Below are 57,671 nucleotides of genomic sequence, written 5' to 3' on the forward strand. Positions count from 1 at the left end.
GCTACCGTTTCCAGTAGTTATCCCCCTCCATCGGGCAGTTTCCCAGACATTACTCACCCGTCCGCCACTCGTCACCCGAGAGCAAGCTCTCTGTGCTACCGTCCGACTTGCATGTGTTAGGCCTGCCGCCAGCGTTCAATCTGAGCCATGATCAAACTCTTCAATTTAAAGTTTGATTTGCTGCAACAAGTGCAGCGATGCTCATCTGTAAAACGTCATAATGAATTTCATTATGTGTTCACTCGTGAGACTTGATATTTTTTACGTCCGGAGACGTTGATATCAATCCTGCGAGTGCCCACACAGATTGTCTGATAAATTGTTAAAGAGCAGTGCCGCGATTTCTCAAGCGGCGCGGGATGCGTATATTACGCTTTCCGCATTCTCAGTCAAGCATTTATTTTTGCTTTTCTGAAGGTTGCCTTGAAGACCACCTCCTGAACACTTCGCTTCGTAAGCCGTTGTTCCGTGTCAGTGGAGGCGCAGTATAGGGATTTCTTTTTGGCTGACAAGCGCTAAATGCAAATTAAATTCTGAGTGTTGTTTTTTTCGTCGAAACCCCACTAAATCGCCAGTTTTTCCAGCAATGGAAAGCCATAACGCCGTAGAACCGGTGATAATTGCACCGCCTCCTCATCCATAAGCGTGCAGAACGCCATATTCTGACCAGAAGAAACGGCGTGCGGCGCTTCATGTTCTAATAACCATACTGTGCGGCGTGCAATGGCTGCACCAGAATCCACTAGCCGCGTGCCTTCAGGCAGTACCATTTGCAGCTCGTCACGCAATAGAGGAAAGTGCGTACATCCCAGGACGACAGTGTCAGGTGGCTCTTTCATACGAAGCCAGGGTTGCACAGCATGGCGCACATCAGAGAGTTCCACCCCTTCACCATGCAGTTTCGCTTCCGCCAGCTCTACCAGTTCAGCAGAACCCAACATTTCGATTTTGCACTCGCGCGCAAACTGCGCCACCAGCTCATGAGTATAAGGACGTTTTACCGTGCCGCGCGTTGCCAGTAATCCCACGACACCATTACGCGTGAGACGCGCAGCAGGTTTAATCGCCGGCACAACACCGACAACAGGAAACTCGAATCGCTCACGCAGTGTAGGTAAAGAAACGGTGCTGGCCGAGTTACAGGCAATGATGACTAATGCCAGCGGGAAGCGTTTTGTAATCGCCTCAACCACAGCAACCACACGCTCGACAATAAAGTCTTCGGTTTTTTCACCGTAAGGGAAACCTTCATTATCGAAGGCATATAAATAGTGAAGATCCGGCAATAACTGCCGGACCTCATCATAGACGGAGAGCCCACCGACGCCGGAGTCAAACACCAGCACGGTGGGACGCGGATCAGAAGCTGTAGCTGGCGCTGAGGTAATACTCCGTTCCTGGAGTTGGATAGCCATACACTGTCTCGTAGTCTTTATCGAACAGGTTGGCAATTCTACCACGAACGGTGAGTTGTGATGTGACCGGATACGAGACTGCGAGATCCCACAAGCTCACACCGCCCAATTTCACGCGCTGCGGCGTGTAAGAGTGGTTGTAATCGTTATCGTAACGATCGCCAAGATAGTGATAGGTCACAGACCAGTCAAAATCGTAGATTGTCCAGTCGAGTTGGTATTTCACCTGCTGCTTAGCACGGCGTACTAGCTGCTGATTAGTCTCTGCATCACGCGCATCAACATAATCGTATGAGATTTGATGGCTGAGCGGGCCAGTATCGAAGGATGCTGTGGCTTCCACCCCTTTGATGCGTGCTTTATCGATGTTGTAATAAACGTAAGTGCTTGGGTCGCTATCAATCAGATTGTCGATATCATTGCGGTAGCCGGATACACGCCAGTTTACCGGGCCCGTCAGCCCCTCAAAGCCCCCTTCCCACTGCTTGCTCTTTTCAGGCTTCAGATCCGGGTTACCATACGTCTGGCTGTAAAGCTGTCCTAAATTCGGCGATTTGAATGCCGTACCGTAAGAAGCGAAAACACGGTAGCCGTCAACAAACTCCCACGCGGCACTGCTCTGCCAGGTGTTATGCCAGCCAAACGCATCATTGTCGTCGCCACGTACTGCCCCTTCCAGCGTTACGCTGCCAAATTGCTGCTGCGCAGTAGCATAAATCCCAGTATTACGTTGTTCCTGACCTTCAATAGTGGAGTTAGTACCCGGTTCTGAAGTCTGTTTCTGCCAGTCCACGCCCCCGCTGATCGCACCATGTCCGACCTGCACAGTGTTACCCCACTGCAGGTTGTACTGCTGAACATCATTTAATGAGGCGGTCGAATCGTATTTACCGAGTTGCGGGCTGTAGTTGTAATCTTTGGTATGGCTGTAGCTGGCGATTAATTGGGATGAGTAGATACCCTGATTGAAGCGCAGACCGGTATCCCAGGTTTGGCTGTAAAGCTGGCGAGTATCGACAAAGGTGTTCGGCTCTACATAAGTAGGGTAACCATCGTAAGCCGTTCGGTTGTCGAAACCATAGCCACGCACGAAACCGCTGAATTCATCGTTAAATTGATGCTCCAACGATCCATACAAGGTTTTGCTCATAAAGCCGTCACGGTCTTTCTGCGCGGGATCGCCGTAAACGTCAGGCAAGTTGGCCACCACGTCGTAACCCTTGGTGTAGGTATAATTACCCGCCATGGTGAGTTTGGTGGCATCCCCCAGCATTTGCTGCGTGGAACCATCATAACTTTGGTAGCCATTGGAACCGACACCCGCCGTCAACGTGGTACCTGCTTTATCACGGCCGGTAATAATGTTCACCACCCCACCAATCGCATCCGAACCATAAACCGCTGAACGCGCGCCACGGATATATTCGATGCGCTGCACCAGTGACAACGGAATCTGGCTTAGATCAGACGAACCAGAAATACCCGCCTGATTGAGGCGAACGCCGTCAATTAATATCAGCACATGGCTGGAGTTAGTACCACGGATAAACATCGAGCTGGATTGACCAAGGCCACCATTCTGCGCGATATCCACGCCCGGTAAACGGCGCATCACATCCGTCAGGCTTTTCGCCTGCCAGCGATCGATCTCTTCACGGGTGACTACCGTTGTCGGTGCCAGCACCGATGAAACCGGCTGAGCGAAACGATTAGCGGTAACGATTTGCGTATCATCATCCTGAGCGTAGCCATACGCAGCCCAGAGTGAAAGCGCCGTTGCACTGAAGGCACACAGCGTAGTTTTGCTTTTATTCATTGTTGTAAGCATCCAAAAGACGAAGCAGGATGCCGCAGGCCTGCAACCGATAGCACGCGATGGTTGCAGTGATTGCGACGACACACCGGCAGGTCTTCGGGCTGAGAATCATAAATGGTGAAAAACTTCCCATCCCACAGGACAGTGTTTAATGATCGATCACCATGACATTCTTTTACCGCTGCGCGTCAGCTCCAGATTCACACTGGATTCCCTTTTAACTCAAGGAGGCCGGCAGTCGCAGTCTACGGTTAAGAAGGTCGGGAATCCAGACTGCCAGCCATCATCTTCTCACAGAACTGGACATCAGCAGGTGAATGCCTACAATCGCCCGGCAAGCTAGCTTATTACCAGGATTAAAGATGACACCCGAACAGCTCCCGATTGAACAATACGACGCGCAACTGGCGGAAAAAGTCAGCCGTTTACAGGCGATGATGGTGCCCTTTGCCGCGCCTGACGTGGAGGTGTTCCGCTCACCGGTCAGCCACTACCGTATGCGCGCCGAATTCCGTATCTGGCATGATGGCGACGATCTGTACCACATCATCTTTGATCAAGAGACTAAGCAGCGCATCCGTGTGGATCAATTCCCTGCTGCCAGCGCGTTGATCAACCAGTTGATGCCAAAATTGATCGATGCGATCCGTGATAACATAGCGCTGCGTTTCAAGCTTTTCCAAATCGACTACCTGTCGACGATGAGCAATCAGATTGTGATTTCGCTGTTGTATCACCGTAAGTTGGAAGCGGACTGGACGGAAGCCGCTACCGCGCTGCGCGACACCCTGCGCGCTGAAGGCATCGATGTGCAGTTGATTGGCCGTGCGACCAAAACCAAAATCTGCCTTGATCGCGATTACGTCGATGAATGCCTGCCCGTAGCGGGCAAAGAGATGATTTATCGTCAGGTGGAGAACAGCTTCACCCAGCCTAATGCGGCGATGAACATTCAGATGCTGGAATGGGCGCTGGATGTCACTCAGGGCTCACGTGGTGATTTGCTGGAGCTTTACTGCGGCAACGGCAACTTCTCACTGGCGCTGGCGCGAAACTTCCATCGCGTACTGGCAACCGAGATCGCGAAACCTTCGGTGGCGTCGGCGCAGTACAATATTGCCGCCAACCATATCGACAATGTGCAGATCATTCGCATGGCGGCGGAAGAGTTTACGCAGGCGATGAATGGCGTGCGCAGCTTCAACCGCTTAGAAGGTATCGACCTGAAGAGCTATCAATGCGAGACCATCTTTGTCGATCCACCACGCAGTGGCCTGGATGAGGAAACCGTGAAGATGGTGCAGGCGTATCCACGCATCCTGTATATCTCCTGCAACCCGCAAACCCTGTGCGACAATCTTGCCACGCTGAGTGAAACGCATGACGTGTCGCGGCTAGCGTTGTTCGACCAGTTCCCGTACACCCATCATATGGAATGCGGCGTCTGGCTCACGCGTAAAGCGTAAAACAAAACGGGAACCCTGCGGTTCCCGTTGTTGTATTTAGCTTTTGTTCCTGGCGCGGCGGAAGCGAGTGGCAATCCAGAACACCAGCGCCACCATCAAAATGGTCGGGATGAAGTTGGAACCGATATCCGGATATTCAGCACGCACCAGCGCGCTATACACCAGAATACCCAACAGGAAAAACGCCGCGGCCAGTGAAGGCATGCCATCGGGCATATTGCGGTTAAGATAACGCTGATGCAGACACCAGGCTGCGAGGCCAAGGGCGATCAGCGGGAATATCGAAAAAGGCACAAACGTACTGAACAGCACCGAAAAGGAGCCGTTGATCGCTAAACCGGTGATAAAAGCCAACAACAGGGTTCCTTTATCGCGTGGGTCTTGCTCAATCATTTCATTATCCTTATCACATTACTCTTCGGGTTTTTCCAGGGTCACCGCCAGACGTTCCTGCTCCCGGCGATACCAGTAATAAGCGCCTTTGGCGATCATGCGCAATTGCAGCACCAGGCGATCTTCCAGCTTGCGACGCTGTTCGATATCCACATCCAGCGCTTCCGCACCGGCGCTGAACACGATGGTCACCATGGCTTCGGCCTGCGCTTCGGTAAAGCTGCGCGGCATCCGATTTTCCAGCTCAAGGTAATCCGCGAGCTCAGCAATAAAGTGCTGAATTTCTCGCGCAACTGCGGCACGAAACGCGGCCGATGTTCCGGAGCGCTCGCGTAGTAAGAGACGAAAAGCGTTGGGATTGTTCCCGATAAATTCCATAAATGTGGAAACGGAGGTCTTGATGATGCTGCCGCCCTTGGCAATGCGCTGGCGTGCCTGGCGCATCAACTGGCGTAACATCAGGCCGCTTTCGTCGACCATGGTCAAACCCAGTTCATCCACATCTTTAAAGTGACGATAAAACGAGGTAGGTGCAATCCCGGCTTCACGCGCAACTTCACGCAAACTCAGGCTGGCAAAACTCCTTTCTGCACTTAACTGACTGAAGGCTGCTTCAATCAGCGTACGTCTTGTACGTTCTTTCTGTTGCGCCCTGACGCCCATTTTCCCGGCCTTTTAAGTGATCTGGAAGGCACTATAACAAACTTTTCAGCGTACAGTGGCGCAAAGTTTGTGACCGCCTGTGTACCTCACGCTTTGTCAAAACTGGGGATTTTTCGCTGTTAGAATTCAGAAGTGCGCGGTGAGATGTTAGAATCTCGTTGTAAAAATGTGATAGAAAAATAGGACGTACTGGTATGCAAAAGTCTTACGATTACGATGCCATTGTGATTGGCTCAGGTCCAGGCGGCGAAGGTGCGGCAATGGGCCTGGTGAAGCAGGGAGCGCGCATTGCAGTGATCGAACGCTACCATAATATCGGCGGCGGTTGTACTCACTGGGGGACCATCCCCTCCAAAGCTTTACGTCACGCTGTCAGCCGTATTATCGAGTTCAATCAAAACCCTCTTTATAGCGATCACACCCGACTCCTGCGCTCCTCATTTGCTGACATTTTGAATCACACCGAAAACGTTATCAGTCAGCAAACGGCAATGCGTCAGGGATTTTATGAGCGCAACCGTTGTGAGCTTTATCAGGGCGATGCCCATTTTGTTGATGCCAACACCATCGAAGTTGAACAGCCCGATGGCACCCGCGAACGCTTAACCGCAGAAAAATTCGTGATTGCGTGCGGTTCACGTCCTTACCATCCTGCAGACGTCGACTTTACGCACCCACGCATTTACGACTCCGACTCCATCCTCAATCTGCATCATGAACCTGGCCATGTGATCATCTACGGTGCCGGTGTGATTGGTTGCGAATACGCATCAATTTTCCGTGGCCTGAACGTCAAGGTGGATTTGATTAACACCCGTGATCGTTTGCTGGCATTCCTCGATCAGGAAATGTCAGATTCGCTCTCCTATCACTTCTGGAACAGCGGCGTGGTGATTCGTCACAACGAAGAGTTCGAGAAGATTGAAGGTGTCAGTGACGGCGTGATCATGCACCTGAAGTCGGGCAAGAAAGTGAAAGCGGATTGCCTGCTGTACGCTAACGGCCGTACCGGTAACACCGATTCACTGGCGCTGGAAAATGTTGGGCTGGAAGCTGATGGTCGTGGCCTGTTGAAAGTGAACAGCATGTACCAGACTGCGCAGCCGCACATCTATGCAGTGGGCGACGTGATTGGTTATCCGAGCCTGGCTTCAGCCGCCTACGATCAGGGCCGAATTGCGGCACAGGCGATCATTAAAGGTGAAGCCACTGCTCATTTGATCGAAGATATTCCCACCGGGATTTATACCATTCCGGAGATCAGCTCAGTGGGTAAAACCGAACAGCAGCTGACTGCGATGAAAGTGCCTTACGAAGTGGGTCGTGCGCAGTTCAAACATCTGGCGCGTGCGCAGATTGTGGGGATGCACGTGGGTAGCCTGAAGATTCTGTTCCATCGTGAAACCAAAGAGATTTTAGGTATTCACTGCTTTGGCGAACGTGCGGCAGAAATTATTCACATCGGGCAAGCCATTATGGAGCAGAAGAACGGCGGCAACACGATCGAGTACTTCGTGAATACCACCTTCAACTATCCGACCATGGCCGAGGCCTATCGCGTCGCGGCGCTCAACGGCTTAAACCGCCTGTTTTAACGACGTGTCCAGATGACCCTGCATGTGGGTTTTGATTGCTTCTGCCAGCTGCTCATAGCGGCTGCGCAGAGGTGATCCTGGGCGATAAACCAAAGCAATCGTGCGCTGCGGAACCGGCTTATAGCAAGGCAGATAGCACACGCCATCACGCACTCGCTCATTCGGCACCGCCAGCGAAGGCAGCAAAGTAATGCCGCTTCCTGCCGCGACCATGTTGCGTAGCGTTTCCAGGCTGGTTGCGCGGAAATGGGTATCTTCATCCGCACCGGCTTCAAAGCAGAAGCCCATGGCTTGATCGCGCAAGCAGTGGCCATCTTCCAGCATCAGCAGCTTTTCGCCGGCCAGATCAGACATCGGCACACGATCGCGATCGTGCCATGGATGATCCTTGTAGATCGCCAGCTTCATTGGCTCATCAAACAGCGGCACCTCAATAAAGGCTTCGCTCTCTTTCACCAGCGCCAGAATCGCGCAATCCAGTTTGCCACTGTCGAGTTGTGCCAGCAGTTGCTGCGTTTGCGCTTCGTGCAGGTACATTTCGAGTTTAGGGAAGGTTTGATGCAGCATGGGAATGATCTGCGGCAGCAAATACGGGCCAGTGGTTGGAATCAGACCAATATGCAGCGGTCCGGACATCGCTTCGCCCTGTTGGCTCGCCATCTCCTTCAGCACTTTGACTTCGCGCAGCACAGTTCGCGCCTGATCCACCAGCAACAGTCCAGCCTGGGTAAATAACACCTTACGGCTGGTACGCTCCAGCAGCATCACACCGAGCTCATCTTCAAGCTTTCGAATTTGACCGCTCAAGGTAGGTTGGCTGACATGACACGCATCAGCTGCACGCCGGAAATGGCGATGCTCCGCAAGCGAAACCAGATACTCCAGATCACGAATGTTCATTGATTTCCTCCAAACCACGATAGCCCGTGGCGATAGATAGAATAGCAATGAACGATTAGCCCTATCAAGCGATGAACAGGAATAATACCGGCCATAGCAAGCAATGTTGAAAAAGACGCTGAGATGACGTCGAGCATCACCTGCAATCAGCGGTAAAATCAAAGTGTTGGCCGGGAGTGCCAGCCCTTGATGATGTGCCTATAACAATATGTATTTCTGAAGCTAGAGGTTGGCGGGCTACCGAAAAGGAGCCCGCTCTTTTTTAGCCTAAACGCTTTTTCGCTTCAGCGATGGCAAATGCGACTTGCTGAGGCGACACCCCGCCCTGTGCATTACGCTTGTCGAGGCAGGATTGCAGCGACAGGATCGGATAAACGTCATCCTCAATCACCGCACTGAACTGCTTCAATTGCGCCAGGCTTAATGCTTCCAGCGCCACGCCCTGCTTGATCGCTTCAACCACGGTTTCACCAACAATGTGGTGCGCTTCACGGAACGGTACACCTTTGGCCACCAGATAATCCGCCAGTTCGGTGGAGTTGGCGTAACCCTGCTCGGCCGCTTCCTGACAACGTGGACGTTTCACCTGAATGCCGTCCAGCACCAGTACTGACATATGCAGACAATCAACCCAGGTATCGAGCGCATCGAACAGGCCTTCTTTGTCTTCCTGCATGTCTTTGTTGTAGGCGAGCGGCAAGCCTTTCAGTGTCATCATCATGCCGGTCAGTGCGCCTTGTACACGGCCACATTTGCCGCGAATCAGCTCCAGTGCATCCGGGTTTTTCTTCTGTGGCATCAATGAAGAACCCGACGTTACTTTGTCAGACAGTTCAAGGAAGCCCGCTTCGCCAGTGTTGAAGAAAATCAGGTCTTCTGCGAAACGTGAAAGGTGAATCATGCCGATTGAGGCATCCGACAGCAGCTCCAGCACGTGGTCACGATCAGACACGGTATCGAGACTGTTGCGAGTAGCAGACGCGAAGCCTAACCAGCCGGCCAGCTGCTGGCGATCGATTTCATATGCGGTGCCGGCCAGTGCGCCACAGCCCAGCGGGCTCACGTCTAAGCGCTTCAGCGTATCCTGCAGACGGCTTTCATCACGCGCCAGCATTTCTACATAGGCGAGGCACCAGTGCGCAAAGGTCACTGGCTGCGCACGCTGCAGGTGCGTATAGCCTGGCATCACCGCGTCCTGATTAGCTTCAGCGGTGGCAACGAGGGCAGATTGCAGTTCGCGCGTGGCGTCCAGCAACACCGCGACCTGCTCTTTGCACCACAGTTTCAGATCGGTAGCGACCTGATCGTTACGGCTACGGCCAGTGTGCAGTTTTTTGCCCAGTGCGTCGACTTTGTCGATCAGCTTGCCTTCTACCCAGCTATGGATATCTTCGGCATCGCTTTGCAGAATCTGCTCTGGATTGGCGTGCACTTCTGCCAGCAGTTCATTCAATGCGGCTTCCAGTTGCTGCTGCTCATCGCTGCTCAGCACATTCACGGTAACCAGCGCTTTAGACCACGCTACCGAACCGGTGATGTCCTGCTCCGCCAGACGATAGTCAAAACGCAGTGAATCGTTGAACTGTTTAAACCGTTGGTCTGCTGCCTGCGAAAAACGTCCGCCCCAAAGTGCCATCTGCTTAACTCCTGAATGCTGTTATAGAAAGGGCGGCCCGAAGCCGCCCTTGCAAAATGTGTTATCTGCCGCGGTATTACTTCTTCTGCTCGTTCAATGCACGAATGCGTGAAGAGAGAGAGAACAGACGGATGAAGCCGCCCGCGTGGCTGTGGTCGTAAACTTCGTCTTCGCCGAAGGTCGCGAACTCTTCCGAGTACAGGCTGTTCGCCGAGGTTTTCTGAATCGCAGTGGCGTGGCCTTTATACAGCTGCAGTACCACTTCGCCATTCACCTCTTCTGCCAGGGACTCGGCAGCAGCCTGGATAGATTTACGCAGCGGCGCAAACCAGCGACCGTCGTAAACTACATATGACATTTCGTGGCCCAGCTGCTCACGCCATTTGAAGCTGTCACGATCCAGTACCAGCTGCTCAACCGCACGCAGTGCGTTGACCATAATGGTGCCGCCAGGGGTTTCATAGCAGCCGCGAGATTTGATACCGACCAGACGGTTTTCCACGATGTCGATACGACCCACGCCGTGTTTCGCGCCCAGCACGTTCAGTTTCTCCAGGCACTGGAACGGGCTCAGCTTCTCGCCGTTTACCGCCACCACACGACCTTTCTCAACGGTCACAGTGACGTTCTCTGGCTGATCTGGCGCTTCCAGTGGATCAACGGTCCACACCCAGCAATCTTTGTTCGGTGCATTCGCTGGGCTTTCCAGCACGCCACCTTCAGTAGAGATGTGCCACGCGTTCTCATCACGGCTGTAGATTTTTTCCAGTGATGCCGTCGTTGGGATGTTACGCACTTTCAGGTAATCCAGCAGCGCTTCACGTGAACGCAGATCCCACTCACGCCATGGCGCAACCACTTTCAGCTGTGGCGCCAGTGCGGTGTAGGTGGTTTCAAAACGCACCTGATCGTTGCCTTTACCGGTCGCACCGTGGCACAGCGCGTCTGCACCGACTTTCAGCGCCAGCTCAACCTGCGCTTTGGCGATGATTGGACGTGCCATTGAGGTGCCCAGCAGGTAAGTGCCTTCGTACAAAGCACCGGTTTGCAGCACGGGATACACGTATTCGCTGATGAACTCTTCACGCAGGTCAGCAACGTGACACTCAGATGCACCAGACTGCAGCGCCTTCTTCTCAACGCCTTCCAGATCGGCTGGGTCCTGGCCAATGTTGGCCACGAATGCCACCACTTCACAACCGCCGTAATTCTCTTTCAACCATGGAATGATGGCCGAAGTATCCAGACCGCCAGAATAGGCCAGAACGATTTTTTTGATGTTTTGCGTGCTCATGTCTTAAATCCTTGATTATGCGAGAATCCGGGTGCCAATCGACACGCCGTTGAAAAGGGTTGGCAGCTGTTCAGCATGGCGCCAGCTGGCGATATCAACCGGACGACCTAAAGTACGCGCGGCATCGAGTGCCGCGTTCACTTTAACGATCATGCCATCAGTAATAATGCCCTGATCGATCAGCTGCTGTGCTTTATCGGCCGTCATCTCTTCGATACGTTGACCTTTGCCATCGAGAATACCGCTGACATCTGAAAGCAGGACTAAATCAGCACCAATGGTCGCTGCCAGCGCGGTCGCTGCCTGGTCAGCGTTGACGTTCATCAGATCGCCGCCGTCAGTAATACCGATGGAGCTGATCACCGGCATATAGCCCGCGCTCAGTAAGGTATTCACCAGCGCTGGATTACCCGGCGTCGCATTGCCCACATGGCCAAGTTCCTCGTCGAACTGCGCCACGTTTACCAGGCCCGCATCACCGAGGCATAAGCCCACAGCACCAATGCCGTACTTCTTCGCCCAGGCCAGCAAGGTCTTGTTCGCTGTACCCGCCAGGGCACCAGTAATAATGTCAATCTGATCGGCTGGCGTCACGCGCAAACCGTTCTTCTTTTTCACTGGCAGAGCGAGCTTCTTCATCAGCTCGTCCACCAGGCAGCCGCCGCCGTGCACAATGATCAGCGGACGCTGATGTTCATTGCGGTAAGCCAGCAGCGCATCAAACAGTCGGGCCAGCGCTTCTTCGCTATCCAGCAGCACGCCACCCAGTTTAATGATTAATGGATTCATTGCAGTTTCCGTCCGTTAAATCAGTGACAGCGTTTCGGGGAAGCCGAAACGAATATTCAAACACTGAACCGCCTGCGAAGAGGCACCTTTCAGCAGGTTATCTTCGGCCGCCACCACAATCAGGTGCTCGCCCTGCATGGCAAAGCCAATATCGCAGAACGGCAAGCCGACCACGGCTTTCAATGCCGGGACACCTTTGTCATACACACGCACCAGCGGTTTGTCGTGGTAAGCCTTGTGGAAGGCATCTGCCACGTCTTGCTGCGTCACGCCCGCTTTCAGGCGGCAGGTGGTGGTCGAAAGAATACCGCGCGGGAAGCTACCCAGATGCGGGGTGAAAATCACAGGCGTACCGAGATGCGCCACGATTTCAGGATGATGACGATGATTGAACAAGCCATACGGCTGCAGGCTCACTTCACAGAAGCTGGTGCCGACGTTGGCTTTACGCCCTGCGCCGCTCACACCACTGGTGGCATTGATCACCGGCCATTGTGCATCGTTAAGCAAACCGGCTTCGACCAGCGGCTTCAATGACAATTGTGCAGCCGTTGGATAGCAACCCGGCACAGCAACCAACTGTGCATCTTTGATTTTGTCATGCTGCCATTCGGCCAGGCCGTAAACGGCTTTATCCAGCCAATCCTGATGTTGATGGCTGAAACCATAATATTGAGTATAGAAAGCATCGTCGTTGACACGGAACGCACCGGAAAGGTCAAACACCACACAGCCTGCTTTGAGGAATTCGGGTGCCAGATCGTGGCTGACTTCATGCGCGGTCGCGAGGAACACCACATCGACTTTGTCTGCCCACTCGGAAGCCTCACTCAGCGGCTGCAGCGGCAAATCGACAATGCCTTTCAGCTGCGGATGCAGATCGGAGAGTAATTTTCCGGCGTCCGGGCTTTGCGCTGAAACCGCCAAAGCGGTTATGTTCATATGCGGATGGCGATTCAGGTAAGTGGCAAGCTCTACGCCAGCATAACCACTGGCACCAACGATCAGCGTATTCAACATCAGGCTGTAACCCTTTTTACAGTCACTCATTCCGGGTCGCGGCTTTGCCCCGTTGCCCACGATGCCGTTTGCAGATGATTTTACGCTTCACTTGCAAACGACGTTATTGTATTTTTATTCACTATTAATGCATGAATATTGATACATCCTAACCCAAGGACCGTCAACAGTGAAGACAAAATTACCACCTTTTATCGAACTCTACCGCCAGCTGATTGCCACACCATCGATCAGCGCCACTGACAGCGCGCTGGATCAGAGCAATGAAACTTTAATCAATTTGCTGGCGGGCTGGTTCCGCGATTTAGGCTTCAGTGTTGAAGTCCAGCCAGTCCCGGGTACGCGTCATAAATTCAATATGCTGGCACGCAGCGGTTTGGGTGCTGGCGGCCTGCTGCTGGCAGGCCATACCGATACCGTTCCGTATGATGATGGCCGCTGGACGCGCGATCCTTTCACCCTGACCGAGCACGACAACAAGCTATACGGTTTAGGTACGGCGGATATGAAAGGCTTCTTTGCTTTTATTCTGGATGCGCTGCGTGACGTTGACGTGACCAAACTGAGCAAGCCACTGTACATCCTCGCCACCGCCGATGAAGAGACCACCATGGCCGGTGCGAAGTACTTTTCCGAATCCACCCAGTTGCGTCCAGATTGCGCCATCATTGGTGAGCCGACCTCACTGAAGCCGGTGCGCGCGCACAAAGGTCATCTGTCGAACGTGATTCGTATTCAGGGTCAGTCAGGCCACTCCAGCGATCCTTCACGCGGTGTGAACGCCATTGAGCTGATGCATGAATCCATTACCCAGCTGATGCAACTGCGCAATACCCTGAAAAATCGCTATAACCACGATGGATTTGCGATTCCTTACCCGACCATGAACTTTGGTCACATTCACGGTGGCGATGCCGCGAATCGTATCTGCGCCTGCTGCGAATTGCACATGGATATTCGTCCGCTGCCGGGCTTAACTCTGAGCGATTTGGATGGCTTGCTGAATGAAGCATTGGCGCCAGTAAGCGAACGCTGGCCGGGGCGTTTAACGGTAGGTGAACTGCACCCGCCGATTCCTGGCTACGAATGTCCGGCCGATCATGAGCTGGTGAAAGTGGTAGAGAAACTGCTGGGCGTGCCGACTGAAGTGGTGAACTATTGCACCGAAGCGCCTTTTATCCAGCAATTGTGTCCAACGCTGGTTTTAGGTCCAGGATCGATCAATCAGGCGCACCAGCCAGATGAATTTATCGATACCGCATTTATTAAGCCAACTCATGCGCTTATCACGCAGGTTGTTCAGCATTTTTGTCACTGATTAACAATAAATGGGGCAATTCACTGTTAAAACAGTAAATTGCCCGGTCATTGTTCGGGATTTGATAATAAGAATAACTTATCTCGCTTCCCCCCAAGTTAATTCTATGAATTTCCGGTAGTTAGCAGCGAATTATCGTCAATTTAAGTCAATTGACGAACAGGAAGAACCGTGGCTAGATAAAAGACGATGTTATGCCCGTTGGGTGTAAGGGTACTTTCAAGACGATAAGGGTGTCAGGGTCAAATGAACGAACAATATTCCGCAATGCGAAGTAATGTCAGTATGCTCGGCAAACTGCTCGGGGATACGATAAAGGATGCACTGGGAGAGAACATCCTCGATCGGGTGGAAACCATCCGCAAACTCTCTAAGTCCTCCCGCGCAGGCAATGACACCGATCGTAAGGAACTGCTGAACACGCTGCAAAACCTGTCTAATGACGAGTTACTACCTGTTGCACGCGCGTTTAGCCAGTTCCTCAACCTGACCAACGTGGCAGAGCAGTATCAGACCATCTCCCGCAGCGGCGATGGCGCGAATAATCCGGAAATCCTGAAGAAGACCTTTGAGCGTCTGAAGCAGCAAAACGACATCAGCGAAAGTTCGATTCGCCAGGCGATCGAAGAACTGTCGCTGGAGCTGGTGCTGACCGCTCACCCAACGGAGATCACCCGACGTACGCTGATCCACATGCTGGGCGAAGTGAATAGCTGCCTGCAGCAACTCGACCACAGCGATCTCTCCGATTACGAGCGCACGCAAGTCATGCGTCGCCTGCGTCAGTTGGTCGCACAAGCCTGGCATACCGATGAAATCCGTAAGTATCGTCCAACACCGATTGATGAAGCCAAATGGGGCTTTGCCGTGGTCGAAAATAGCCTGTGGCAAGGCGTACCGGCATTCCTGCGCGAGCTGAACGAGCAGGTTGAAGAGACCTTTGGTATTAAGTTGCCCGTCGATTTCGTGCCGATTAAATTCACCTCGTGGATGGGCGGCGATCGCGACGGTAACCCGAACGTCACCGCACCTATCACACGCCATGCGATGCAGTTGAGCCGCTGGAAAGCCGCCGATCTGTTCCTGCGCGACGTGGGCGTGCTGATTTCTGAACTGTCGATGTCCGAATGCAGCGATGAAGTACGCGAGTTGTGCGGCGATCCAGAGGCGCTGGAACCGTACCGCATGATTCTGAAGCGCATCCGCGGCCAGCTGATGACCACGCAAGCTTATCTGGGACGCCGTTTGAAAGGCGAACGCCTGCCGCGCCCTGCCGATCTGCTGGTCTCGAACGATCAGCTGTGGCAACCGCTGTTCGCCATCTATCAATCACTGCAGCAGTGCGGCATGGGCATCATCGCCAACGGTCAGTTGCTGGATACGCTGCGTCGCGTGAAGTGTTTCGGCGTGCCGTTGGTGCGCATCGATATTCGTCAGGAGAGCACCCGTCACACCGAAGCGATTGCCGAAGTGACGCGCTATCTGGGATTAGGTGACTACGAAAGCTGGTCAGAAGCCGACAAACAGGCGTTCCTGATCCGCGAACTGAATTCCAAACGTCCGCTGCTGCCGCATCAATGGGAGCCGGGCGACAACACCCGTGAAGTGCTGGACACCTGTAAAGTGGTGGCTGAAGCGCCGCAAGGTTCCATCGCCTCCTACGTGATTTCAATGGCGAAAACGCCATCGGACGTGCTGGCGGTGCACTTGCTGTTGAAAGAGGCCGGTATCCCTTACGCGATGCCGGTAGCGCCGCTGTTCGAAACCCTCGACGATTTGAACAACGCCAATGACGTCATGACACAGTTGCTGAGCATCGATTGGTATCGTGGCTTCATCAACGGCAAACAGATGGTGATGATTGGTTATTCCGACTCGGCGAAAGATGCCGGCGTGATGGCCGCCAGCTGGGCGCAGTACGAAGCACAGGATGCGTTGATCAAGACCTGTGAGAAAGCTGGCATCACGCTGACGCTGTTCCACGGACGCGGTGGTTCCATCGGCCGTGGTGGCGCACCGGCACACGCAGCACTGCTGTCGCAACCGCCGGGCAGCCTGAAAGGCGGCCTGCGCGTGACCGAACAAGGCGAGATGATTCGCTTCAAATATGGTTTGCCAGAAGTCACCATCGCCAGCCTGTCGCTGTATACCGGTGCGATTCTGGAAGCCAACCTGATGCCACCGCCCGAGCCTAAGCGCGAGTGGAAAGAGATCATGAACGGTTTGTCAGCCCATTCCTGCGCCATGTATCGCGGCTATGTGCGTGAAAACCCGGACTTCGTACCGTATTTCCGTTCGGCCACGCCAGAGCAAGAGCTGGGTAAACTGCCACTCGGTTCACGTCCGGCGAAGCGTCGTCCTACCGGCGGCGTGGAATCACTGCGTGCGATTCCGTGGATCTTCGCCTGGACGCAGAACCGTTTGATGCTGCCAGCCTGGCTCGGTGCCGGTGCGGCGCTGCAGAAGGCGATGGACGAAGGTCATCAGGATCAGCTGGAAGCGATGTGTAGCCAATGGCCGTTCTTCGCCACCCGTCTGGGCATGCTGGAGATGGTGTTCTCGAAAGCTGACCTGTGGCTGGCGGAGTATTACGATCAGCGTCTGGTTGATAAATCACTGTGGCCGCTGGGTCTGCAGTTGCGCGATCAGCTGGCTGCGGATATCAAAGCCGTGTTGACCATCGCCAACGATGCGCATTTGATGGCTGACCAGCCATGGATCGCCGAGTCTATCGCGCTGCGTAACGTTTACACCGATCCGCTCAACGTGTTGCAGGCTGAACTGCTGCATCGTGCACGTGCGCAGGAAGAGCGTGGTGACGAGCCGGATGCGCGTGTTGAACAAGCGTTGATGGTGACGATTGCGGGTGTAGCAGCGGGTATGCGTAATACGGGCTAGTGGCGTAAAACGCTAATCACGAAGGGGCCAATGTGCCCCTTTTTTAATGGGTGTTGCGCGTCGCGGGAAGAGGTGGCAATTACGTAAAGCCGCTGTCTCGTCCCTGATCGCTCGGCGTGCGCCATCCATGGCGCCCAACGCTTTACTCCATTTGCCGCCTCTTCCCGCTGGGTAACATGGTGCCAATGAAAAGAGGGCACATTGGCCCCCTCATAATTCTATTTAATAAAATCAGTTCGTTAAGGTCGGACGCACACCCAGCGTGTGACAGATGGCGTAACTCAATTCTGCGCGGTTCAGCGTGTAGAAGTGGAAATCCTTCACCCCTTCGCGTGACAGGATTTTCACCATGTCCATGGCGATATTGGCGCCGACCATTTTGCGGGTTTCTGGATCGTCATCCAGTCCGGCAAACATCGCATTCATCCAGCCCGGCACGCGCACGTTAGTCATGGTGGCAAAGCGCTGCAGCTGTTTGAAGTTAGATACCGGCAAAATGCCCGGCACGATTTCGACATCAATGCCTGCCGCAACACAGCGATCGCGGAAGCGCAGGTAACTCTCAACATCAAAGAAGAACTGCGTGATGGCGCGGTTGGCACCGTTATCGACTTTACGCTTCAGGTTGATCAAATCCGCTTGCGCACTTTTCGCTTCAGGATGCACTTCCGGATAAGCGGCTACGGAGATATCAAAATCGCCCACTTCTTTAAGCAATTCAACCAAATCAGCGCCGTACATCTCAGGCTTGCCGCTACCCGGAGGCAAATCGCCGCGCAGAGCGACGATGTGACGGATACCGTTATCCCAGTAATCGCGCGCGATGGTGCGTAACTCATCACGCGTGGCATCAATGCAGGTCAGATGAGGAGCCGCTTCCAGGCCGGTGCGCTCTTTAATGCCTTTGATGATGCTGTGTGTACGGTCGCGTTCGCCAGAGTTCGCACCGTAGGTGACAGAGAGGAATTTCGGTTTCAGGATGCTCAGTCGATCAATCGAACTCCACAAGGTTTCTTCCATTTCACTGGTGCGAGGCGGGAAAAATTCAAAAGAGACATTAATTTGCCCGTTCAGCTCAGCCAGGCTTTGGTTCAACGCTTCGCGCTGATTGGCGTGAAAGAAACTCATCCAGATTACCTCGTCGTCACATATCGGTTAACTTGCGGCCTGCGAACATCTATACGTTTAGACGTCCAGATGCACAAAATGAACCATTAGCGCGTTAGCGTCAACTTAAAATTAATGTACAGGCGTGACAAATATTCAATCAAGTTGAAAGAGTTTCATGTTAGCGCAGAGGGTGAAAAGCGCAGACGGCGGGCACCGTCTGCGTTGCAAGGCAGACTACAGCAGTTGTGCGAGACGATTGATATCCGATTGTAACGCACCGGCTGTCACATCACGGCCGGCGCCCGGCCCGCGGATCACCAGCGGATTATCACGATACCAGCGGCTTTCGATAGCAAACACGTTATCGCACGGCAGCAGTGAAGCCAGCGGGTGTTCCGGACGCACCGCTTCCACCCCCACACGGGCCTTTCCGTTGGCATCGAAACGTGCCACATAGCGCAGCACCAGGCCCATCTCCTGCGCCGCTTCAAAGCGTTGCAGCATTTGGTCATTCAACTCGTCCGCATTCTCGAAGAAGTGGTCAATCGATTCTTCTTCGCAATCCGACGGCACCAGCGATTCAACACGCACCTGATCCGGCTCGATGTCATAACCGGCTTCACGCGCCAGGATGACCAGCTTGCGCATCACATCCTGCCCCGACAGATCTACGCGCGGATCGGGTTCGGTGAGACCTTGCTGCCAGGCCTGATCCACCAGCTCACTGAACGACACGGTGCCATCAAATTGCAGGAACAGCCAGGACAGCGTGCCGGAGAAAATACCACTGATGGCCAGAATGCTGTCGCCGCTTTCGCGCAGATCGCGCACCGTATGGTTCACCGGTAATCCTGCGCCTACCGTGGCGTTATATAGCCAGTGACGGCCGGTTTTGGCGAACGCATCACGAATCTGCCGCCAACTCTGGCTGCTGGATGCGCCTGCGACTTTGTTAGCGCTAATGACATGGAAACCGTGGCTGGCAAAATCAAGATATTGCTGTGCCAGCGGTGCGCTGGCGGTGACGTCCAGCACCACTAAATCATCGAACGGATGGGCGCGCATCCACAGGAACAGCGACTCTTCATCGCGTTCTTCGGCTTCGTCATCAAAAAAGGCGAGCGCACGGCTGGCTTCCAGACCTTCGTAGCTCAGCAAACTACGACTGCTATCCGCCACGCCTGCCAACACATACTCAAAGCCGGTACGCGCCGATAAGCCTTCCTGCTCGCGGGCAAACAACTCCAGCCAGCGTGAGCCGATATTGCCTTTACCAAACAGCATCAGACCGATGCGCTTTTCCGCGCGGAACAATGACTGGTGCAGCCCCTGAATCAGGTGCTGCGTCGGTCCTACGCGCAGTACGGCAACAATACTGATGTGATCTTCTGACTGCCAGACAAACTCAACCGGCTGGTCTTTGATCTGTTGCCAGAAACGATGGCTATGGAGCGGGTTACGCGTCACGCCTGCGCCGACCAACGCCACCAACGCTAAGCCATCGCGCAGTTGCAGATGACCCGGCAGCGCAGCGTCCTGCAACAAATTGAATGCGCTGTTCACCACTTCGGAGGTGTAGCAGAGTTGCAGCAAACGGCGATCGGGATGGACACCCATCGCCAGCGGACGCAGTTGCGCACGCTTCAGCAGCAGATCGATCTCTTTCTGCTGCGTTTTGAAATCGTGGTTTTCTGGGATGTGAATCTCTACCAGGCACACATCGTCGTGGCTGGTGACAATACGCGCGCCGGTACCAGAAGCCAGTACGCGCTCAATGCGCGTTGAGCCCTGCTCAGGTTGATAGCTGCAACGCAACTGCAGATCGATATCGCTATTCGACACGGGCTGCAGCGTACGTGTATGCAATACCGGTGCGGCCAGACGCGCCAGTTCGCTGGCCTCATCTAAGCGCAGTAAAGGCAGCAAACAGGCGTCGGACACTTTACGCGGATCGGCGCTATAGACACCGGCCACATCGCTCCAGATGGTGACACGGTTTACGCCTGCCAGCGCACCGATCTGCGTGGCTGAGTAGTCCGAACCATTGCGACCCAGTAACACCGTTTCACCGGCATCGCTACGGCTGATAAAGCCGGTTACTACCAAACGCTTATGAGGATGCTGAGCCAGCAGCGCCTGTAGCAATGGCCAGGACTTGCCTTCATCGACCTGTGGCTGCGCAGCACGTTCGGCACGCAGAAAGTCACGCGCGTCCAGCCATGCAGACTCGATATCACGCTGGCTCAGCACTGCCGCCATCAAGCGTGCCGACCAGATTTCACCGTGCCCCACCACTTCGGCATACACCGCATCGGTGATAGCGCCGTCAAGCAGTGCCGCCAGACGTTCTAAATCGCGAATAAAGGCAGCGGTCAGCGTTTCAGCAAATTCAACAGGCAACAGCGCAGCGATCAGTTCGCTGTGAAAACGGCGTAAAGCTTGTTGCACCTGATGGGCAGATAAGCGATCGCTCTGGCTCAGTTTAAGCCAGCTAATCAGCTGGTTGGTGGTGCTGCCTGCGGCAGAGACCACCATTAAATCGCCCGGCTGGCTGTAATCCGCCATGATGCTGGCGACACGTTGATAACAACGTGCATCCGCCAGGCTACTGCCACCAAATTTATGCAACTGCTTGTTCGGCGTTCCCGCGCCTGCTGAACTTGTCATGCTTACTCCTCGGCTGCGATCCGGAATGCATTATCCAGATCGGCGATTAAATCTTCGTGATCTTCAATTCCGACAGAAATACGCAGCAGCGTTTCTGAAATACCCGCTGCCGCGCGCGCTTCCGCAGACATGCCGGCATGCGTCATGGTCGCGGTGTGCGAAATCAGGCTCTCCACGCCACCCAGGGATTCCGCCAGCGTGAACAACTGCAGCGCTTTCAGGAAGCGGCGCAGACGCGCTTCATCAGCGTCAAGTTCAAAGCTGAGCATCGCACCAAAGCCACGTTGTTGACGCACCGCGTACTCATGTCCGGCATTTTCCGGCAGAGACGGATGATACAGTTTTTTCACCAGCGGTTGTTGCTTCAGGTAATCAACAATCGCCAGCGCATTACGCTGCGCTGCCGCCATACGCGGCGCCAGCGTGCGCAGACCGCGCAACAGCAGGTAGCTATCAAACGCTGCGCCGGTTACACCAATATTATTCGCCCACCAGGCAAGATCCGTGGCCATCGCCGGATCTTTAGAAATCACCGCTCCGGCCACCACATCCGAGTGACCATTCAGGTATTTGGTGCAAGAGTGGATAACCAGATCGGCTCCCAGCGCCAGCGGATTTTGCAATGCCGGACTCAGGAAGGTGTTATCCACTACACTGATCGCACCCGCTGCACGCGCCGCCTGGCAAATGCCGGCGATATCTACCACGCGCAGCAGCGGATTGCTTGGGCTCTCCACCAACACGAGTTTGGGTTTCTCGGCCAGCGCGGCTGCCAGCGCGGCTTTGTCACCCTGATCGACAAATTTCACGCGATAAGCACCGCGTTTGCTCAGGCTGTCGAACAGGCGATAGCTGCCGCCGTAGCAGTCATGTGGGGCAACCAGCAGATCGCCCGGCTTCAGGAACACGGTGGTCACCAGATGAATCGCTGACATCCCGGTATTGGTTAATACCGCGCCCGCACCGCCTTCCAGTTCTGCCAGCGCGCGTTGTACCACATCACGCGTGGGGTTACCGCGACGTGAGTAGTCATGTGCACGCGGTTCATTAAAGTCGAGGAAGTTGTAGGTGCTGGAGAGGTGAATCGGTGGGACAACGCAGCCATATTGCTCGTCATCATTCAAACCGCTGCGTACTGCGATGGTTGCCTGTTTACGCGTCATGGTGCTTACTGTTCCTGAAGTGTAATAAGAAGTGGCAACAGGATAACATTCAGCGCATAGACGTCAATACATCTGGACATCTAAATGTCTTTGCGTATAGATTGAGCAAATCATCAATACCCGCTAAAATTACGCGTCATCGCCTGGTGTTCAGCGCGCTTTCCTGTGAAAAGCGATGCGTAAGCATAAAACCGGCAGTTTAAGCGGTCAGGCATCGAAAAATCGGGCATAATCAACGGATTTCCCCATATTCAACTTTTATTGATTAAGGTAACCCATGGCTGAATGGAACGGCGAATATATCAGCCCTTACGCTGAACACGGCAAGAAGAGCGAGCAGGTTAAGAAGATTACAGTTTCTATCCCGCTGAAAGTGCTGAAAATTTTAACGGATGAACGCACGCGCCGTCAGGTGAATAACCTGCGTCATGCCACAAATAGCGAATTGCTGTGCGAAGCCTTTTTGCATGCTTTCACCGGGCAGCCGCTGCCAAATGATGTCGATTTGCGCAAAGAACGTAGCGATGAGATTCCGGAAGAAGCTAAGCAGATTATGCGTGAGATGGGCATCGATCCCGACACCTGGGAATACTGAGTCCAGAAACAAAAAAACCCAGCCAAGGCTGGGTTTTTTCTTGCTGCCGAATCCGAAGATTCGATGGCAAATAATCTTATTTCTTGCTGCCTGGGATGCTGAAACGCTTGTTGAAGCGATCAACACGACCACCAGAATCAACAACACGCTGCTTACCAGTGTAGAACGGGTGGCATTTGCCGCACACGTCCAGGTTCAGGGTACCAGTCATGGTTGAACGGGTATTGATCACGTTGCCGCAAGAGCAGGTGATGGTCACAGCTTCGTATTTCGGGTGAATACCTTGTTTCATGGGAGAACCTCATAAAAGGCCGTGTCGCTCTCCGTGCCAGGCGAACCTGCACAGCACCACACGCGGTTAATAATTAAGTGTATCTTTGACAAGTCATCTCATCAAAGGCGGCATAGTATACAGAAATTGACCGCACCAGGCAAATATCAGTTGTTTATTCTCTGAGCCACTGGGAGGCAGTGAACGTCCTCATCCCAGTCCATCTGATGGAAAGAGCGTGCGCAGCCAATGTGTCTATGCGCTGTGGCTGTGGCTGTGGCTGTGGCTGTGGCGTGAAGTATGACGAGGGTTGCATCAGCGTGTACACTACTTCTCCTTATTACAGTACCGGATAGAGATCGACATGCCCGTTGTTCAGGTTGCCCTGCCCGTTCCGCTGCCTCGCCTGTTTGACTACCTGCTGCCCGCCGATGCGCCGCAGCCGGTAGTGGGCGCGCGCGTCAGCGTGCCGTTTGGCAATCGCAAAATGATCGGCATTGTGGTGGCGATAAAAGAAAGCAGCGACCTGCCTCTGATTCAGCTCAAACCGCTGGAGAGCGTGCTGGACGATCAAAGCCTATTCTCTCCAGCGCTGTGGCGCATCCTTAACTGGGCCGCCAGCTATTACCATTCGCCGCTCGGCGAGGTGCTCAACCATGCTCTACCTGTGCTGCTGCGTCAGGGCAAACCGGCGCAGGAAACGCCGTTGTGGCAGTGGGTGGTCAACGACGCCGGACGCGAAGTGGCCATGGAAAGCCTGAAGCGTGCACCCAAGCAGCAGCAAGCTTTAGCGGCACTGCGCCAGCAACCTCTCTATCGCCATCAGGTCAGTGAACAGGATCTGACTGACGCCGCGCTGCAATCATTGCGTGCCAAAGGTCTGTGCGATCTGCGTGAACACGCACCGCAGATGCACGACTGGCGCACCACCTTTGCGGTGAAGGGCGATCGCCTGCGTCTCAATACCGATCAGGCGATGGCCGTCGGCGCGATGCGCAGCGAAGATGGTCATTATGCAGCGTGGTTGCTGGCAGGCATTACCGGTTCGGGCAAAACCGAAGTCTATCTCAGCGTGCTAGAGAATGTGCTGGCGCGCGGCAAACAGGCGCTGGTACTGGTGCCGGAAATCGGCCTGACACCGCAAACTATTGCACGCTTCCGTGAACGCTTCGATGCGCCGATCGATGTGCTGCACTCGGCACTCAATGACAGTGAGCGTCTTGCGGTATGGCTGCGTGCGCGCAGTGGCGAAACCGCGATTATCATCGGTACGCGTTCCGCGCTGTTCACACCGCTGGCGCGTCCGGGGGTAATCATTATTGATGAAGAACACGACAGTTCGTACAAGCAGCAGGAAGGCTGGCGCTATCAGGCGCGCGACCTGGCGGTGTTTCGCGCTCACGAAGAAGATATCCCGATTGTGATGGGTTCTGCCACACCGGCGCTGGAAACGCTGCACAATGTGCGCGTCGGCAAGTATCGACAGCTCAATCTTACCAAACGCGCGGGCAACGCCAAACCGGCACTGCAACAGCTAATCGACCTTAAAGGCCAGCAGCTTAAGGGTGGGCTCGCGCCCGCATTGCTGGGCAAAATGCGCCAGCACCTGCAGGCCGATAATCAGGTATTGCTGTTCCTCAACCGCCGCGGATTCTCGCCTGCATTGATGTGCCACGACTGCGGGTGGCTGGCAGAGTGTCAACGCTGCGACAGCTATTACACGCTGCATCAGCATCATCGTCAGCTGCGCTGCCACCACTGCGACAGCCAGCGCCCGCTGCCCAATCAATGTCCGGGTTGCGGTTCCACACACCTGATGCCGGTCGGCGTCGGTACAGAGCAGCTTGAGCAGCAGCTCAGCACACTCTTTCCCGGCGTACCGGTGTCGCGCATTGATCGCGATACCACCAGCCGCAAAGGTGCACTGGAGCAGCATCTGGCGGATGTGCATCGCGGCGGTGCCCGCATTCTGGTTGGCACACAGATGCTGGCAAAAGGGCACCATTTCCCCGACGTGACGCTGGTTTCCCTGCTGGATGTCGATGGCGCCTTATTCTCCGCCGATTTCCGCGCCGCCGAACGCTTTGCTCAACTCTATACCCAAGTGGCCGGGCGCGCCGGGCGCGCCGGTAAACAGGGTGAAGTACTGCTGCAGACGCACCATCCCGAGCATCCGCTGTTGCAAACGTTGCTGCATCGTGGCTATTTCGCCTTTGCCGAGGAAACCTTGCTGGAGCGCCAATCGGTGCAGCTGCCGCCGTGGACCAGCCACGCGCTGTTCCGCGCGGAAGACATGGACAATGCGCAGGCCGCTGAATTCCTCACACAGCTGCGCAATTTACTCGAAGCCAGCCCGCTGAAAGATGAGGCTATGTGGCTGATGGGTCCGGTTCCGGCATTGGCACCAAAGCGCAGTGGGCGCTGGCGCTGGCAACTGTTGCTACAGCATCCTTCGCGTAAACGCCTGCAACAGCTGCTAAGCAGTTCGCTACCGCTGATCTCCACCCTGCCCGCCGCGCGCAAAACCAAATGGACACTGGATATCGACCCCACCGAGAGTTAGGCCGCATCACATCTGCGAGCCAGATCGAAAAAAGTCGCACAAGTCACAATTTTTATGCAAATTAAGTAACAACCTCACCCGACGTTGGGTTATCAATAGTGCCCATCCCGGCTGAAGCCCGGCAATGTCTGAAAATCAATGCGCTGTACCGCGTCAGGAGTTATACGTTGGACCAGAAGCAACCTTCATCTGCTGCCACCATGAAAGATGTGGCCGAGAAAGCCGGCGTCTCTACCGCCACGGTTTCTCGCGCGCTGATGAACCCGGAAAAAGTCTCGGCTGCCACCCGGCAGAAAGTAGAACAAGCGGTGATTGATGTCGGCTATGCGCCACACGGGCTGGCGCGCAATGCCAAACGCGGCGAAACGCAAACCATATTGGTAATAGTGCCGGACATCTGCGATCCGTTCTTTAGTGAAATCATCCGTGGCGTCGAAGTCACCGCGGCGCAGGAAGGCTATCTGGTGTTGATTGGCGACTGCGCACATCAGGATCAGCAGGAAAAAACCTTCCTCAACCTGATGTTGACGCGCCAAATCGACGGCATGGTGCTGCTGGGTTCACAACTGCCGTTCGATGCAGGAATTGAAGATCAGCGTAACCTGCCGCCGATGGTGATGGGCAACGAATTCGCCCCGGAAATGGCTCTGCCTACCGTGCATATTGATAACCTGACGGCGGCATTTGAAGCTGTCAATCATCTGCTGCAACTCGGTCATCGCCAGATTGCCTGCATTACCGGGCCGGAACATATCCCGCTCAGCCAGTATCGTTTACAAGGCTACATTCAGGCTCTGCGCCGCAGCAGTATCGCCATTGATCCCACGATGATTGTGCACGGTGATTTCACCTTCGAAGCTGGTGCCAGTGCGCTGAAACAGTTGATGAGCTTACCGCAGCCGCCGAAAGCCATTTTCTGCCACAGCGACTTGATGGCATTAGGTGCAATGAATCAGGCACGAAAGCTGGGCATGCGCATTCCGCAGGATCTTTCCGTGGTGGGATTTGACGATATCGAACTGGCGCAGTATTACGATCCCCCACTCACCACCGTGGCACAGCCGCGATTTGCCATTGGTCGTGAGGCGATGCTGCTGTTGCTGGATGAACTGCAGGGCAAACGCGTCAACAACGGCTCACGTTTACTCGACGCGGAATTACGCGTGCGCGGAAGCACCGCACCCGCCACAAAAACGGGAAAAATGGTCTAGGCTTCACTGCATTTTCAGCGGATTCTGAAGGCAGACTTTGCTGGTCAAAGTTCCAGCCCTTGAGTAACATGACGCATTCGTTGCCGGGCAATTAACAGAACTTTTACACCCGTCTTAATTTAGGGTTTCGCCCATTGGCATTTTTTTGAAGGGTATCAGAACGAAAGTGGCACAGAGAGATTATGTAGGCCGCGGGCGTTCAACAGGGACGCGTCGCAAAAAACCCGCTGCAGGCCGCAGTAAGAAAAGCAAAGGCGGCTCCGGCACGTCAAAGTTGATGATCGTACTGGCCGTGGCCGTGCTGGTCACCTTTGCCGGTGGTTTATGGTTCATCTCTCATCATAAAAAAGAAGAGACTGAGGTCATTCCGAATCATAAAGCCAACGGCAACGGCCTTCCGCCTAAGCCGGAAGAGCGCTGGAAATACATCAAAGAGCTGGAAAATCGCCAAATCACCGTGCCGACGCCGACTGAACCGTCTGCTGGTGGTGGTGTGCAATCACAAACACAGCTGACGGATGAGCAGCGCCAATTGCTGGAACAGATGCAGGCTGATATGCGCCAGCAACCGACGCAGCTCAACGAAGTGCCGTGGAACGAACAAACTCCGGCACAGCGTCAGCAAACTCTGCAACGCCAGCAGCAGGTTCAGCAACAACAGCAACAGATGCAGCGCCAGCAGCAACAGTTACAGCAGCAACAACGTCAACAACAGTTGCAGCAACAGCAGGCGACGCGTCAACAACAACAGCCAGCGCCGATAACGCGTGAACCAGTGCAACAGCCGAAACCCCAGGAAACGGCAAAAGCGAAACCGGAAGAGAAAGCCGCTTCGCAGCGCTGGATGGTGCAGTGTGGATCGTTCAAAGGCACTGACCAGGCAGAGTCTGTGCGCGCAGGTCTGGCTTTTGAAGGTTTCGAGAGTCGTATCACCACCAGCGGGGGCTGGAATCGTGTGGTAATCGGGCCGTTTAAAGATCGCAGCAGCGCTGACAGCACGGTCAAACGCTTACACAGCTCCGGACACGGAAGCTGCATTCCTCTCGCTTTACCTTAAGTCATTCGCCTCGCGGCAAGTGCGTGAATCCCCTGAGCTTGCATCAGTAAGTTACAGGGGTGAACGCACCTCGCCAACGTACCGGCCATTTCAAGTAAGACAAATCTCGGGGTTGAAACCCTTCAAACCTACCCCATATCTGGTTGCATGATACTCCGCGCTCTGTGCGCGAAGTTCCTTATCCACTGCAACAAGGGGTCTGCCCGTGACAACAATAGTAAGTGTACGACGCAACGGCCGAGTCGTGATTGGCGGTGATGGCCAGGCTACGCTCGGCAATACCGTGATGAAAGGCAACGTGAAGAAAGTGCGTCGTCTCTACAATGATAAAGTGATCGCTGGTTTTGCTGGCGGCACCGCAGATGCCTTCACCCTGTTTGAACTGTTCGAGCGCAAGCTGGAAATGCATCAAGGCCACCTGGTGAAAGCCGCGGTCGAGTTGGCAAAAGACTGGCGTACCGATCGCATGCTGCGCCGTCTTGAAGCGCTGCTGGCGGTAGCTGATGAGAACTCCTCACTGATCATCAGCGGTAACGGAGACGTGATCCAGCCAGAAAATGATCTGATTGCCATCGGTTCTGGCGGTCCTTACGCCCAGGCAGCGGCACGCGCCCTGCTGGAGAACACCGACATTGGTGCGCATGATATCGTTGAGAAGGCGCTGAACATCGCTGGCGATATCTGCATTTACACCAACCACAACATCAACTTTGAAGAATTACCGTCTAAGGCTAAGGACTAAACATCATGTCTGAGATGACTCCCCGCGAGATTGTCAGCGAGCTTAACCGCTTTATTATCGGCCAGGACGGCGCAAAGAAGGCCGTGGCGATTGCACTGCGTAACCGCTGGCGCCGCATGCAGCTCGACGAAGAGCTGCGTCATGAAGTGACGCCAAAAAACATCCTGATGATTGGCCCGACCGGTGTCGGTAAAACCGAAATCGCGCGTCGTCTGGCAAAACTCGCCAATGCGCCTTTCATCAAAGTCGAAGCCACTAAATTCACCGAAGTGGGTTACGTGGGTAAAGAAGTCGACTCGATTATTCGCGATCTGACCGACTCTGCCATCAAAATGGTGCGCAGCCAGGCCATCGAGAAAAACAAATACCGCGCCGAAGAGATGGCGGAAGAGCGCATTCTTGATGTGCTGATCCCACCAGCGAAAAATAACTGGGGCCAGGCTGAGCACACTGCCGAACCTTCTGCGGCCCGTCAGTCTTTCCGCAAGAAACTGCGTGAAGGCCAGCTGGATGATAAAGAGATTGAGATCGATCTGGCCGCATCCGCAGCCGGTGTTGAAATCATGGCGCCTCCAGGCATGGAAGAGATGACCAGCCAGCTGCAGTCGATGTTCCAGAACCTCGGCGGACAGAAGCAGAAAGCGCGCAAGCTGAAGATCAAAGAAGCCATGAAGCTGCTGATTGAAGAAGAAGCGGCAAAACTGGTGAATCCGGAAGAGCTGAAGCAAGACGCCATCGAAGCCGTTGAGCAGCACGGTATCGTGTTCATTGATGAAATCGATAAGATCTGTAAGCGCGGCGGCCAGAATGCGGGCGGCCCGGATGTATCACGCGAAGGTGTACAGCGCGACTTGCTGCCACTGGTGGAAGGCTGCACCGTGTCCACCAAGCACGGCATGGTGAAAACCGACCACATTCTGTTTATCGCTTCAGGCGCGTTCCAGGTCGCCAGCCCATCAGATCTGATTCCAGAACTGCAGGGTCGCTTGCCGATTCGTGTAGAGCTGCAGGCGCTGACCGTGAATGATTTCGAACGTATTCTGACGGAGCCAAACGCTTCTGTGACCGTACAGTACAAAGCACTGATGGGCACTGAAGGCGTGAACGTTGATTTCACCGAAGACGGCATCCGTCGCATCGCCGAAGCCGCATGGCAGGTGAACGAAACGACTGAAAACATCGGTGCGCGTCGTCTGCACACGGTGCTGGAGCGTCTGATGGAAGACATCTCCTATGACGCCAGCGATCGCACCGGCGAATCCATCACCATCGATGCTGATTACGTAGGCAAGCATCTGGACGAATTGGTGGCCGACGAAGATCTCAGCCGCTTTATTCTGTAAAGGTTCCATCGTTATCCGCTGCCCGGCCACTGTGCCGGGCATTTTTTTACGCAGGATATTGATGCAGCGCTTTTTTTAGCGGGTGATGATTTTGCCAACAATCGTCAGATAGCGATATACTTACCGCTCCTGTGGCAAACAGACGATACCCTCATGAAATACGATACTTCCGAACTCTGTGACATCTACCATGAAGAAGTGAACGTGGTTGAACCGCTCTTTTCCAATTTTGGCGGACGCACCTCATTCGGTGGGCAAATCACCACAGTGAAATGTTTCGAAGACAACGGCCTGCTTTACGATCTGCTGGAAGAGAATGGCCGGGGTCGCGTGTTAGTGATTGATGGCGGCGGCTCGGTACGTCGTGCTCTGGTTGATGCGCAACTGGCGCGTCTGGCAGCGCAAAACGAGTGGGAAGGCCTGGTGATCTACGGCTCAGTGCGCCAGGTGGACGATCTGGAAGAGCTGGAAATTGGTATTCAGGCGATTGCCGCGATTCCGGTCGGTGCGGCGGGAGAAGGGATTGGCGAAAGTGACGTGCGCGTTAACTTTGGCGGCGTAACCTTCTTCTCTGGAGACCATCTTTATGCCGATAACACCGGCATCATTCTGTCGGAAGACGCCCTCGATATCGAGTAAGCCTCAACAAAAACGGGTGCCGCAGCACCCGTCATGGGTTTAAGCATAGACGCTTAAACCTCTTCCATTTTTCCCAACAGTGCACGCAGACGCTCCTGCCACACGTGCTGTTCTTCTTTCAGATGCTGGTTTTCACGCACCAGTGCATCCTGGTTGCCGGAAGCCTGGCTAGCTTCGTTGCGCAGCGTATTATTCTGATCTTTCAGTTCTTCGATTTCCATCTGTAGCAGGGTGATGGTATCAATCGCCTGCTGTACTTTGGCTTCCAGTTTCTCGAACACTTCAAATGACATCTTTATGACCTCTCCTAAATCTCTTGCAAGGCGTTGATGGTGCTGGGACTGCCTTGTTATGGTGCGTCCAGCCACGATGTCCCGATTGTATGTAGCCACACCCCGCAAGTCCAGCGACACAAGGCCTGCACGGGCAGTCTGTAACACTTTTCAGTTAATGCTTAAAAAAATGCTCACGATCGCGCATTTTTGCGCGCGGTCACGATATTGGACTTAAGTAAAGCAGGGTTAATGGCCCTTAAAGAAAGGTAAAAGACGCGAAAACGCGCATTTTTATGACGGAGTACACATATTTCGATTTCGCTATTTCTCGTTTATGCTCGTTAACGATAAATTCACATCAGCCCTACATAAGAGCTGGGTGACTCATGGATTGAGAACAAAAACTGATAAAATTTAACCTCGCTTCAGGAATGCCATTATGAGTCAGACAACGAACACACTAAAAGGTCAATGCATCGCCGAGTTTCTCGGTACCGGTTTGATCATCTTTTTTGGTGCAGGCTGTGTTGCTGCATTAAAACTGGCTGGTGCCGCATTCGGTCAGTGGGAAATCTGTATTATCTGGGGTCTTGCTGTCTCCATGGCCGTGTATCTCAGTGCGGGCGTATCCGGCGCGCATTTGAATCCAGCGGTAACGGTCGCGCTGTGCCTGTTTGCTAACTTTGAAGGCCGCAAAGTACTGCCTTACATCCTGGCGCAGGTTGCCGGTGCCTTCTGTGCGGCGGCGCTGGTTTATGGCCTCTACTACAATTTGTTCTTTGATTATGAAGCCAGCCATCAAATGGTGCGAGGCAGCGTGCAGAGCCTCGATCTGGCCGGTATCTTCTCAACCTACCCTAACCCGCACATCAGTGTCGGTCAGGCGTTACTGGTTGAGATGGTGATTACGGCGGTACTGATGGCGGTGATCATGGCGCTGACCGATGACGGCAATGGCGTACCACGTGGTCCACTGGCTCCGCTGTTAATTGGTCTGCTGGTTGCCGTGATTGGTGGTTCAATGGGCCCGCTCACCGGCTTCGCACTCAACCCGGCGCGTGACTTCGGTCCTAAGCTGTTCGCCTTCATCGCAGGTTGGGGTGATGTGGCCTTCACCGGCGGCAAAGATATTCCTTACTTCCTGGTTCCGATTTTTGGCCCACTGGTGGGTGCTTGCCTCGGAGCCTTCGGTTACCGTTCACTGATTGGCCGTAACCTGCCGGTCAACGTGGCGGAAGCCAGCAAAACAGAAAAACCGGTCGCACGCGCTGAGCAGCGTAAAGCGTAAGTTTCATCGTTAATCATCAGGAAAATAAAATGACTACGACTGATAAAAAATACATTCTCGCGCTCGATCAGGGCACGACCAGCTCGCGTGCCGTGGTACTCGATCATGACGCGAACATCGTCGCCGTCTCGCAGCGCGAATTCACCCAGATTTACCCGAAAGCGGGCTGGGTAGAACACGACCCAATGGACATCTGGGCGTCACAAAGCTCAACGCTGGTCGAAGTGCTGGCCCATGCCGACATCCGTTCTGATGAGATTGCCGCGATTGGTATCACCAACCAACGTGAAACTGCCATCGTGTGGGATAAAGAGACCGGTAAGCCGATCTATAACGCCATCGTCTGGCAGGATCCACGTACAGCGGACTATTGTAACAAGCTAAAGAAAGAGGGTCTGGAAGAGTACATCCAGCATACCACCGGTCTGGTGATTAACCCTTACTTCTCAGGCACCAAAGTGAAGTGGATCCTCGACAACGTTGAAGGTGCGCGCGAGCGTGCAAAACGTGGCGAGCTGCTGTTTGGTACCGTTGATACCTGGCTGGTATGGAAAATGACCCAGGGGCGTGTGCACATCACCGACCACACCAACGCCTCTCGTACCATGATGTACAACATCCACAAGCTGGAGTGGGATGAGCGTATGCTGGAGATCCTCGATATTCCGCGCGAAATGCTGCCGGAAGTGAAAGGCTCTTCTGAAATCTACGGCCAGACCAACATCGGGGGTAAAGGCGGTACGCGTATTCCAATCGCGGGTATTGCAGGTGACCAACAGGCAGCCCTGTACGGCCAACTGTGCGTACAACCGGGTATGGCGAAAAACACCTACGGTACCGGCTGCTTCATGTTGATGAACACCGGCACCGAAGCCGTGACTTCAACGCACGGTCTGCTGACTACCATTGCTTGCGGCCCGCGTGGCGAAGTGAACTACGCACTGGAAGGTGCGGTGTTCATCGGCGGTGCCTCCATTCAGTGGCTGCGTGATGAGATGAAGCTGATCAGTGATTCAACGGACTCTGAATACTTCGCCCTGAAAGTGAAAGACACCAACGGCGTCTACATGGTGCCTGCGTTTACCGGTCTGGGTGCGCCTTACTGGGATCCGTATGCCCGTGGCGCCATCTTCGGTCTGACGCGCGGTGCCAACGCAAATCACATCATCCGTGCAACCCTGGAATCGATTGCTTATCAGACACGTGACGTGCTGGAAGCGATGCAGAACGATGCAGGCACCCGTTTGCAATCTCTGCGCGTGGACGGTGGTGCGGTCGCCAACAACTTCCTGATGCAGTTCCAGTCAGACATTCTCGGTACGCGCGTTGAGCGTCCGGAAGTACGGGAAGTGACCGCGCTGGGTGCAGCTTACCTTGCTGGCCTGGCGGTGGGCTTCTGGAGCGATCTGGAGGAAGTACGTGCGAAAGCGGTCGTTGAACGTGAGTTCCGCCCAAGCATCGAAACCACCGAACGCAACGTGCGCTATGCAGGCTGGAAGAAAGCCGTGGCGCGTGCGCAAGCGTGGGAAGACGCTGAGTAATACCTTTGACCCGCGGCACCCTGCCGCGGGTTTTTCTCCCCGCCCTGCTTTCCCCTCCGTGTTACACTGCCTGCCTGTTTTTTATCAGGTGCAACCATGAAACGAGAACTCGCGATTGAATTTTCCCGTGTGACCGAAGCCGCTGCATTAGCGGGCTATCACTGGTTAGGACGCGGCGATAAAAATGCGGCCGACGGTGCAGCCGTCCACGCCATGCGCATTATGCTCAATACCATTGATATCGACGGTCAGATTGTGATTGGCGAAGGCGAAATCGACGAAGCGCCGATGCTCTATATCGGTGAAAAAGTCGGTACCGGCCGTGGGGATGCGGTGGATATCGCTGTCGATCCTATCGAAGGCACACGCATGACGGCGATGGGTCAGGCCAACGCACTGGCAGTATTAGCCGTGGGCGATAAAGGTAGCTTCCTGCACGCACCTGATATGTACATGGAAAAACTGATTGTCGGGCCCGGCGCGCGCGGTGCTATCGATCTCAACCTGCCGCTCGAAGCCAATCTGAAGAACATCGCCATCGCTCTGGATAAACCCCTCAGCCAGCTGACCGTGTCGATTCTGGCTAAGCCGCGCCATGACGCGGTGATCGCTCAGCTCCAGCAGCTCGGCGTGCGTGTGTTTGCCTTCCCGGATGGTGATGTTGCGGCCTCGATTTTGACCTGCATGCCTGACAGTGAAGTGGATGTGCTTTACGGTATCGGCGGTGCGCCAGAAGGTGTGGTGTCCGCTGCAGTGATCCGTGCAATGGATGGCGACATGCAGGCTCGCCTATTGGCGCGCCACGACGTCAAAGGCGACAGTGAAGAGAACCGTCGTTTGGGCGAGCAGGAGCTGCAACGTTGTGTTGAAATGGGCATTAAAGCCGGAGAAGTGCTGAAGCTGGAAGAGATGGCGCGTAACGATAATGTGATTTTCGCCGCCACCGGTATCACCACCGGTGACCTGCTCAAAGGCATTACACGCAAAGGCAACATCGCTACCAGCGAAACCCTGCTGGTGCGCGGTAAATCACGCACCATCCGCCGCATCCAGTCGATCCATTATCTGGATCGCAAAGACGCGGCGCTGCATCAGTTTATCCTGTAATCGCCTGTTTGCCGCTCTCCGGATGACGTGAGAGCGGCCACCAGCACAGCAGCATCACCAGCGATGTGACAAACATCAGCATGCCGAGGCTCGACTGATCGTGCTGCGGCAGTAGCGCCGACAGCCAGGCAATTACGCCAGAGCCCAAATTCTGTATGCCACCAATCAGCGCGCCCGCACTCCCTGCTAACCATGCATACGGCTCCATCGCACCGGATGTTGCCAATGGGAACAGCATCCCGGCACCAAAGAAGAACAGTGCGGCAGGCACCAGCAGTGTCCAGATATTCATGATGCCGAACCATGCCGGAATCCACATCAGCAGACCCGCCAGCAAGCAACTGTTCACGCCGTACCACATCAGCGTATGCCAGGACTTCTGCTCGCGTCCGGTAAACCACGCACCAAAAAAGGCGGCCGGGATTGGCAGGATAAACAGAATGCTGACGGTGATGCCATCCAGACCGAGCACGCCCCCCATCAACACGCCACAGCTGGCTTCAAACACAGCGATGCCTGCCAGGGCGCCCACCAGCAGCAGCAGATAGCGGATAAAATTCCCGTCGCTAAGTAAGGTGGCATAACGGCGCAGAAACGGTGTGGCAGGCGTATCCACGGGACGCGTTTCGGGTAGCCAGCGCGCCATGGAAGCTGTGACGCCGACGCACAGCAACAGCAGAAAGGCAAAACAAGCGTGCCAGCCAAACAGGTGCGTCAGTAGCGCGCCAATCACCGGTGCCAGTAGCGGGCTCACCAGAATTCCCATATTCAGCAGACTATTGGCCTGGCGCAGGGCGATACCGGAATAGAGATCGCGCGGCATAGTGCGCGCCATCACCCCCGCGACGCCAGTACCCAAACCCTGCACCGCGCTGCCCAGCACCAAAATCTGCAGTGATGGCGCAAACATGGCGATCAATGCCCCCACGGCAAAGATCGTCATACCGACAAGGATCACCGGACGACGGCCAAAGCTGTCTGACAACGGACCATAGATCAGTTGTGACCCACCATAGGTCATCAAATAAGCGGCCATGACCTGCTGCATGCTGCCACTGCGTACGTTCAGGGCTTCGGCCATGTTCGCCATCGCCGGCACATAGATGGTTTGCGCCATCTGTCCGACCGCCACCAGCACGATCAGCATGAATAACAGGAAGCGGTTTTGTGTTTTATTCTTCAACATGGAACAAAATGTCTGCCTGAGAAACAAAATAAAAGCAGCACTAAAAAAGGCTGCTGGCGATTAATGGCGGCAAAAATATCAGGATTGCATGACAAATCGAGAGGTGAGTGCAAAGCGACTGGCGCAGTGGTGTCAAGATTACGTACCGGGTCGTAACCCGACCGCTACAGTTGATGTGGAGTGCGCATGATTTGTCGCCGAGAGCCCTTTACTCTCCGCCGGGCTGGAAATTTGAGAGAGGGCTGACGATGATAGTGATACGCCTGAATAATCAATAATAAGGAGCGATCATGGCAGAGTGGATCAATGCGGAAGTGAAAGAAGTGAAAAACTGGACCGATGCACTGTTCAGCCTGCGCGTTACCGCGCCGATTGATACCTTTACCGCCGGGCAGTTTGCCAAGCTGGCGCTGGAAATTGATGGTGAACGCGTGCAACGCGCCTATTCATATGTGAATGCACCGCGCGATCCCTTACTGGAGTTCTATCTGGTCACGGTGCCAGAGGGTAAGCTCAGTCCACGTTTGCAGGCATTGCAGCCTGGCGATCAGGTGATGGTGACCAAAGAAGCCGCCGGATTCTTTGTACTCGATGAAATTCCCGACTGCAGCACGCTTTGGATGCTGGCCACTGGCACGGCGATCGGTCCTTATTTATCGATTCTGCAACAGGGCGAAGACCTGGAACGGTTTGATAACATTGTGCTGGTGCATGCGGCACGTTTCGCCGATGACCTGAGCTTCCTGCCGTTGATGCAGCAGCTGCAACAGCGCTATCAGGGCAAGTTGCATATTCAGACGGTGGTGAGTCGCGAAGAGATCGCCGGTTCGCTGCACGGTCGTGTTCCGCAGCTCATTGAGAGCGGTGAACTTGAACGTGCGGTGGGTTTGCCGATGACCGCTGACACCAGCCACGTGATGCTGTGTGGTAACCCGCAAATGGTGCGCGATACCCAGCAATTGCTGAAAGATACGCGTGAGATGCGTAAACATTTCAAACGCAAACCCGGCCATATGACCAGCGAACATTACTGGTAATCCATGCGGTGTGAAGAATGTCAGACTTTTCCCTGTGCGGGTTTTGACTTTGGTCGGTAAAAACCGTTCTAATCGTGGGCTAAGTGAATGATTTAGGGCCGAAGCAATGAAGAACCTGCCAGTCGCGCTGCTCTTGAGCTTCGCGCTGACATTTCCCGCCTGGGCGGAGGATGCGACACCGCAGGATCGAAGCGATCACCTGCCTGCCGCCCCTTATCTATTGGCAGGTGCCCCCACCTTCGATATGACCATCGCGCAGTTCCGCGAGAAGTACAACGCAACGAATCCGGACCTGCCGTTGCAGGAATATCGTGCGATTGATAATCGAGACGATAAAAGCAACCTGACGCGCGCCGCCAGCAAGATCAATGAAACACTCTATGCTTCTACCGCGCTGGAGCAGGGCACCGGAAAAATCAAAACGCTGCAAATTACCTGGCTACCGGTTCCCGGCCCGGATATGAAAGCCGCGCAGGCACGTGCGATGGATTACATGACAGCATTATTGCGATTTTTTGTCCCAGGTTTATCGCCTGCAGATGGACGCAAAAAGCTTGATGCACTGCTCAGCGCAGGCAAAGGCGCACGCTATTTTGCCAGTACTGAAGGCGCATTGCGTTTTGTGGTCGCGGATAACGGTGACAAAGGATTAACCTTCGCGGTTGAGCCAATAAAACTGGCGCTCGCGACCCCTTGATTACCGCGGCAAAAATGACGAAAAGCAAAGCCAGCGACACGTTTGATCTCTATACTGTCTGGCAGACATCGCTGCCCGATGGCAGCGCTATTTCATGAATCGCGTTATGCGGAGGAAAGAATGCGACATCCACTGGTTATGGGTAACTGGAAACTGAATGGCAGCAAGCACATGGCAGGCGAGCTGATTGAAAGTCTGCGCAAAGAGCTGTCTGGTGTTGAAGATTGTGGCGTAGCAATTGCTCCACCCACTCTCTATCTTGACCTGGCAAAACACGCCGTCTCCGGCAGCCACATTGCACTGGGTGCACAGAACGTTGACGTTAACCTGTCTGGCGCATTCACCGGTGAAATCTCCGCAGAAATGCTGAAAGATGTCGGCGCGAAATACATCATCATCGGCCACTCTGAGCGTCGTACTTACCACAATGAAAGCGACGAGTTCATCGCGAAGAAATTTGCTGTTCTGAAAGCAGCCGGCCTGGTACCAGTCCTGTGCATCGGTGAAACTGAAGCAGAGAACGAAGCGGGCAAGACTGAAGAAGTGTGCGCACGCCAGATCGACGCCGTGCTGGAAACCCAGGGTGCTGCCGCGTTCGAAGGCGTTGTTATCGCCTATGAGCCAGTCTGGGCAATCGGTACCGGCAAATCAGCCACTCCAGCGCAGGCACAGGCCGTGCACAAATTCATTCGTGACCATATCGCGAAGAAAGATGCGGCGATTGCTCAGCAGGTTATCATTCAGTACGGCGGTTCTGTTAACGACAAAAATGCCGCAGAACTGTTCACCCAGCCAGATATCGATGGCGCGCTGGTTGGCGGTGCTTCACTGAAAGCCGATGCGTTCGCAGTGATCGTGAAAGCAGCTGCAGCAGCGAAAAACGCCTAAGTTTTTCGGTGTGGAACAAGGCGGCTGATGAGCCGCCTTTTTTATTGCCAGAGATTCGTACTGAGACATGTAACTCATACACTGAGGAAGATGTGATGAAACAGTTCTGGAACCCTCCAGCGTGCTTATACGTTTCATTGAAGCTTTATATTGGAAACCATGGTTAATGGTTCAAAATCTGGCATTGGTGGTCCTGCAACTCCTCCGCAGAACCGCTGTTTAGCATTAACCAGTTACGTTCCAGCGCCAGCAACGCTAAGCGCCCATCCGGTAATTCCGCCAGTGCCATCCCATATTTTCCCATCTCGCTGCGCGCATTAGGCACTTCAGTCGCCAGACGAATAAAGACACTTTGCTGCGCCAGTTCAGCCGTCGACAGTGTGCGAATCAAATAGCGATGTTTGCGCAGCGTGGCTGGTTGCCACTGTTCATTGAGCTTAGGGCTTAACGCATCAAGCCGCTGGCGCACATCAGGACGCAGACAGGAGATGTGGATGTGCAGTTGATTCTGCGTACGGCCATATTGCGCATTAATCGCCAGTGACAGCACGCTATCATCAATCGGTGCACCGCGTTTTTTGGCCAACAGACTGCGCTGCAGCCAGGCGGCGGCAAACAGATTGGGCGTGGTGGGTTCGAGAATAATCGGGCTTTCCATGCCAGTGATTTTTTCAATCGGCATCAGTAAATACTGCAGTGGACCGTTGAGGTCTTTCAGCGTGACATAACCCTGTGCCGTATTCACTTGCTGACAAGGGGCGGGATTGCCACTCTTCGCCAGATTGGGCTCGCACTTTTCACTGATGATCTGCCAGAGGGCATTGGAGTTTTTCTGGAAATGGAAGGCGCTGACGATCAGTCCGACAATCAGCACCAGCAGTAAAACGGTTAGCAACTTCAGGGTGCGACGACTTCCCTGCATGGCCGAATTCCTCTGTTCATCACCTGCCAGCATCCTCGCCTGCCGTCTGGGCAATGTCACGGACTTTTACTGCTGTGTAATGCAAAACGGTCAGCATCAGGCTGACCGTTTCAGTTTGATGCGATGAGGATTACGGTTTCATGACCTGATCGTAACTGCCACCATCAGCGAAGTGCGCTTTCTGCGCTTGCGTCCAGCCACCGAACTTGCTGTCGATAGTGAACAGTTTCACCGGCGCAAAGGTGCTGGCAAACTTTTTCGCGACTTCAGGATCGCGTGGACGATAAAAGTTTTCCGCTGCGATGGTCTGGCCTTCTGGTGAGTAGAGATACTTCAGGTAATCTTCGGCCACTTTACGCGTGCCCTGCTCATCCACCACCTTATCGACCACCGAAACGGTTGGTTCTGCCAGAATTGATTCGCTTGGCGTGACGATTTCGAACTTGTCTTTACCCAGCTTGTTCACTGCCAGATACGCTTCGTTTTCCCAGGCAATCAGCACATCGCCGATGCCACGTTCTACGAAGGTGTTGGTGGCGCCACGTGCACCCGAATCCTGCACTTCTACGTTCTTGAACAGCGCCTTCACATACGCCAGCGCTTTGGCCTGGTCACCGTTGTTTTGATCCAGTGCCCAGCCCCATGCGGCCAGATAGTTCCAGCGTGCGCCACCTGAGGTTTTCGGGTTCGGGGTGATCACCGATACGCCGGGTTTAATTAAATCGTTCCAGTCATGAATGCCCTTCGGGTTGCCCTTACGGACCAGGAACACGATGGTGGAAGTATAAGGGGCGGAGTTGTCTGGCAGGCGCTTAATCCAGTTTTTATCGATCCGTCCACGGTCAGCAATAGCATCCACGTCAGACTGCAGCGCCAGGGTCACGACATCAGCACGAATGCCGTTGATCACAGAGGTCGCCTGCTTCCCTGAACCGCCATGAGACTGACGGATCACCACATTGTCACCCGTTTCCTGCTTGTAGTGTGCGCTAAACGCTTTGTTGTACTGCTCATACAGCTCACGCGTTGGATCGTAAGAAACGTTTAACAGCTGGATATCCTTTGCCAAAACACTGGTGGAAGCCAGTAACAGGGTGACACCAATACTCCACTTGTTCATTGCTTGCTCTCCCGAGGTCGTTATAGAACAAGACTGACATAAACCAATTCAATGATTAAAGAATTAAAAATAAGTGGTTATAACTGGAGAGAATATAAGTGGGAATAAAAAAGGGCACGGTGGAGGCCGCGCCCTGATTTAGTTTGATTAGTAGAGTTTTTTCGCCGTATCCAGCCAGTCGCGCTTGAATGGGCGCTTCATGTTTTCAATCGCGTCAATGATGTCGTGATGCACCATCTTCTCATTCTGAATACCGACACAACGTCCGCCGTAGCCCTGCAACAGCAGTTCGATGGAGTAGGCACCCATACGTGACGCCAGGATACGGTCGTAAGCGCATGGTGCACCGCCACGCTGAATATGCCCAAGCACCGTTGCACGTGTTTCGCGTTTGGTTTCTGCTTCGATGTAATGCGCCAAATCGTCGATATCACAGATGTGTTCGGTAATGGCCACAATGGCGTGTTTTTTACCTTTGGCGATACCGGCTTTGATCTCTTCGACCAGTTCTTCACGGGTATAAGGAATTTCCGGCAGCACGATGAATTCACAACCGCCGGCGATGGAAGCAGCCAGAGTCAGATCGCCGCAGTAACGACCCATCACTTCCACGATGGAAATGCGCTGATGCGAAGAGGAGGTGTCGCGCAGACGGTCAATCGCTTCAACCACGGTTTCCAGCGCCGTGAAGTAACCGATGGTGTAATCGGTACCGGCAACGTCATTATCGATGGTGCCTGGCAGACCAATGCACGGGAAACCCATTTCCGTCAAACGTTTGGCACCCATGTAGGAACCGTCACCGCCGATGACCACCAGCGCGTCAATGCCGCGCTTCTTCATGTTCTCAATGGCAACCTGACGAACTTCCTCATTACGGAAATCCGGGAAGCGCGCAGAACCGAGGAAAGTGCCGCCACGGTTGATCATGTCGGACACGCTGTATCGGTCGAGATTGATCATACGGTCTTCATACAAACCCAGATAGCCGTCGTAGATACCAAAAACTTCAAGGCCTTCACTCAGCGCGGAACGGACAACTCCGCGGATGGCTGCGTTCATGCCTGGGGCGTCACCGCCGCTGGTCAGTACTCCGATTTTTTTGATCATGACAACCTCTGGATTGTTCAAAACTAAGGATTATTCCTGCCTGCCGACCGGTGTAAACCCGCTCACGATCGTGCGGCTTAATAGTTGCAGATAGTATATCAAAGGCTTGATGCTGAATTGATTCAGGTCAGACAAGTTTTCGCTATTTTTTTACAGAGTTGTTAGCGTTACGTCATTTTTATAACGCAACGCCATGATATTTAAACGCTAAAACTGGAAAAAGCCTTGCTGATTTTCAGGCACCACCGAACAGGGATCCTGATGGATGATAACATCCGAACCGGGAAACTTAAGCCGGAGTGCTTGCTCGATCTGATCCGCTACCTGATGCGCCTGCACCAGCGGCAGGTGGTCATCCATTTCCAGATGAAGCTGGATAAAACGGGTTGGCCCGGATTGACGCGTACGCAGTGCATGGGCACCGCGCACACCTGGCCAGTCGCTAACCAAATTGATAATCGCCTGCTTCTCTTCTTCCGGCAATGCGCGGTCCAGCAAAGATTGCACCGCTTCATAACCCATGCGCAAAGCGTTATAGAGGATGTACACCCCAATCCCCAGCGCAAAGAGCGCATCTGCCCGGACAAAACCATAGCTGCTTAACACCAAAGCCACCAGGATCGCGCCGTTCATCACCACGTCAGATTGATAGTGCAGCATATCCGCACGTATCGCCTGGCTGCGTGTCCGACGCACCACCCAGCGCTGGAAAGTCACCAGTAACAGGGTGGACAAAAGGGCGACCACAGTGACGACGATACCGACCAGCGGCGCACGTAATATATTGGGTGAGGCCAGATGCTGAATACCCGTGAGAAATAAAAACAGTGCCGAGCCGGAAATAAACATGCTTTGTGCCAGTGCGGCAAGCGACTCCGCTTTACCGTGGCCGAAGGTGTGATCAGCGTCCGCAGGCTGGAGTGAATAGCGCACCACCAGTAAATTGGTGAGCGATGCAGCGATATCCACCAGTGAATCGACCAGGGCGGCCAACATACTGACTGAGCCAGTCAGCCACCAGGCAAAAATTTTCACGATCAACAGTAATGTCGCCAGCGTCGTTGCCGCCAGCGCCGCGCGGTTGACGAGTTTCGCGTAGGAGGGATCCATGCCATGCCTCATAGAAGCGTCTGCTCAGCGCAACGCCTTTAGTCACATAATGGCTCAAGTTTATCATCGGCAAGCGTAAGCTGCGTGAAATGAATATTAAGGTGATGATGCAGCACAGGATTGGCAGATAAAAAAAAAAACCCCCGCATCATGCGGGGGAAGACAGGGATGGTGTCTATGGCAAGGAAAACAGGGATACTATGTTACTGGTTACTGCTGGTACTACTCACTGCATGCAGCGGTGATGATGACTGCAATCCTGAGAGCTGACGCATATCATTAAGTCGCCGCTCATAATTCTTCTGCAATGTCGCTTGCTGTGCAGGCGTTAGCAGGTGATACATCTGGTTGCGAACCCGAGCCATCTCAACTTGCAGTTCTATCTGCGCGCGGGCTTGTTTCTCTGCCTGCTGTCGGATAGCCGATTCGTTAAATTTGTCTGCAATGACAAGGTCATGCATAGTTTCAATATCCTGAACGCTCATAGCCGGGCGCTCATGTCGTGCTTGCTGCATCAGGTCTCGCATCTGTTGCCGCTGTTGTTCAGTCAGCTCAATGCCATCGAACATGTGGCTTTGCGGATTTTGCGTCATACTGCCTGTCGTCAATCCGCCGTTATGATGCATCTCGTCAATCGTCGTCGTGTCTGCTGCTTCTGCGCTGGCGTGACTGAGAACCATCGCTGAGGCAATGACGACGGCGGTTAAGTAGCGCATCGTTTACTCCCAGTTCGTTCCGTTTTGCGATTCAACGAGAGCTAGTGTACGGCGATAGCTGCAAACATCCGTCAGGGGGTGTAAAACTACGTAAAGCGTTGGATTGCAAGTCAAGGAACACGGTATTTTGCCTGCGGAGGGCAACAAAAAATGAATAAAATCCTGTTGGTTGATGACGACCGCGAATTAACTTCGCTGCTTAAAGAACTGCTTGAGATGGAAGGTTTTGAGGTGATTGTCGCCAGCGATGGCGAGCAGGCGCTTAACCTGCTGGATAACAGCGTTGACTTGTTATTACTCGACGTCATGATGCCGAAGAAGAACGGTATTGATACGTTGAAAGAATTACGACAACAGCACCAAACTCCGGTCATTATGCTGACCGCTCGTGGTAGTGAGTTGGATCGTGTTCTTGGCCTTGAGCTGGGCGCGGATGACTATCTACCAAAACCGTTTAATGACCGTGAACTGGTGGCGCGTATTCGAGCTATTTTGCGCCGTTCAAACTGGAGCGAACAACAACAGCAGCATGACAATAGTTCACCCACGCTGGAAGTGGATTGCCTGCGCCTCAACCCAGGCCGCCAGGAAGCCAGCTTCGATAGTGAAACGCTGGATCTGACGGGCACGGAATTCACTCTGCTCTATTTGCTGGCACAGCACTTAGGTCAGGTCGTGTCGCGTGAGCACCTCAGTCAGGAAGTGCTGGGTAAACGCCTGACGCCGTTTGACCGCGCGATTGATATGCACATTTCAAACCTGCGTCGTAAATTGCCGGAACGTCGTGATGGCCACCCGTGGTTTAAAACGCTACGCGGACGCGGCTATCTGATGGTTTCGGCATCATGATTGGAAGTTTGACTACCCGCATCTTCGCCATTTTCTGGCTCACCCTGGCTCTGGTGTTGATGCTGGTATTGATGGTGCCCAAACTCGACTCACGCCAGATGACCGCACTGCTGGAAAGTGAGCAACGACAGGGCACCATGATTGAACAGCACGTTGAAGCGGAGTTATCGCAAGATCCTCCCAACGACCTGATGTGGTGGCGCCGGCTGTTTCGCGCCATCGACAAATGGGCCCCACCCGGCCAACGCTTGTTATTAGTCACCAGCGAAGGCCGGGTGATCGGTGCGCAGCACAATGAAATGCAGGTGATTCGTAACTTTATCGGCCAGTCTGATAATGCCGATCATCCGCAGAAGAAAAAGTATGGTCGTGTGGAGATGGTGGGCCCGTTCGCCGTGCAGGATGGTGAAGATAACTATCAGCTCTACCTGATCCGCCCCGCCACCAGTTCTCAACTGGACTTCGTCAATTTACTGTTCGACCGTCCGTTATTGCTGTTGATTGTCACCATGCTGATTAGCTCGCCACTGCTGTTATGGCTGGCGTGGAGCCTGGCGCGCCCAGCTCGCAAGCTTAAACATGCTGCCGATGAAGTGGCGAGCGGAAACTTACGCCAGCATCCTGAACTGGAATCCGGTCCACAGGAATTCCTGGCAGCAGGTTCAAGTTTCAACCAAATGGTGAGCGCACTTGAACGCATGATGACCGCACAGCAGCGTTTGTTATCCGATATCAGTCATGAATTACGCACGCCACTGACACGTTTGCAGTTGGCTACCGCCCTACTGCGCCGTCGCAATGGTGAAGGTAAAGAACTTCAGCGTATCGAAACGGAAGCCCAGCGGCTTGATGGCATGATTAACGATTTGCTGGTGCTCTCACGCACTCAGCATAAAAATGCCTTAGTCAGTGAAGCGATGAAAGCCAACCACCTGTGGAACGGTGTACTGGAAGATGCCAAATTTGAAGCCGAGCAGATGGGTAAAACCATGGATGTGCCGTATCCGCCTGGTCCGTGGCCACTGTACGGCAACCCGCATGCCCTGGAGAGCGCACTGGAAAACATCGTGCGTAATGCGCTGCGTTATTCCCACACGCATATCAGCGTGAGTTTCTCGGTGGATATTCAGGGTATTACCGTTCACGTTGATGACGATGGCCCAGGCGTCAGCGCTGAAGATCGCGAGCAGATTTTCCGCCCCTTCTATCGCACTGATGAAGCACGCGACCGTGAATCTGGTGGCACCGGTCTCGGACTGGCGATTGTGGAAACAGCCGTGCAACAGCATCGCGGTTGGGTGAAAGCCGATGACAGCCCATTAGGGGGGCTGCGCCTTACACTCTGGTTGCCGCTGTACTCCGCTCGTCAATAATTTGCTATGCTTCGGCCCTCGTTTCCGGGGGCCTTATGCTGAACATCGTTTTATTTGAACCTGAAATCCCGCCAAATACGGGCAATATCATCCGCTTGTGTGCCAATACAGGCTTCCAATTGCATCTGATTGAGCCGCTGGGCTTTGCCTGGGATGACAAGCGCCTGCGCCGCGCTGGGCTCGATTATCACGAATACACCTCACTCAAAAAACACGCCAATTACACTGCGTTTATCGAGTCTGAAGCACCACAGCGTCTGTTTGCACTCACCACCAAAGGCACACCTGCCCACAGCGCTGTGAGCTATCAGAAAGGGGATTATTTATTGTTTGGACCTGAGAGCCGTGGTTTGCCGGCAGAGATACTGAACGCGCTGCCAGCAGAGCAGAAGATCCGCATCCCAATGATGGCTGAAAGTCGCAGTATGAATCTGTCGAATGCGGTATCTGTGGTGGTGTATGAAGCGTGGCGCCAGCTTGATTATGCTGGCGCACTGATCAAGAGCTAAATTCCGTCGCCGTACTCGAAGCCCGCGCCGTTGAAGAGTTGGTCCATATCCATCGAAGGTTTATCGCTGGTGGGTTTGCCAACGATACGCGCAGGCACACCGGCTGCCGTGGTATGCGGCGGCACCGGTTGTAGTACCACCGAACCCGCACCAATTTTCGCGCCGCGCCCCACTTCAATGTTACCGAGAATCTTGGCACCTGCGCCAATCATCACACCTTCACGGATTTTCGGATGGCGATCGCCGCTGGTTTTTCCGGTACCGCCTAGCGTGACCGACTGCAAAATCGACACGTCATTTTCCACTACGGCGGTTTCACCAATCACGATACCGGTAGCATGATCGAGCATGATGCCGCGACCAATACGGGCTGCCGGGTGGATATCCACTGCAAAGGAGACGGAGATTTCGTTCTGCAAATAGACGGCTAACGCGCGGCGGCCCTCTTTCCAGAGCCAGTGGCCGATGCGATAAGCCTGTAATGCATGGAAGCCTTTCAGATACAGCAATGGCGTTGAATACTTATCAACGGCAGGATCGCGCTGGCGCACGGCTTGAATATCGTAAGCTGCAGAGACAATCATCTCTGGATCTTCGCGATACGCTTCCTCAACGATTTCGCGTACCGCAATGGCTGGCATGATCGGGTTGGCGAGTTTGTTCGCCAGCATGTAGCTTAGGGCACTGCCAAGATTTTCGTGCTTCAGCAAAGTCGCGTGATAAAAACTGGCCAGCATGGGTTCACAATCAGCCAGCGCTCTGGCTTCAGCTTTGATGTTGTTCCAGACCAGTTCTAACTCTTCTGACGACATTGCTCTGTGCTCCCGATAAAAAAGCGCCTGAGAGGCGCTGCAGGTGATTTAGCTGAGCATCCTGCTTCAGCTTTGGCTGTTTTCGTCCTTCCTTGCACGGCCAAGTAAACTCAATGCTGCCTCTCGCGCCGATTTTTCGCAATACAGTACCTGATAAATCTGCTCGGTTATCGGCATTTCAACACCCATTCTCGCCGCCAATGCTTTGACTTCTTTGGTGTTTCGGTACCCTTCTACAACTTGTCCGATAATGCGCTGCGCCTCATCAACGCTCTCGCCTTGTCCCAGCATCATGCCAAAACGACGATTGCGGGATTGATTATCGGTACAGGTCAGCACTAAATCGCCCAGCCCCGCCATGCCCATAAAGGTGGTGGGATCGGCTCCAAGAGCGGCGCCAAGGCGACTCATCTCAGTCAGCCCACGGGTAATCAGCGCGGTTCGTGCGTTAGCACCAAAACCAATTCCATCGGAAATGCCGGCACCAATCGCAATCACGTTTTTCACCGCGCCACCCAGTTGCACGCCGATGAAGTCTGGATTGTTGTACACGCGGAAGCTTTTACCGCAATGCAGTTTTTGCTGCAGATCTTCGGCGAACTGTGCGTCAGTGGCAGCCAGCGCTATCGCTGTAGGCAGGCCCGCAGCAAGCTCCTTCGCGAAAGTTGGTCCGGAAACCACGGCCAGCGGAATTTGATCGCCAAGGATTTCACGCGCAACATCCTGCAAAAGACGGCCAGTCTCTTTTTCGAGACCTTTGGTTGCCCAGACAATACGTGAGTCTGCACGCAGATGCGGCTTCAACTGGGTGAGAACGTCGCCAAATACGTGGCTAGGCACCACCACCAACAGATCGCGGCTGGCATTCACCACCGTTGCCAAATCGGCTTCGGGAACAAGATTGTCAGGGAAAGGTACATCAGGCAGGAAAGCGGCATTACATCGGTCAGCCTGGAGCTGCGCCACGCTTTGCGGATTGTGGCCCCAGAGCAGAACCGGATGGCCGTTACGGGCCAGCGTAATGGCCAAAGCGGTGCCGTACGAGCCGGCACCGATGACGCTAATCGAAGCGTTGAGGGTAGTCATCAGGCATCCTGACGTGGCGCTTCGCCTTCACCTTGCTGCTGCAGATAGTTCATGAACAGGGCATCAAAGTTAACTGGCGCCAGATTGAGCTGAGGGAAAGTACCACGAGACACGAGGCTGGTGATGCATTCACGTGCATACGGGAACAGAATGTTCGGGCAGTATGCACCGAGGCAATGTGCCATCTGAGTGCCTTCGATACCGCCGATAGTGAAGATACCTGCCTGCTGAACTTCGCACAGGAATGCGGTGTCTTCGCCAACGGTTGCTGTCACGGTAACGCGCAGAACAACTTCGTAGACTTCATCAGCCAGCTGAGATGAAGCGGTGTCCAGATCCAGTTTCACTTCCGGTTCCCACTCTTTCTGGAAAACCTGAGGCGCGTTTGGCGCTTCGTAAGAAACGTCTTTGGTATAAACACGTTGAATCTGGAACTGCATTTCGTTTGTGCTATGTTCTGACATGTTACTAAATCCTGTGAGTTAAATTGTCTGACCGAAAAATTATGCCTGGAGTAAGGGATCCAGTCCCTGACGCCCATCCAGCGCGTAAAGATCGTCACAGCCACCAATGTGCTGCGCATCAATAAAAATCTGGGGAACTGTCGTACGCCCGCTTCGCTGAATCATCTCTTCACGTTTCGCCGCGTTCCCATCAATAGGAATCTCCTGGAACGAAACACCTTTCTGATCCAACAATGCTTTTGCCCGGTGGCAATAAGGGCATGTGACTTTGGTGTAAATCTCAACATTAGCCATGCGGTTACCTCTGGGAATTATTTACCGCGTACCAGCGGCAGATTCTCACCACTCCAGCCGCTCACGCCATCTTTCAGCACGGAGACTTTTTCAAAACCTTCAGCGCTCAATTTAGCGGCTGACTCACCCGCGCTCTGGCCGGTGGCGCATACCACAATTATGGGCTGCGACTTGTGCTTTTCCAGTTCGGCAAAGCTCCCTTTTTTGATGTCAGCCGCTGCAATATTCACCGCACCTGAAATGTGCCCTTTGCGATAATCATCGCGCGAACGCACGTCTACAACCACCGCATCCTCTTTGTTGATCAGGTGGGTTGCTTCACCACGGCTGATGGTTTTTACCTTAGAGAACATTCCTTTAACGGTGGTCACAATCACCAGAACGAGTAAAACAACCCATGCCAGACTAAGGATGGTGTGATTGCTTGCAAAATGCATAATTTCTTGCATGAGGGGTAACGACTCCAGACCGGGCTAATAAGCTAAAACAAGGGTTCTGAGTATACCTGCGCCACTTAGCATGTACAGTCGCGAAGCGGGCAGAGTTACGATTTGTGCGTCATTTTCCAAAAAAAGTGTTCTAATCGCAAAATTGAGTCAAGGTTTATGCCGCTAAGCTCGGCACCGACATCTTTCGTAAAGCAAAACCCGCCCGGGATAACTGGTAAGCGGCTGTTCATCGTGGAATAATTATCGACTATGAAGGGAAAAGCGACCGTTACATACACAAGGACCTGTCACAACGGCCCAGCGCATCCGTTGTCATCTCGCTGGTCCGAAATCTCCCTGAGCTTGCTCTGCGCGGGCGCACTGTTATTGCCCGTTTACGCGCACAGTGCGGATGACAGTAAAACCCAGCTCAAGTCCATTCAGCAGGATATTGCTAACAAAGAGAAAAGCGTTAAAGCGCAGAAATTACAGCGCAGCAAACTTCTCGATCAACTGCAAAGTCAGGAAAAAGTGATTGCGCAAGCCAGCCGGCAGCTTAGGGAAACGCGCAATAGCTTGACCGCGCTCGACGGCGAAATCACACAAATTACCACCTCCATCTCTCGTCTGGAAAAACAGCAAGCTCAGCAGGAAAAACTGCTGGCTCAACAATTGGATGCGGCTTTCCGACAAGGCCAACACAATGGGTTACAGCTGCTGCTGGGTGGTGAAGAAGCACAACGCAGTGAACGCATACTTGCCTATTTCGGCTACCTTAATGCTGCACGCCAGAAAAACATCGACGATCTCAAACAAACTCAGCAACAGCTGTCCGAGCAGCGTCAGGCATTGCAAGGTAAGCAGGAACAACAAAAATCCCTGTTAGCCCAACAGCAGTCGCAGCAGGCCAAACTGGAAACCGCCAGTGCGGCACGTAAGAAAACCCTGACAGTATTGGAAAGCTCGCTGGAAAAAGATCAGGCCGATTTGGTTGAGATGCGAGAAAACGAAAGCCGTCTGCAGGATAAAATTGCCAAAGCCGAACGCGAAGCGCGTGAGCGTGCCGAACGTGAAGCACGCGAGGCAGAAAAAGTACGCCAGCGTCAGGCGCAGGCAAAAGCCAAGGGATCAAGTTATCAACCCACACAAAGCGAACGTGAGTTGATGGCGCGCACCGGTGGCCTCGGAAAGCCTGGTGGGCAGGCGGTATGGCCGGTGAATGGACGTATTGAACACCGCTTCGGTGAATCCATGCAGGGTGAACTGCGCTGGAAAGGTCTTGTGATTGATGCACCAGAAGGCACCGAAGTGAAAGCCATCGCCGATGGACGCGTACTGATGGCCGACTGGCTACAAGGCTACGGCCTGGTTGTGGTATTGGAACATGGTAAAGGCGATATGAGTCTTTATGGCTACAACCAAAGTGCGCTGGTGAGCGTGGGTACTCAGGTGAAGGCAGGACAGCCTATCGCCCTCGTGGGTACCAGTGGCGGCCGCGGCACGCCTTCGCTCTACTTTGAAATCCGACGTCAGGGACAGGCCGTCAATCCACTACCGTGGTTAGGAAGATAAGTGTTGTTTCAGCCTCAAAAGCTCTCAATTGCGTTCTGCGCACTGTTTTTCACACTATCGGCTCAGGCAGGTAAACTCTCAATTGTGATTGATGACTTCGGTTATCGTCCGGTTGAAGAGAATAAAGTGCTGCAAATGCCCGCTGCGATTTCGGTCGCTGTATTGCCGAATGCACCTCATGCTCGTGAGATGGCGACAAAAGCACATCAGGGTGGTCATGAGGTGTTGATTCACTTGCCAATGGCACCGCTCAGTAAGCAGCCGCTGGAAAAAGATACCTTAACCCCAGAGATGAGCAGCGAAGAGATCGCACGCATTGTTCGGGATGCCTCGGGTAAAGTGCCCTTCGCTGTGGGGCTGAACAACCATATGGGCAGCAAAATGACCTCCAGCCTGCCTGGCATGCAGAAAGTGATGCAGGTGCTAAATCAGTACAATTACTACTTTCTCGATAGCATGACGATTGGCAATAGCCAGTCTATTCCAGCGGCACAAGGTACGCATGTTAAGGTGCTGAAACGCCGGGTATTCCTTGACGATAGTCAGAATGAGGCATCGATTCGCGAACAGTTTACCCGTGCCGTAAAACTGGCACAGCGCGATGGTTATGCCATTGCGATTGGCCATCCGCACCCAACCACCGTCCGTGTGCTGCAACAGATGCTGCTATCACTGCCTGGCGATATTACGCTGGTCCGCCCAAGTCAGTTGCTGAATGAGCCTGTGCATCAGGGTAAAGCTCCGACGACAACCGATAAATCTCCAGCGCCGAAATTCCGTGCTCCGGGGGTGTGTAAGGTCAGTAAACCACTGCCGCCAGTGCCGCAAAGTCGAGCCGTTGAAATAGTGATTGAAAATGTGGCAGGTAGTAAGTTAATCAATCAGTTAGGTTTACTTTTTTAACGCAATCATCAACGTTTTTGAAAATTAGCGTTAGCCCCATTCGGGACTAGCGTTTTTTTCGTTATCATTACGAAATTAATTCCCGCGACTGATGTCAAATTTGCCAGGTTCTTAGGGTGAAATGGAATAATGAAAAAGCTTTGGAAAATAAACGTAATCAATAACGTACTCAGTTTACATGCCAGACTGAGCCAGATTGACAAAAACAAGACACCGCTAAGCTCAAATCATGAGTTTAAGCGCATTGTTATTTTCTCAACGACCGCATTAGGAGATCTCCTTTTTAATACTCCTGCGATCAAAGCCATAAAGCATCGCTATCCAGAGGCCAGGCTCATGCTGGTATCCAGTGATAAAAACCGTGATCTCGTTGAAAAAAGTCAATGGTTTGATGAAATAGTCATCTGGGATAATAAAATAGTTCATTCCCATCGCGTAATCAGGAGAATGAGAAAATTCAAACCTGATATGACTGTGCTACTGCATTCAACATTGGGCTATGACATTCTCTGCGCACGCCTGTCTGGCTCAAAATACATTATTAGAGATAATTTCAGAAGTGACAATACCGTCTTTAATCACTGGATAGATCATTATTCATCGGCAACAGATGTTCATATTATTCAGCGCAAACTCGACCTGATTAGTATTCTTGGATGCAATACAACAGATATCAGAATGCAATTCCCCATTGCAATTCACTCTGTAGAACGTGAAAACTATCGACCTGTAATTGGCTTTCAAATGGGGGCGTCCGGGAAAAACCGTTGCTGGCCAGTTGAACATTTTTCTGAACTAGCAGAGCGTATTTTAGAAAATAACAAAGATGCAAAAATAGTATTGACTGGTGCCACCCAGGATAAAAACATTGAAAAATCATTCTTTGATTTATTAAAAAATAAATACCATTCAAGGGTTCACTCTTATATTGGTAAGACTCGCCTACCTGAACTCTTACAGATAATTAAAAACCTTGATGTGTTGATCACAGGTGACACTGGACCACTACATATTGCTATCACGGCAGAAACGCCGACAGTGAGTCTTTATGTCAGTGCTAATCCCAGACATACAGGACCTTATCAGGATTTACACATCCATCAGACTATCAGAATTGAACCTGAATCTAATGATGATCCGCATTACCCATTAAGAAAAATAAGCGTTGATCAGGTTTATAACGTGATGATGAAAAATATTTCAGTCTAAAATTACACTACCAGATAGCAAGCGATCTGGTAGTGGTTTTTATCTAGGCCTTACGGGATGACAAAACTATCGCTAATGGCAACCAGAATAATACCCATGTTTCTCCTGGTCCACCAATCACAAACATCCCCTGAGTAACAAAAAACATCAAAGAGAAGAGATAAATTGAGGCTTCTAACCCCATGCCTTGATGATACTTTCTATACGCATGATACAAGCCAACCAGGATGAGTGATGCCATAAATAGCACACCCACCACACCGCCTTTTAAGAAGGCCGATACATAAATACTGTGTGTGGTTATAACATGTTGGCCAATACTGTTTACAAATGTCAGCTGCTTATCAAACCCCCAACCGAAATAGGGATGAATCATTGCATCTGAAATGGCATGATTCCAGATTCCAAATCTGATAAAACTCTGCGCATAAGAGGAAACAATGCGCGCATAAAAATCACTGCCATAATCGGTAAAGTAGAAGAATAATAAAATAGTAGCGATTGAAATCATGATATACAAAACATGTTTAAGGTGAACATGTTTATATTTAGCAAGTAAGACAGCTAAAGAAACCATTAAAGCCAATAATGGACCTCGACTTTGCGTCAAGATCAAGCCAATAAAGAGCAACGATGCAGGTATGTAAATCCAGTGTCGGCCTGACTCACGGGCAATAATCAGTGCACTTAAAATACCAAGAGCAAAATATCCACCGAGATCAATGACATTTTTTGGCGCGGCAAAAAAACCGTTTTCAAGTCTATTAGTCAGTAGCGTGCTTTTGTCTACCAACATAAATGTCAAAACAAGGACAATAAAACACCCGGAAAAAATGCATCCATAAACCTTCAGCAAACCATAACGCTTAATACAGTAATCAAACATACAAACGAAAAAAAGAAGATAAACGGTATGCTTCAGAGTTGAAATTATATTCTCTGGAACACTTGTCCATAAGTTCGTAATACTGTAATAAATGAGGAATAGTGCAATAACGCCTATTGACCTCCAGGGATATGGCTCGGGAAGACTAAGCTTTTTTCGCTGGAAAAACAAAAATATCATCATCGTTGTAATCGACAGATGAAATAAATTATTTACTTTTCCAACACCTGTAAATATGGTCATTAAAAATAAAAATGCCATAAAAGAAATAGATGCAATAAATTCTAAACTTTCAGTTTTTTTTAAAAATGACATCTGGCGTCGCCTTCTCGAAAATTTCCTCTGTCAGTCCACTATTCATAGACAAATTGTAAACCTTTATCCCTGCATGATTAAGCTCGATGCTGGCATTCAAGAATGCGGGCTTTATAACTTGAGTAAAGTTTTCCCCTAAAAAGCTTTTCTGCTTATTATTTTCATTTTCATAAAATCGTGGGGAAGAAAAATTATTCATATCAACCCCTGCTAACAGTATACGATTTGAACTGAGCCATACGGCTATTTGCAACGCCCAATAGGCCACTGTACCCGCATCAAAAATACCTTGTCTGATATCCCATGAAAAACCTGATAATGGATCAGTTGGATAGACTGATAATCCTTTATTATCATTGAAATTCAAAGCATACTCAGCAGGTACTACTGATTTTCGAAATATCTTATAACTCAGATCTTCAATAATAGCCAAACGACACTTTATCTTATCGACTCCAATGCAATTCAACATATCATTGAGGCAATGAACTGTTGTAAAGAGCGTCAACTCAGGGTCGCCCAGTACTTTTCCGACAATATCAAAACGATTCTCAACAAAACCGCGATCGACAATAACATAATATGAAAATACGACTTTATCTCGTAGGTGATAAGCGCCATTAACACCAATAAATGTCGTTTCTGAAAGTAATTCAAAATCAAGATCATTCACTGACGGGCCAGTTGCCAGTATCGTCATATCATTGGTAACGGTTTTACGTAATGAATCTAATGCTTCAATTTTTATTTCATTTTTTCGCCAGACTAGCCGTTCAATATGGTCTTCTGCTCCACGTTGAATTCTGATATGAGGCCAAAAATTTTCATTGTGCCGATAAGCTCGTTCATGGGTATAACGATAGATTTGTTTAAATATTGATCCCATTCAAAGCAATTCCCGCAATTTTTCCATTACGCTCACGGCGGATATAGCCTGCATTCTGCCACCTGCACCGCGTAGCTCATGCTGATTCTTCCCATACCCCCCAATCAGCCCCGGATCAGTTGGACCAAACAGCGTAATATTCGGGCGGTCCAGCGCGGCGGTCAGGTGACTCAAACCCGTGTCGACCGAAACGACAGCGCGTGCCCCCGCCAATTGCTGTGCCACTTGCTCCAGCGCTAATTTTGGCAGCACCTCAACATGGTTAAAACCTTCCGCCATTCTTAATGCACGCTGATGCTCATGTTCAGCACCCCAAGGCAGTTTCACTCGCAGACCTGTCGGCTGTACCCGTTCAATAAGTTCGCGCCAGTGCGCCTCTGGCCAATGTTTGTTATCGCGGGTGGTCGCATGCAAAAACACCAGGTATTGATGCGCATCGTTGGGCAGCGTAGAAAGGAAATGTCCCGCAATGGCATAATCACCCTGGGTCTCCGGTTTCGCATAATCCAGGCTTTTCGCAAATAGCTCACGCGTGCGTTCAACCGCGTGTTGCTGTTTATTAATTTCATGGCGTTTGTCATACCACCAGCTGGCAAAGGGTTCCCGCGCGCTGCGGCTGTCTTGCCCATGCTTTACGCCTTTAGCCAGTCGCGTCACCAGCGCGGCGCTTTTGATCAACCCTTGCGCATCGATCACCACATCATACTGGCGCGATTGCAGGTCTCGCTTAAACAGAACGCGCTCTTCACGCTGCTGGCTACCAAACCAATGTTTACGCCAGCGACGAATCGCCACCGGCAGCACTTTATCTACTGCCGGATGCCAGCTGGGGATCTGTGCAAAATTTTCTTCGACGACCCAGTCAAAACGGATGCCAGGAATGGCCTGCATCGCATCAGTGAGCGCCGGTAACGTGTGCAGCACGTCCCCCATTGAGGAGGTTTTTACAATCAAAACGTGCATGGCTACTCCTGCACCGGATGCAGCAGCGTGCTAAATTCCTGATGAACTCGAGCAGGCTGAATATCAATGAGACTTTGGTGATAACCCTCTTCGGCATCACCTTTACGTACTTTGTGATAGCCAGAGATCAAACGAATTACGCGTGCCTGATGAGAGAGCGGCGGAGTGAAATCCGGGCTACTTGGGCCATATAAGGCGACCAAAGGACGATTCAGTGCGGCGGCAATGTGCATCAACCCGGAATCATTACTGACGATAGCCGCGCAATGTGCAATTAAGATAACCGCTTGTTCTAATTGCGTATCGCCGGCCAGATTTTTGCAGTGCGCTCGTGCTGATTCCGATAACGTCTGAACAATAGTGTCACCGGTTTCGCGATCTTTTGCGGAACCGAACAACACCACCTGGTACCCTTCGGCAATCAGTTGCTCGGCAAGCGCCGCGTAATGGTAGTGCGGCCAGCGCTTGGCTGGGCCAAATTCAGCGCCAGGGCAGAACCCTATAGCAGGACGATCGGCCGACAAAGAAAATTGCGCTGCTGTCATGCGCTTTTCATCTTCATCGACACGCAACTGCGGCCACAGTAAGGGCTGCGGCAACTGTTGTGCGGAGGCGATGGGTTTGTCGTAGCCCAGTGCAACATAGCGCTCCACCATCAGCGGAAACGCGGCTTTATCCAGCACACGCACATCGTTCAACACGCCATAGCGCATCTCACCACGCCAGCCGACACGGCGCTTAATACCTGCAAAGAACGGCACCAGCGCTGATTTGAACGAATTTGGCAGCACATAAGCACGGTCATAATTGCTGACCTGAAGGGATTTGCCCAAACGCCGCCTTTCACCCAGTGCCAAAGCGCCATGGCCCAGTGGCATCGCCAGCGCCTGATTGACTTCCGGCATCCGTGACAGCAGTGGCCGGCACCAGGCCGGCGCCATCACATCAATGACCGCATCCGGGTGCTCAGCCTTGAGCGTGCGATAGAGACTTTGCGACATCATCATATCGCCGACCCAGGAAGGGCCAATGACCAGAATTTTCATCGCTGGTGCCGGTTTCCTTATGCTTTACGATTGAGCCAGGTCATGTATTCACCCACGCCCTGAGCAACGGTTTTAAATGGCTTGTCATAACCCGCTGCGCGCAGATTGGTCAGGTCCGCTTGAGTGAATGCCTGATAGCGGCCTTTCAGTTTCTCAGGGAATGGGATGTATTCAATCTGCCCTTGCTGATGGAACTTCAGTACTGCATCGGCGACTTCCTGGAAGGATTCCGCACGGCCAGTACCACAGTTGTAGATGCCAGATACCCCGTTTTCCCAGCACCACAGGTTTACTGCAACGACATCGTCAACATGGATGAAATCGCGGCGGAAGTCGTCGCTACCTTCAAACAGTTTTGGATTTTCACCGTTGCTGATCTGCGTGTTGAGGTGGAATGCCACGCTCGCCATACCGCCTTTGTGACCCTCGCGAGGGCCGTAGACGTTGAAGTAGCGGAAGCCACACACCGGAGAATCGGCTTCCGGCAGAATCTGACGCACGTAGTGGTCGAACAG

The 57,671-nt window shown here is 53.0% G+C and carries 53 protein-coding genes, 1 rRNA gene and 1 riboswitch (1 of these 55 running past the window's edge); of the genes, 23 read left to right on the top strand and 31 right to left on the bottom strand.

Annotation, left to right across the window (positions count from 1 at the left end):
- From JK231_RS20765 to btuB, 3 genes are all read right to left on the bottom strand, one after another.
- Positions 1 to 167, bottom strand: a 16S ribosomal RNA gene (locus JK231_RS20765); the annotation flags it as partial.
- Positions 168 to 563: 396 nt separating this feature from the next.
- Entirely contained in the window at positions 564 to 1,415 is an 852-nt protein-coding gene (gene murI / locus JK231_RS20770) for a glutamate racemase (RefSeq protein ID WP_211729377.1), read from the bottom strand.
- Entirely contained in the window at positions 1,360 to 3,231 is a 1,872-nt protein-coding gene (btuB, locus tag JK231_RS20775) for a TonB-dependent vitamin B12 receptor BtuB (protein WP_211729378.1), read from the bottom strand. Before btuB ends, murI begins: the two co-directional genes overlap by 56 nt.
- 69 nt (positions 3,232 to 3,300) lie before the next feature.
- Positions 3,301 to 3,482: riboswitch (cobalamin riboswitch) on the bottom strand.
- Positions 3,483 to 3,593: 111 nt separating this feature from the next.
- On the opposite strand from btuB, the gene trmA reads away from it, so the two are divergent.
- On the top strand, positions 3,594 to 4,697 hold the full coding sequence (gene trmA, locus JK231_RS20780; RefSeq protein ID WP_211729379.1) for a tRNA (uridine(54)-C5)-methyltransferase TrmA: 1,104 nt from the start codon (positions 3,594 to 3,596) through the stop codon (positions 4,695 to 4,697).
- A 36-nt stretch (positions 4,698 to 4,733) separates the two neighbouring features.
- Here the strand turns inward: trmA and JK231_RS20785 are convergent, their stop codons facing one another.
- Both JK231_RS20785 and fabR read right to left on the bottom strand, forming a co-directional pair.
- Entirely contained in the window at positions 4,734 to 5,090 is a 357-nt protein-coding gene (locus tag JK231_RS20785; RefSeq protein ID WP_097119681.1) for a YijD family membrane protein, read from the bottom strand.
- A gap of 18 nt (positions 5,091 to 5,108) precedes the next feature.
- Positions 5,109 to 5,753, bottom strand: a complete 645-nt coding sequence (fabR, locus tag JK231_RS20790; RefSeq protein WP_034823706.1) for an HTH-type transcriptional repressor FabR — start codon at positions 5,751 to 5,753, stop codon at positions 5,109 to 5,111.
- Positions 5,754 to 5,947: 194 nt separating this feature from the next.
- Between fabR and sthA the strand changes: the two genes are divergently transcribed.
- Positions 5,948 to 7,348 (top strand): Si-specific NAD(P)(+) transhydrogenase, encoded by a 1,401-nt coding sequence (sthA, locus tag JK231_RS20795; protein ID WP_021506825.1) that lies wholly within the window; start codon positions 5,948 to 5,950, stop codon positions 7,346 to 7,348.
- On the opposite strand, the gene oxyR is transcribed toward sthA, so the two are convergent.
- From oxyR to argC, 5 genes are all read right to left on the bottom strand, one after another.
- Positions 7,331 to 8,248 carry a DNA-binding transcriptional regulator OxyR gene (oxyR, locus tag JK231_RS20800; RefSeq protein WP_097119680.1) on the bottom strand — a complete coding sequence of 306 codons (918 nt, stop codon included), beginning with the start codon at positions 8,246 to 8,248 and terminating at the stop codon, positions 7,331 to 7,333. The two genes, sthA and oxyR, sit on opposite strands and share 18 nt — an antisense overlap.
- Positions 8,249 to 8,510: 262 nt before the next feature.
- Complete coding sequence (gene argH / locus JK231_RS20805; protein ID WP_211729380.1) at positions 8,511 to 9,884, bottom strand: argininosuccinate lyase; 1,374 nt, start codon at positions 9,882 to 9,884, stop codon at positions 8,511 to 8,513.
- A gap of 76 nt (positions 9,885 to 9,960) precedes the next feature.
- A complete protein-coding gene (locus JK231_RS20810; RefSeq protein ID WP_038644110.1) occupies positions 9,961 to 11,178 on the bottom strand; it encodes an argininosuccinate synthase in 1,218 nt (405 codons plus the stop codon).
- Between the two features lie 15 nt (positions 11,179 to 11,193).
- The gene (gene argB / locus JK231_RS20815; RefSeq protein ID WP_058960105.1) at positions 11,194 to 11,967 is read right to left on the bottom strand and encodes an acetylglutamate kinase; all 774 of its coding nucleotides are present in this window, start codon (positions 11,965 to 11,967) and stop codon (positions 11,194 to 11,196) included.
- Positions 11,968 to 11,982: 15 nt separating this feature from the next.
- Entirely contained in the window at positions 11,983 to 12,987 is a 1,005-nt protein-coding gene (gene argC, locus JK231_RS20820) for an N-acetyl-gamma-glutamyl-phosphate reductase (RefSeq protein WP_211729406.1), read from the bottom strand.
- Positions 12,988 to 13,156: 169 nt separating this feature from the next.
- On the opposite strand from argC, the gene argE reads away from it, so the two are divergent.
- Together argE and ppc are read left to right on the top strand one after the other, a co-directional pair.
- Positions 13,157 to 14,305, top strand: a complete 1,149-nt coding sequence (gene argE, locus JK231_RS20825; protein WP_045815696.1) for an acetylornithine deacetylase — start codon at positions 13,157 to 13,159, stop codon at positions 14,303 to 14,305.
- A gap of 246 nt (positions 14,306 to 14,551) precedes the next feature.
- Entirely contained in the window at positions 14,552 to 17,203 is a 2,652-nt protein-coding gene (gene ppc / locus JK231_RS20830) for a phosphoenolpyruvate carboxylase (RefSeq protein WP_211729381.1), read from the top strand.
- A 231-nt stretch (positions 17,204 to 17,434) separates the two neighbouring features.
- On the opposite strand, the gene metF is transcribed toward ppc, so the two are convergent.
- From metF to metB, 3 genes are all read right to left on the bottom strand, one after another.
- Positions 17,435 to 18,331, bottom strand: coding sequence for a methylenetetrahydrofolate reductase (gene metF / locus JK231_RS20835; RefSeq protein WP_097119678.1), 897 nt, complete (start codon positions 18,329 to 18,331; stop codon positions 17,435 to 17,437).
- Between the two features lie 216 nt (positions 18,332 to 18,547).
- Positions 18,548 to 20,980, bottom strand: coding sequence for a bifunctional aspartate kinase/homoserine dehydrogenase II (locus JK231_RS20840; RefSeq protein WP_211729382.1), 2,433 nt, complete (start codon positions 20,978 to 20,980; stop codon positions 18,548 to 18,550).
- 2 nt (positions 20,981 to 20,982) lie between these two features.
- Entirely contained in the window at positions 20,983 to 22,143 is a 1,161-nt protein-coding gene (gene metB / locus JK231_RS20845; protein ID WP_045815698.1) for a cystathionine gamma-synthase, read from the bottom strand.
- A gap of 277 nt (positions 22,144 to 22,420) precedes the next feature.
- Between metB and metJ the strand changes: the two genes are divergently transcribed.
- Complete coding sequence (metJ, locus tag JK231_RS20850; protein ID WP_034823729.1) at positions 22,421 to 22,738, top strand: met regulon transcriptional regulator MetJ; 318 nt, start codon at positions 22,421 to 22,423, stop codon at positions 22,736 to 22,738.
- 76 nt (positions 22,739 to 22,814) lie between these two features.
- Here the strand turns inward: metJ and rpmE are convergent, their stop codons facing one another.
- Positions 22,815 to 23,030: a 50S ribosomal protein L31 gene (gene rpmE / locus JK231_RS20855; RefSeq protein ID WP_021506837.1), complete on the bottom strand. Its 216-nt coding sequence runs from the start codon at positions 23,028 to 23,030 to the stop codon at positions 22,815 to 22,817.
- Positions 23,031 to 23,373: 343 nt separating this feature from the next.
- Between rpmE and priA the strand changes: the two genes are divergently transcribed.
- The 6 genes from priA (at position 23,374) to rraA (ending at position 30,564) form a co-directional block, all read left to right on the top strand.
- The gene (gene priA / locus JK231_RS20860) at positions 23,374 to 25,572 is read left to right on the top strand and encodes a primosomal protein N' (protein ID WP_211729383.1); all 2,199 of its coding nucleotides are present in this window, start codon (positions 23,374 to 23,376) and stop codon (positions 25,570 to 25,572) included.
- A 167-nt stretch (positions 25,573 to 25,739) separates the two neighbouring features.
- Positions 25,740 to 26,783: a DNA-binding transcriptional regulator CytR gene (gene cytR / locus JK231_RS20865; protein ID WP_034823733.1), complete on the top strand. Its 1,044-nt coding sequence runs from the start codon at positions 25,740 to 25,742 to the stop codon at positions 26,781 to 26,783.
- Between the two features lie 166 nt (positions 26,784 to 26,949).
- Entirely contained in the window at positions 26,950 to 27,840 is an 891-nt protein-coding gene (ftsN, locus tag JK231_RS20870) for a cell division protein FtsN (RefSeq protein ID WP_097119676.1), read from the top strand.
- 205 nt (positions 27,841 to 28,045) lie between these two features.
- Positions 28,046 to 28,582, top strand: a complete 537-nt coding sequence (hslV, locus tag JK231_RS20875) for an ATP-dependent protease subunit HslV (RefSeq protein ID WP_071845580.1) — start codon at positions 28,046 to 28,048, stop codon at positions 28,580 to 28,582.
- 5 nt (positions 28,583 to 28,587) lie between these two features.
- Complete coding sequence (gene hslU, locus JK231_RS20880) at positions 28,588 to 29,925, top strand: HslU--HslV peptidase ATPase subunit (RefSeq protein WP_211729384.1); 1,338 nt, start codon at positions 28,588 to 28,590, stop codon at positions 29,923 to 29,925.
- A gap of 153 nt (positions 29,926 to 30,078) precedes the next feature.
- On the top strand, positions 30,079 to 30,564 hold the full coding sequence (gene rraA / locus JK231_RS20885; protein ID WP_034823742.1) for a ribonuclease E activity regulator RraA: 486 nt from the start codon (positions 30,079 to 30,081) through the stop codon (positions 30,562 to 30,564).
- 53 nt (positions 30,565 to 30,617) lie between these two features.
- Here the strand turns inward: rraA and zapB are convergent, their stop codons facing one another.
- Positions 30,618 to 30,857 (bottom strand): cell division protein ZapB, encoded by a 240-nt coding sequence (gene zapB, locus JK231_RS20890; protein ID WP_034823745.1) that lies wholly within the window; start codon positions 30,855 to 30,857, stop codon positions 30,618 to 30,620.
- A 421-nt stretch (positions 30,858 to 31,278) separates the two neighbouring features.
- Here zapB and JK231_RS20895 point away from each other — a divergent pair, with 421 nt between their 5' ends.
- From JK231_RS20895 to glpX, 3 genes are all read left to right on the top strand, one after another.
- A complete protein-coding gene (locus JK231_RS20895) occupies positions 31,279 to 32,127 on the top strand; it encodes an MIP/aquaporin family protein (RefSeq protein WP_211729385.1) in 849 nt (282 codons plus the stop codon).
- 29 nt (positions 32,128 to 32,156) lie between these two features.
- A complete protein-coding gene (gene glpK / locus JK231_RS20900) occupies positions 32,157 to 33,668 on the top strand; it encodes a glycerol kinase GlpK (protein WP_058960112.1) in 1,512 nt (503 codons plus the stop codon).
- 96 nt (positions 33,669 to 33,764) lie between these two features.
- Positions 33,765 to 34,775, top strand: coding sequence for a class II fructose-bisphosphatase (gene glpX / locus JK231_RS20905; protein ID WP_097119674.1), 1,011 nt, complete (start codon positions 33,765 to 33,767; stop codon positions 34,773 to 34,775).
- On the opposite strand, the gene emrD is transcribed toward glpX, so the two are convergent.
- Entirely contained in the window at positions 34,765 to 35,961 is a 1,197-nt protein-coding gene (gene emrD, locus JK231_RS20910) for a multidrug efflux MFS transporter EmrD (protein WP_211729386.1), read from the bottom strand. The two genes, glpX and emrD, sit on opposite strands and share 11 nt — an antisense overlap.
- 290 nt (positions 35,962 to 36,251) lie before the next feature.
- On the opposite strand from emrD, the gene fpr reads away from it, so the two are divergent.
- The 3 genes from fpr to tpiA all read left to right on the top strand — a co-directional run bounded on the left by fpr (position 36,252) and on the right by tpiA (position 38,583).
- Positions 36,252 to 36,998 carry a ferredoxin--NADP(+) reductase gene (fpr, locus tag JK231_RS20915; protein ID WP_097119673.1) on the top strand — a complete coding sequence of 249 codons (747 nt, stop codon included), beginning with the start codon at positions 36,252 to 36,254 and terminating at the stop codon, positions 36,996 to 36,998.
- Between the two features lie 106 nt (positions 36,999 to 37,104).
- Positions 37,105 to 37,695 (top strand): YiiQ family protein, encoded by a 591-nt coding sequence (locus JK231_RS20920; RefSeq protein ID WP_211729387.1) that lies wholly within the window; start codon positions 37,105 to 37,107, stop codon positions 37,693 to 37,695.
- Positions 37,696 to 37,815: 120 nt separating this feature from the next.
- Complete coding sequence (tpiA, locus tag JK231_RS20925; protein ID WP_211729388.1) at positions 37,816 to 38,583, top strand: triose-phosphate isomerase; 768 nt, start codon at positions 37,816 to 37,818, stop codon at positions 38,581 to 38,583.
- Positions 38,584 to 38,746: 163 nt separating this feature from the next.
- Here tpiA and JK231_RS20930 read toward each other — a convergent pair whose 3' ends face one another.
- The 5 genes from JK231_RS20930 to cpxP form a co-directional block, all read right to left on the bottom strand.
- Complete coding sequence (locus tag JK231_RS20930; RefSeq protein ID WP_097119671.1) at positions 38,747 to 39,505, bottom strand: CDP-diacylglycerol diphosphatase; 759 nt, start codon at positions 39,503 to 39,505, stop codon at positions 38,747 to 38,749.
- A gap of 130 nt (positions 39,506 to 39,635) precedes the next feature.
- The gene (locus JK231_RS20935; RefSeq protein ID WP_034823765.1) at positions 39,636 to 40,625 is read right to left on the bottom strand and encodes a sulfate ABC transporter substrate-binding protein; all 990 of its coding nucleotides are present in this window, start codon (positions 40,623 to 40,625) and stop codon (positions 39,636 to 39,638) included.
- Between the two features lie 147 nt (positions 40,626 to 40,772).
- Entirely contained in the window at positions 40,773 to 41,735 is a 963-nt protein-coding gene (pfkA, locus tag JK231_RS20940; RefSeq protein WP_034823768.1) for a 6-phosphofructokinase, read from the bottom strand.
- A 207-nt stretch (positions 41,736 to 41,942) separates the two neighbouring features.
- On the bottom strand, positions 41,943 to 42,845 hold the full coding sequence (gene fieF / locus JK231_RS20945) for a CDF family cation-efflux transporter FieF (protein WP_211729389.1): 903 nt from the start codon (positions 42,843 to 42,845) through the stop codon (positions 41,943 to 41,945).
- Positions 42,846 to 43,048: 203 nt separating this feature from the next.
- Positions 43,049 to 43,561 carry a cell-envelope stress modulator CpxP gene (gene cpxP / locus JK231_RS20950; protein ID WP_097119670.1) on the bottom strand — a complete coding sequence of 171 codons (513 nt, stop codon included), beginning with the start codon at positions 43,559 to 43,561 and terminating at the stop codon, positions 43,049 to 43,051.
- Between the two features lie 150 nt (positions 43,562 to 43,711).
- Between cpxP and cpxR the strand changes: the two genes are divergently transcribed.
- From cpxR to trmL, 3 genes are read left to right on the top strand one after another with little or no spacing between them, the layout of a single operon-like run.
- Positions 43,712 to 44,410 carry an envelope stress response regulator transcription factor CpxR gene (gene cpxR, locus JK231_RS20955; RefSeq protein WP_034823774.1) on the top strand — a complete coding sequence of 233 codons (699 nt, stop codon included), beginning with the start codon at positions 43,712 to 43,714 and terminating at the stop codon, positions 44,408 to 44,410.
- Entirely contained in the window at positions 44,407 to 45,783 is a 1,377-nt protein-coding gene (gene cpxA, locus JK231_RS20960) for an envelope stress sensor histidine kinase CpxA (protein WP_160834183.1), read from the top strand. The genes cpxR and cpxA overlap by 4 nt, the downstream gene beginning before the upstream one ends.
- A gap of 35 nt (positions 45,784 to 45,818) precedes the next feature.
- Complete coding sequence (gene trmL / locus JK231_RS20965; protein WP_058960119.1) at positions 45,819 to 46,292, top strand: tRNA (uridine(34)/cytosine(34)/5-carboxymethylaminomethyluridine(34)-2'-O)-methyltransferase TrmL; 474 nt, start codon at positions 45,819 to 45,821, stop codon at positions 46,290 to 46,292.
- On the opposite strand, the gene cysE is transcribed toward trmL, so the two are convergent.
- The 5 genes from cysE to JK231_RS20990 all read right to left on the bottom strand — a co-directional run bounded on the left by cysE (position 46,289) and on the right by JK231_RS20990 (position 49,397).
- Positions 46,289 to 47,104, bottom strand: coding sequence for a serine O-acetyltransferase (gene cysE, locus JK231_RS20970; protein WP_034823780.1), 816 nt, complete (start codon positions 47,102 to 47,104; stop codon positions 46,289 to 46,291). The genes trmL and cysE overlap by 4 nt on opposite strands.
- Before the next feature lie 66 nt (positions 47,105 to 47,170).
- A complete protein-coding gene (gpsA, locus tag JK231_RS20975; protein WP_160834184.1) occupies positions 47,171 to 48,190 on the bottom strand; it encodes an NAD(P)H-dependent glycerol-3-phosphate dehydrogenase in 1,020 nt (339 codons plus the stop codon).
- Complete coding sequence (secB, locus tag JK231_RS20980; RefSeq protein WP_034823785.1) at positions 48,190 to 48,654, bottom strand: protein-export chaperone SecB; 465 nt, start codon at positions 48,652 to 48,654, stop codon at positions 48,190 to 48,192. The genes gpsA and secB overlap by 1 nt, the downstream gene beginning before the upstream one ends.
- Positions 48,655 to 48,693: 39 nt before the next feature.
- Positions 48,694 to 48,948, bottom strand: coding sequence for a glutaredoxin 3 (gene grxC / locus JK231_RS20985; protein ID WP_007885328.1), 255 nt, complete (start codon positions 48,946 to 48,948; stop codon positions 48,694 to 48,696).
- A gap of 17 nt (positions 48,949 to 48,965) precedes the next feature.
- Positions 48,966 to 49,397, bottom strand: coding sequence for a rhodanese-like domain-containing protein (locus tag JK231_RS20990; protein ID WP_160834185.1), 432 nt, complete (start codon positions 49,395 to 49,397; stop codon positions 48,966 to 48,968).
- Between the two features lie 249 nt (positions 49,398 to 49,646).
- On the opposite strand from JK231_RS20990, the gene envC reads away from it, so the two are divergent.
- The 3 genes from envC to JK231_RS21005 all read left to right on the top strand — a co-directional run bounded on the left by envC (position 49,647) and on the right by JK231_RS21005 (position 53,060).
- The gene (envC, locus tag JK231_RS20995; RefSeq protein ID WP_211729390.1) at positions 49,647 to 50,948 is read left to right on the top strand and encodes a murein hydrolase activator EnvC; all 1,302 of its coding nucleotides are present in this window, start codon (positions 49,647 to 49,649) and stop codon (positions 50,946 to 50,948) included.
- 3 nt (positions 50,949 to 50,951) lie between these two features.
- A complete protein-coding gene (locus tag JK231_RS21000; RefSeq protein WP_097119690.1) occupies positions 50,952 to 51,851 on the top strand; it encodes a divergent polysaccharide deacetylase family protein in 900 nt (299 codons plus the stop codon).
- A gap of 129 nt (positions 51,852 to 51,980) precedes the next feature.
- Entirely contained in the window at positions 51,981 to 53,060 is a 1,080-nt protein-coding gene (locus tag JK231_RS21005; protein WP_058960120.1) for a glycosyltransferase family 9 protein, read from the top strand.
- 43 nt (positions 53,061 to 53,103) lie between these two features.
- Here JK231_RS21005 and JK231_RS21010 read toward each other — a convergent pair whose 3' ends face one another.
- The 5 genes in view from JK231_RS21010 to rfaD are tightly spaced (at most 17 nt apart) and all read right to left on the bottom strand, a layout consistent with a single transcriptional unit that may run on beyond the window.
- Complete coding sequence (locus tag JK231_RS21010) at positions 53,104 to 54,261, bottom strand: O-antigen ligase family protein (RefSeq protein WP_211729391.1); 1,158 nt, start codon at positions 54,259 to 54,261, stop codon at positions 53,104 to 53,106.
- Positions 54,239 to 55,147, bottom strand: coding sequence for a sugar glycosyltransferase (locus JK231_RS21015; RefSeq protein ID WP_097119667.1), 909 nt, complete (start codon positions 55,145 to 55,147; stop codon positions 54,239 to 54,241). The genes JK231_RS21010 and JK231_RS21015 overlap by 23 nt, the downstream gene beginning before the upstream one ends.
- Positions 55,148 to 56,110 carry a lipopolysaccharide heptosyltransferase RfaC gene (rfaC, locus tag JK231_RS21020; RefSeq protein ID WP_097119666.1) on the bottom strand — a complete coding sequence of 321 codons (963 nt, stop codon included), beginning with the start codon at positions 56,108 to 56,110 and terminating at the stop codon, positions 55,148 to 55,150.
- 2 nt (positions 56,111 to 56,112) lie between these two features.
- Positions 56,113 to 57,156 (bottom strand): ADP-heptose--LPS heptosyltransferase RfaF, encoded by a 1,044-nt coding sequence (gene rfaF, locus JK231_RS21025; RefSeq protein WP_160834188.1) that lies wholly within the window; start codon positions 57,154 to 57,156, stop codon positions 56,113 to 56,115.
- Between the two features lie 17 nt (positions 57,157 to 57,173).
- Positions 57,174 to 57,671, bottom strand: the 3' portion of a protein-coding gene (gene rfaD / locus JK231_RS21030; protein ID WP_045815712.1) for an ADP-glyceromanno-heptose 6-epimerase. Its footprint extends 435 nt past the window's final position; only the last 498 of its 933 coding nucleotides appear in the window; its start codon lies beyond the right edge, outside the window; the stop codon is at positions 57,174 to 57,176.

The organism is Pantoea sp. JGM49 (genome assembly GCF_018257655.1).
Lineage (GTDB): Bacteria > Pseudomonadota > Gammaproteobacteria > Enterobacterales > Enterobacteriaceae > Pantoea > Pantoea communis.

Bases quoted from the DNA above. Each gene is read 5' to 3' on its own strand.
- murI (WP_211729377.1), bottom strand. From the start codon at position 1,415: ATGGCTATCCAACTCCAGGAACGGAGTATTACCTCAGCGCCAGCTACA.
- btuB (WP_211729378.1), bottom strand. From the start codon at position 3,231: ATGAATAAAAGCAAAACTACGCTGTGTGCCTTCAGTGCAACGGCGCTT.
- trmA (WP_211729379.1), top strand. From the start codon at position 3,594: ATGACACCCGAACAGCTCCCGATTGAACAATACGACGCGCAACTGGCG.
- JK231_RS20785 (WP_097119681.1), bottom strand. From the start codon at position 5,090: ATGATTGAGCAAGACCCACGCGATAAAGGAACCCTGTTGTTGGCTTTT.
- fabR (WP_034823706.1), bottom strand. From the start codon at position 5,753: ATGGGCGTCAGGGCGCAACAGAAAGAACGTACAAGACGTACGCTGATT.
- sthA (WP_021506825.1), top strand. From the start codon at position 5,948: ATGCAAAAGTCTTACGATTACGATGCCATTGTGATTGGCTCAGGTCCA.
- oxyR (WP_097119680.1), bottom strand. From the start codon at position 8,248: ATGAACATTCGTGATCTGGAGTATCTGGTTTCGCTTGCGGAGCATCGC.
- argH (WP_211729380.1), bottom strand. From the start codon at position 9,884: ATGGCACTTTGGGGCGGACGTTTTTCGCAGGCAGCAGACCAACGGTTT.
- JK231_RS20810 (WP_038644110.1), bottom strand. From the start codon at position 11,178: ATGAGCACGCAAAACATCAAAAAAATCGTTCTGGCCTATTCTGGCGGT.
- argB (WP_058960105.1), bottom strand. From the start codon at position 11,967: ATGAATCCATTAATCATTAAACTGGGTGGCGTGCTGCTGGATAGCGAA.
- argC (WP_211729406.1), bottom strand. From the start codon at position 12,987: ATGTTGAATACGCTGATCGTTGGTGCCAGTGGTTATGCTGGCGTAGAG.
- ppc (WP_211729381.1), top strand. From the start codon at position 14,552: ATGAACGAACAATATTCCGCAATGCGAAGTAATGTCAGTATGCTCGGC.
- metF (WP_097119678.1), bottom strand. From the start codon at position 18,331: ATGAGTTTCTTTCACGCCAATCAGCGCGAAGCGTTGAACCAAAGCCTG.
- JK231_RS20840 (WP_211729382.1), bottom strand. From the start codon at position 20,980: ATGACAAGTTCAGCAGGCGCGGGAACGCCGAACAAGCAGTTGCATAAA.
- metB (WP_045815698.1), bottom strand. From the start codon at position 22,143: ATGACGCGTAAACAGGCAACCATCGCAGTACGCAGCGGTTTGAATGAT.
- metJ (WP_034823729.1), top strand. From the start codon at position 22,421: ATGGCTGAATGGAACGGCGAATATATCAGCCCTTACGCTGAACACGGC.
- rpmE (WP_021506837.1), bottom strand. From the start codon at position 23,030: ATGAAACAAGGTATTCACCCGAAATACGAAGCTGTGACCATCACCTGC.
- priA (WP_211729383.1), top strand. From the start codon at position 23,374: ATGCCCGTTGTTCAGGTTGCCCTGCCCGTTCCGCTGCCTCGCCTGTTT.
- hslU (WP_211729384.1), top strand. From the start codon at position 28,588: ATGTCTGAGATGACTCCCCGCGAGATTGTCAGCGAGCTTAACCGCTTT.
- rraA (WP_034823742.1), top strand. From the start codon at position 30,079: ATGAAATACGATACTTCCGAACTCTGTGACATCTACCATGAAGAAGTG.
- zapB (WP_034823745.1), bottom strand. From the start codon at position 30,857: ATGTCATTTGAAGTGTTCGAGAAACTGGAAGCCAAAGTACAGCAGGCG.
- JK231_RS20895 (WP_211729385.1), top strand. From the start codon at position 31,279: ATGAGTCAGACAACGAACACACTAAAAGGTCAATGCATCGCCGAGTTT.
- glpK (WP_058960112.1), top strand. From the start codon at position 32,157: ATGACTACGACTGATAAAAAATACATTCTCGCGCTCGATCAGGGCACG.
- glpX (WP_097119674.1), top strand. From the start codon at position 33,765: ATGAAACGAGAACTCGCGATTGAATTTTCCCGTGTGACCGAAGCCGCT.
- emrD (WP_211729386.1), bottom strand. From the start codon at position 35,961: ATGTTGAAGAATAAAACACAAAACCGCTTCCTGTTATTCATGCTGATC.
- fpr (WP_097119673.1), top strand. From the start codon at position 36,252: ATGGCAGAGTGGATCAATGCGGAAGTGAAAGAAGTGAAAAACTGGACC.
- JK231_RS20920 (WP_211729387.1), top strand. From the start codon at position 37,105: ATGAAGAACCTGCCAGTCGCGCTGCTCTTGAGCTTCGCGCTGACATTT.
- tpiA (WP_211729388.1), top strand. From the start codon at position 37,816: ATGCGACATCCACTGGTTATGGGTAACTGGAAACTGAATGGCAGCAAG.
- JK231_RS20930 (WP_097119671.1), bottom strand. From the start codon at position 39,505: ATGCAGGGAAGTCGTCGCACCCTGAAGTTGCTAACCGTTTTACTGCTG.
- JK231_RS20935 (WP_034823765.1), bottom strand. From the start codon at position 40,625: ATGAACAAGTGGAGTATTGGTGTCACCCTGTTACTGGCTTCCACCAGT.
- pfkA (WP_034823768.1), bottom strand. From the start codon at position 41,735: ATGATCAAAAAAATCGGAGTACTGACCAGCGGCGGTGACGCCCCAGGC.
- fieF (WP_211729389.1), bottom strand. From the start codon at position 42,845: ATGGATCCCTCCTACGCGAAACTCGTCAACCGCGCGGCGCTGGCGGCA.
- cpxP (WP_097119670.1), bottom strand. From the start codon at position 43,561: ATGCGCTACTTAACCGCCGTCGTCATTGCCTCAGCGATGGTTCTCAGT.
- cpxR (WP_034823774.1), top strand. From the start codon at position 43,712: ATGAATAAAATCCTGTTGGTTGATGACGACCGCGAATTAACTTCGCTG.
- cpxA (WP_160834183.1), top strand. From the start codon at position 44,407: ATGATTGGAAGTTTGACTACCCGCATCTTCGCCATTTTCTGGCTCACC.
- trmL (WP_058960119.1), top strand. From the start codon at position 45,819: ATGCTGAACATCGTTTTATTTGAACCTGAAATCCCGCCAAATACGGGC.
- cysE (WP_034823780.1), bottom strand. From the start codon at position 47,104: ATGTCGTCAGAAGAGTTAGAACTGGTCTGGAACAACATCAAAGCTGAA.
- gpsA (WP_160834184.1), bottom strand. From the start codon at position 48,190: ATGACTACCCTCAACGCTTCGATTAGCGTCATCGGTGCCGGCTCGTAC.
- secB (WP_034823785.1), bottom strand. From the start codon at position 48,654: ATGTCAGAACATAGCACAAACGAAATGCAGTTCCAGATTCAACGTGTT.
- grxC (WP_007885328.1), bottom strand. From the start codon at position 48,948: ATGGCTAATGTTGAGATTTACACCAAAGTCACATGCCCTTATTGCCAC.
- JK231_RS20990 (WP_160834185.1), bottom strand. From the start codon at position 49,397: ATGCAAGAAATTATGCATTTTGCAAGCAATCACACCATCCTTAGTCTG.
- envC (WP_211729390.1), top strand. From the start codon at position 49,647: ATGAAGGGAAAAGCGACCGTTACATACACAAGGACCTGTCACAACGGC.
- JK231_RS21005 (WP_058960120.1), top strand. From the start codon at position 51,981: ATGAAAAAGCTTTGGAAAATAAACGTAATCAATAACGTACTCAGTTTA.
- JK231_RS21010 (WP_211729391.1), bottom strand. From the start codon at position 54,261: ATGTCATTTTTAAAAAAAACTGAAAGTTTAGAATTTATTGCATCTATT.
- JK231_RS21015 (WP_097119667.1), bottom strand. From the start codon at position 55,147: ATGGGATCAATATTTAAACAAATCTATCGTTATACCCATGAACGAGCT.
- rfaC (WP_097119666.1), bottom strand. From the start codon at position 56,110: ATGCACGTTTTGATTGTAAAAACCTCCTCAATGGGGGACGTGCTGCAC.
- rfaF (WP_160834188.1), bottom strand. From the start codon at position 57,156: ATGAAAATTCTGGTCATTGGCCCTTCCTGGGTCGGCGATATGATGATG.